Annotated in this window: 55 protein-coding genes and 5 tRNA genes (2 of these 60 running past the window's edge); 22 read left to right on the top strand and 38 right to left on the bottom strand. The window is 63.1% G+C overall.

Annotated elements, in window-relative coordinates; all coding sequences use genetic code 11:
* From JQ609_RS13405 to JQ609_RS13380, 6 genes are all read right to left on the bottom strand, one after another.
* Window positions 1–36, bottom strand: a tRNA-Ile gene (locus JQ609_RS13405) (it extends 38 nt beyond the left edge of the window).
* A 6-nt stretch (window positions 37–42) separates the two neighbouring features.
* Window positions 43–115: transfer RNA gene (locus JQ609_RS13400), tRNA-Val, on the bottom strand.
* Window positions 116–119: 4 nt separating this feature from the next.
* A tRNA-Val gene (locus tag JQ609_RS13395) sits at window positions 120–193 on the bottom strand.
* Between the two features lie 4 nt (window positions 194–197).
* Window positions 198–282, bottom strand: a tRNA-Leu gene (locus JQ609_RS13390).
* Window positions 283–311: 29 nt separating this feature from the next.
* Window positions 312–386: transfer RNA gene (locus JQ609_RS13385), tRNA-Thr, on the bottom strand.
* 162 nt (window positions 387–548) lie between these two features.
* Window positions 549–743: a hypothetical protein gene (locus tag JQ609_RS13380; protein ID WP_212209424.1), complete on the bottom strand. Its 195-nt coding sequence runs from the start codon at window positions 741–743 to the stop codon at window positions 549–551.
* A 460-nt stretch (window positions 744–1,203) separates the two neighbouring features.
* Here JQ609_RS13380 and JQ609_RS13375 point away from each other — a divergent pair, with 460 nt between their 5' ends.
* Entirely contained in the window at window positions 1,204–1,599 is a 396-nt protein-coding gene (locus JQ609_RS13375; protein ID WP_212273757.1) for a nuclear transport factor 2 family protein, read from the top strand.
* A gap of 26 nt (window positions 1,600–1,625) precedes the next feature.
* Window positions 1,626–2,858 carry a Zn-dependent hydrolase gene (locus JQ609_RS13370; RefSeq protein ID WP_212273756.1) on the top strand — a complete coding sequence of 411 codons (1,233 nt, stop codon included), beginning with the start codon at window positions 1,626–1,628 and terminating at the stop codon, window positions 2,856–2,858.
* A gap of 176 nt (window positions 2,859–3,034) precedes the next feature.
* On the opposite strand, the gene JQ609_RS13365 is transcribed toward JQ609_RS13370, so the two are convergent.
* On the bottom strand, window positions 3,035–3,808 hold the full coding sequence (locus JQ609_RS13365) for an outer membrane protein (protein ID WP_212273755.1): 774 nt from the start codon (window positions 3,806–3,808) through the stop codon (window positions 3,035–3,037).
* A 279-nt stretch (window positions 3,809–4,087) separates the two neighbouring features.
* Here JQ609_RS13365 and JQ609_RS13360 point away from each other — a divergent pair, with 279 nt between their 5' ends.
* The 3 genes from JQ609_RS13360 to JQ609_RS13350 all read left to right on the top strand — a co-directional run bounded on the left by JQ609_RS13360 (window position 4,088) and on the right by JQ609_RS13350 (window position 7,158).
* A complete protein-coding gene (locus JQ609_RS13360; RefSeq protein ID WP_212273754.1) occupies window positions 4,088–5,125 on the top strand; it encodes a PrsW family glutamic-type intramembrane protease in 1,038 nt (345 codons plus the stop codon).
* A 111-nt stretch (window positions 5,126–5,236) separates the two neighbouring features.
* The gene (locus JQ609_RS13355; RefSeq protein ID WP_212209419.1) at window positions 5,237–5,824 is read left to right on the top strand and encodes an HdeD family acid-resistance protein; all 588 of its coding nucleotides are present in this window, start codon (window positions 5,237–5,239) and stop codon (window positions 5,822–5,824) included.
* Window positions 5,825–6,072: 248 nt separating this feature from the next.
* Window positions 6,073–7,158, top strand: coding sequence for a 3-deoxy-7-phosphoheptulonate synthase (locus JQ609_RS13350; RefSeq protein WP_212273753.1), 1,086 nt, complete (start codon window positions 6,073–6,075; stop codon window positions 7,156–7,158).
* Window positions 7,159–7,262: 104 nt separating this feature from the next.
* Here the strand turns inward: JQ609_RS13350 and JQ609_RS13345 are convergent, their stop codons facing one another.
* The 4 genes from JQ609_RS13345 to epmA are packed head-to-tail and all read right to left on the bottom strand — an operon-like array spanning window position 7,263 to window position 9,876.
* A complete protein-coding gene (locus JQ609_RS13345; RefSeq protein WP_212209417.1) occupies window positions 7,263–7,502 on the bottom strand; it encodes a hypothetical protein in 240 nt (79 codons plus the stop codon).
* A gap of 16 nt (window positions 7,503–7,518) precedes the next feature.
* Complete coding sequence (locus JQ609_RS13340) at window positions 7,519–7,728, bottom strand: hypothetical protein (protein WP_212273821.1); 210 nt, start codon at window positions 7,726–7,728, stop codon at window positions 7,519–7,521.
* Window positions 7,729–7,735: 7 nt separating this feature from the next.
* Complete coding sequence (locus JQ609_RS13335) at window positions 7,736–8,827, bottom strand: lysine-2,3-aminomutase-like protein (RefSeq protein ID WP_212273752.1); 1,092 nt, start codon at window positions 8,825–8,827, stop codon at window positions 7,736–7,738.
* Window positions 8,824–9,876, bottom strand: a complete 1,053-nt coding sequence (gene epmA, locus JQ609_RS13330; protein ID WP_212273751.1) for an EF-P lysine aminoacylase EpmA — start codon at window positions 9,874–9,876, stop codon at window positions 8,824–8,826. The genes JQ609_RS13335 and epmA overlap by 4 nt, the downstream gene beginning before the upstream one ends.
* Window positions 9,877–10,154: 278 nt before the next feature.
* On the opposite strand from epmA, the gene JQ609_RS13325 reads away from it, so the two are divergent.
* From JQ609_RS13325 to JQ609_RS13315, 3 genes are all read left to right on the top strand, one after another.
* The gene (locus tag JQ609_RS13325) at window positions 10,155–10,763 is read left to right on the top strand and encodes a hypothetical protein (RefSeq protein WP_249127947.1); all 609 of its coding nucleotides are present in this window, start codon (window positions 10,155–10,157) and stop codon (window positions 10,761–10,763) included.
* A 304-nt stretch (window positions 10,764–11,067) separates the two neighbouring features.
* Window positions 11,068–11,634 (top strand): elongation factor P, encoded by a 567-nt coding sequence (gene efp, locus JQ609_RS13320; protein WP_192735762.1) that lies wholly within the window; start codon window positions 11,068–11,070, stop codon window positions 11,632–11,634.
* A gap of 64 nt (window positions 11,635–11,698) precedes the next feature.
* Complete coding sequence (locus tag JQ609_RS13315; protein ID WP_249127945.1) at window positions 11,699–13,270, top strand: M23 family peptidase; 1,572 nt, start codon at window positions 11,699–11,701, stop codon at window positions 13,268–13,270.
* Here the strand turns inward: JQ609_RS13315 and JQ609_RS13310 are convergent.
* Window positions 13,267–13,746 (bottom strand): carboxymuconolactone decarboxylase family protein, encoded by a 480-nt coding sequence (locus tag JQ609_RS13310; RefSeq protein WP_212273749.1) that lies wholly within the window; start codon window positions 13,744–13,746, stop codon window positions 13,267–13,269. The two genes, JQ609_RS13315 and JQ609_RS13310, sit on opposite strands and share 4 nt — an antisense overlap.
* A 221-nt stretch (window positions 13,747–13,967) precedes the next feature.
* Between JQ609_RS13310 and JQ609_RS13305 the strand changes: the two genes are divergently transcribed.
* Together JQ609_RS13305 and JQ609_RS13300 are read left to right on the top strand one after the other, a co-directional pair.
* A complete protein-coding gene (locus JQ609_RS13305) occupies window positions 13,968–14,426 on the top strand; it encodes a MarR family transcriptional regulator (protein ID WP_212273815.1) in 459 nt (152 codons plus the stop codon).
* 99 nt (window positions 14,427–14,525) lie between these two features.
* The gene (locus tag JQ609_RS13300; RefSeq protein ID WP_212273748.1) at window positions 14,526–15,761 is read left to right on the top strand and encodes a lytic murein transglycosylase; all 1,236 of its coding nucleotides are present in this window, start codon (window positions 14,526–14,528) and stop codon (window positions 15,759–15,761) included.
* 137 nt (window positions 15,762–15,898) lie between these two features.
* Here JQ609_RS13300 and JQ609_RS13295 read toward each other — a convergent pair whose 3' ends face one another.
* Window positions 15,899–16,711, bottom strand: a complete 813-nt coding sequence (locus tag JQ609_RS13295) for a glucose 1-dehydrogenase (protein WP_212209410.1) — start codon at window positions 16,709–16,711, stop codon at window positions 15,899–15,901.
* Window positions 16,712–16,758: 47 nt separating this feature from the next.
* A complete protein-coding gene (gene recJ / locus JQ609_RS13290; RefSeq protein WP_212273747.1) occupies window positions 16,759–18,600 on the bottom strand; it encodes a single-stranded-DNA-specific exonuclease RecJ in 1,842 nt (613 codons plus the stop codon).
* An 867-nt stretch (window positions 18,601–19,467) separates the two neighbouring features.
* Here recJ and JQ609_RS13285 point away from each other — a divergent pair.
* Window positions 19,468–19,680, top strand: coding sequence for a dodecin (locus tag JQ609_RS13285; RefSeq protein WP_212208747.1), 213 nt, complete (start codon window positions 19,468–19,470; stop codon window positions 19,678–19,680).
* Window positions 19,681–19,833: 153 nt separating this feature from the next.
* On the opposite strand, the gene JQ609_RS13280 is transcribed toward JQ609_RS13285, so the two are convergent.
* The 3 genes from JQ609_RS13280 to JQ609_RS13270 form a co-directional block, all read right to left on the bottom strand.
* Window positions 19,834–20,940, bottom strand: a complete 1,107-nt coding sequence (locus tag JQ609_RS13280) for a DUF2336 domain-containing protein (RefSeq protein ID WP_212273746.1) — start codon at window positions 20,938–20,940, stop codon at window positions 19,834–19,836.
* 81 nt (window positions 20,941–21,021) lie between these two features.
* Window positions 21,022–22,062 carry an HD-GYP domain-containing protein gene (locus JQ609_RS13275; protein WP_212208749.1) on the bottom strand — a complete coding sequence of 347 codons (1,041 nt, stop codon included), beginning with the start codon at window positions 22,060–22,062 and terminating at the stop codon, window positions 21,022–21,024.
* Between the two features lie 202 nt (window positions 22,063–22,264).
* Window positions 22,265–22,690 carry a hypothetical protein gene (locus tag JQ609_RS13270; protein WP_212273745.1) on the bottom strand — a complete coding sequence of 142 codons (426 nt, stop codon included), beginning with the start codon at window positions 22,688–22,690 and terminating at the stop codon, window positions 22,265–22,267.
* A 283-nt stretch (window positions 22,691–22,973) separates the two neighbouring features.
* Here JQ609_RS13270 and JQ609_RS35530 point away from each other — a divergent pair, with 283 nt between their 5' ends.
* Together JQ609_RS35530 and JQ609_RS13265 are read left to right on the top strand one after the other, a co-directional pair.
* Entirely contained in the window at window positions 22,974–23,108 is a 135-nt protein-coding gene (locus JQ609_RS35530) for a hypothetical protein (RefSeq protein WP_283813846.1), read from the top strand.
* A gap of 244 nt (window positions 23,109–23,352) precedes the next feature.
* Window positions 23,353–24,438: a methyl-accepting chemotaxis protein gene (locus tag JQ609_RS13265; RefSeq protein WP_212273744.1), complete on the top strand. Its 1,086-nt coding sequence runs from the start codon at window positions 23,353–23,355 to the stop codon at window positions 24,436–24,438.
* Between the two features lie 150 nt (window positions 24,439–24,588).
* On the opposite strand, the gene JQ609_RS13260 is transcribed toward JQ609_RS13265, so the two are convergent.
* The 6 genes from JQ609_RS13260 to JQ609_RS13235 form a co-directional block, all read right to left on the bottom strand.
* Window positions 24,589–25,308, bottom strand: a complete 720-nt coding sequence (locus JQ609_RS13260) for a haloacid dehalogenase type II (protein WP_212273743.1) — start codon at window positions 25,306–25,308, stop codon at window positions 24,589–24,591.
* A gap of 106 nt (window positions 25,309–25,414) precedes the next feature.
* A complete protein-coding gene (locus JQ609_RS13255) occupies window positions 25,415–25,864 on the bottom strand; it encodes a GNAT family N-acetyltransferase (RefSeq protein ID WP_212208760.1) in 450 nt (149 codons plus the stop codon).
* Between the two features lie 11 nt (window positions 25,865–25,875).
* A complete protein-coding gene (glpX, locus tag JQ609_RS13250) occupies window positions 25,876–26,874 on the bottom strand; it encodes a class II fructose-bisphosphatase (RefSeq protein WP_212273742.1) in 999 nt (332 codons plus the stop codon).
* A gap of 108 nt (window positions 26,875–26,982) precedes the next feature.
* Window positions 26,983–28,302, bottom strand: a complete 1,320-nt coding sequence (locus tag JQ609_RS13245) for a homoserine dehydrogenase (protein WP_212273741.1) — start codon at window positions 28,300–28,302, stop codon at window positions 26,983–26,985.
* 79 nt (window positions 28,303–28,381) lie between these two features.
* The gene (locus JQ609_RS13240) at window positions 28,382–29,602 is read right to left on the bottom strand and encodes an LL-diaminopimelate aminotransferase (RefSeq protein WP_212273740.1); all 1,221 of its coding nucleotides are present in this window, start codon (window positions 29,600–29,602) and stop codon (window positions 28,382–28,384) included.
* A gap of 281 nt (window positions 29,603–29,883) precedes the next feature.
* Window positions 29,884–30,141, bottom strand: a complete 258-nt coding sequence (locus JQ609_RS13235; RefSeq protein WP_249127941.1) for a hypothetical protein — start codon at window positions 30,139–30,141, stop codon at window positions 29,884–29,886.
* A 332-nt stretch (window positions 30,142–30,473) separates the two neighbouring features.
* Between JQ609_RS13235 and JQ609_RS13230 the strand changes: the two genes are divergently transcribed.
* Window positions 30,474–32,279 carry an alpha/beta hydrolase gene (locus tag JQ609_RS13230; protein ID WP_212208764.1) on the top strand — a complete coding sequence of 602 codons (1,806 nt, stop codon included), beginning with the start codon at window positions 30,474–30,476 and terminating at the stop codon, window positions 32,277–32,279.
* 71 nt (window positions 32,280–32,350) lie between these two features.
* Window positions 32,351–32,749: an MAPEG family protein gene (locus tag JQ609_RS13225; protein WP_212208766.1), complete on the top strand. Its 399-nt coding sequence runs from the start codon at window positions 32,351–32,353 to the stop codon at window positions 32,747–32,749.
* Between the two features lie 22 nt (window positions 32,750–32,771).
* Here the strand turns inward: JQ609_RS13225 and JQ609_RS13220 are convergent, their stop codons facing one another.
* From JQ609_RS13220 to JQ609_RS13190, 7 genes are all read right to left on the bottom strand, one after another.
* Window positions 32,772–33,953, bottom strand: coding sequence for an MFS transporter (locus tag JQ609_RS13220; RefSeq protein WP_249127939.1), 1,182 nt, complete (start codon window positions 33,951–33,953; stop codon window positions 32,772–32,774).
* Window positions 33,954–33,981: 28 nt separating this feature from the next.
* Entirely contained in the window at window positions 33,982–34,575 is a 594-nt protein-coding gene (locus JQ609_RS13215) for a class I SAM-dependent methyltransferase (protein ID WP_312014848.1), read from the bottom strand.
* Window positions 34,576–34,769: 194 nt separating this feature from the next.
* Window positions 34,770–35,747, bottom strand: a complete 978-nt coding sequence (gene argC / locus JQ609_RS13210; protein WP_212208770.1) for an N-acetyl-gamma-glutamyl-phosphate reductase — start codon at window positions 35,745–35,747, stop codon at window positions 34,770–34,772.
* Entirely contained in the window at window positions 35,744–36,439 is a 696-nt protein-coding gene (locus tag JQ609_RS13205) for an FMN-binding negative transcriptional regulator (RefSeq protein WP_212208771.1), read from the bottom strand. Before JQ609_RS13205 ends, argC begins: the two co-directional genes overlap by 4 nt.
* 260 nt (window positions 36,440–36,699) lie before the next feature.
* Window positions 36,700–37,689, bottom strand: coding sequence for an MBL fold metallo-hydrolase (locus tag JQ609_RS13200; RefSeq protein ID WP_212208773.1), 990 nt, complete (start codon window positions 37,687–37,689; stop codon window positions 36,700–36,702).
* 216 nt (window positions 37,690–37,905) lie between these two features.
* Window positions 37,906–38,436, bottom strand: a complete 531-nt coding sequence (locus JQ609_RS13195; protein WP_192740860.1) for a DedA family protein — start codon at window positions 38,434–38,436, stop codon at window positions 37,906–37,908.
* Between the two features lie 249 nt (window positions 38,437–38,685).
* Window positions 38,686–39,132, bottom strand: coding sequence for a PEGA domain-containing protein (locus JQ609_RS13190; protein ID WP_212273813.1), 447 nt, complete (start codon window positions 39,130–39,132; stop codon window positions 38,686–38,688).
* A gap of 228 nt (window positions 39,133–39,360) precedes the next feature.
* On the opposite strand from JQ609_RS13190, the gene parE reads away from it, so the two are divergent.
* The 4 genes from parE (at window position 39,361) to JQ609_RS13170 (ending at window position 43,802) form a co-directional block, all read left to right on the top strand.
* Window positions 39,361–41,418 (top strand): DNA topoisomerase IV subunit B, encoded by a 2,058-nt coding sequence (parE, locus tag JQ609_RS13185; protein WP_212273737.1) that lies wholly within the window; start codon window positions 39,361–39,363, stop codon window positions 41,416–41,418.
* A 254-nt stretch (window positions 41,419–41,672) separates the two neighbouring features.
* Entirely contained in the window at window positions 41,673–42,524 is an 852-nt protein-coding gene (locus JQ609_RS13180) for an outer membrane protein (RefSeq protein ID WP_212273736.1), read from the top strand.
* Window positions 42,525–42,808: 284 nt separating this feature from the next.
* On the top strand, window positions 42,809–42,994 hold the full coding sequence (locus JQ609_RS13175) for a hypothetical protein (RefSeq protein ID WP_211994991.1): 186 nt from the start codon (window positions 42,809–42,811) through the stop codon (window positions 42,992–42,994).
* A gap of 37 nt (window positions 42,995–43,031) precedes the next feature.
* The gene (locus tag JQ609_RS13170; protein WP_211994988.1) at window positions 43,032–43,802 is read left to right on the top strand and encodes an SDR family NAD(P)-dependent oxidoreductase; all 771 of its coding nucleotides are present in this window, start codon (window positions 43,032–43,034) and stop codon (window positions 43,800–43,802) included.
* Between the two features lie 122 nt (window positions 43,803–43,924).
* Here the strand turns inward: JQ609_RS13170 and JQ609_RS13165 are convergent, their stop codons facing one another.
* The 4 genes from JQ609_RS13165 to JQ609_RS13150 all read right to left on the bottom strand — a co-directional run bounded on the left by JQ609_RS13165 (window position 43,925) and on the right by JQ609_RS13150 (window position 49,820).
* On the bottom strand, window positions 43,925–44,581 hold the full coding sequence (locus JQ609_RS13165) for an outer membrane protein (protein ID WP_212273735.1): 657 nt from the start codon (window positions 44,579–44,581) through the stop codon (window positions 43,925–43,927).
* Window positions 44,582–44,871: 290 nt separating this feature from the next.
* Window positions 44,872–46,131: an FAD-dependent oxidoreductase gene (locus JQ609_RS13160; RefSeq protein ID WP_212273734.1), complete on the bottom strand. Its 1,260-nt coding sequence runs from the start codon at window positions 46,129–46,131 to the stop codon at window positions 44,872–44,874.
* A gap of 150 nt (window positions 46,132–46,281) precedes the next feature.
* On the bottom strand, window positions 46,282–47,784 hold the full coding sequence (locus JQ609_RS13155; RefSeq protein WP_249127937.1) for a caspase domain-containing protein: 1,503 nt from the start codon (window positions 47,782–47,784) through the stop codon (window positions 46,282–46,284).
* A gap of 149 nt (window positions 47,785–47,933) precedes the next feature.
* On the bottom strand, window positions 47,934–49,820 hold the full coding sequence (locus JQ609_RS13150; protein ID WP_212273732.1) for a winged helix-turn-helix domain-containing protein: 1,887 nt from the start codon (window positions 49,818–49,820) through the stop codon (window positions 47,934–47,936).
* A 159-nt stretch (window positions 49,821–49,979) separates the two neighbouring features.
* Between JQ609_RS13150 and JQ609_RS13145 the strand changes: the two genes are divergently transcribed.
* The 3 genes from JQ609_RS13145 to JQ609_RS13135 all read left to right on the top strand — a co-directional run bounded on the left by JQ609_RS13145 (window position 49,980) and on the right by JQ609_RS13135 (window position 54,098).
* Complete coding sequence (locus JQ609_RS13145) at window positions 49,980–51,020, top strand: AraC family transcriptional regulator (RefSeq protein WP_312014847.1); 1,041 nt, start codon at window positions 49,980–49,982, stop codon at window positions 51,018–51,020.
* Between the two features lie 317 nt (window positions 51,021–51,337).
* Entirely contained in the window at window positions 51,338–52,888 is a 1,551-nt protein-coding gene (locus JQ609_RS13140) for a DEAD/DEAH box helicase (RefSeq protein ID WP_212273731.1), read from the top strand.
* Window positions 52,889–53,030: 142 nt separating this feature from the next.
* On the top strand, window positions 53,031–54,098 hold the full coding sequence (locus JQ609_RS13135; RefSeq protein WP_212273730.1) for a GGDEF domain-containing protein: 1,068 nt from the start codon (window positions 53,031–53,033) through the stop codon (window positions 54,096–54,098).
* Between the two features lie 63 nt (window positions 54,099–54,161).
* Here JQ609_RS13135 and JQ609_RS13130 read toward each other — a convergent pair whose 3' ends face one another.
* The 4 genes from JQ609_RS13130 to JQ609_RS13115 all read right to left on the bottom strand — a co-directional run.
* Window positions 54,162–54,620, bottom strand: coding sequence for a TfoX/Sxy family protein (locus JQ609_RS13130; RefSeq protein ID WP_212273729.1), 459 nt, complete (start codon window positions 54,618–54,620; stop codon window positions 54,162–54,164).
* 149 nt (window positions 54,621–54,769) lie between these two features.
* Window positions 54,770–55,159 (bottom strand): iron-sulfur cluster assembly accessory protein, encoded by a 390-nt coding sequence (locus JQ609_RS13125; RefSeq protein ID WP_212206826.1) that lies wholly within the window; start codon window positions 55,157–55,159, stop codon window positions 54,770–54,772.
* A 145-nt stretch (window positions 55,160–55,304) separates the two neighbouring features.
* Window positions 55,305–55,718, bottom strand: a complete 414-nt coding sequence (locus JQ609_RS13120) for a VOC family protein (protein ID WP_212273728.1) — start codon at window positions 55,716–55,718, stop codon at window positions 55,305–55,307.
* Between the two features lie 9 nt (window positions 55,719–55,727).
* Window positions 55,728–55,800, bottom strand: the end of a protein-coding gene (locus JQ609_RS13115; protein ID WP_212206817.1) for an SUF system Fe-S cluster assembly protein. 299 nt of this gene lie beyond the right edge of the window; the window shows 73 of its 372 coding nt (coding positions 300–372); its start codon lies off the right edge, out of view; its stop codon occupies window positions 55,728–55,730.

Below are 55,800 nucleotides of genomic sequence, written 5' to 3'. Positions count from 1 at the left end.
TATCGAGCGGTCGCACTGCCATTGTGCTACAAGAGCGTGAATTGGTGCGCCTTCACGGAATCGAACCGCGGACAAGCCATGTCGCGGCGGTACTCTGCCACTGAGCTAAAAGCGCATGTTGGTGCCCCCGCTCGGATCGAACGAGCGTATGTCGGTGCGTAAAACCGATGCCTTACCGCTTGGCTACGGGAGCGTGATGGTGCGAGCGGAGGGAATTGAACCCCCACGGGCAAGCCCGTCGCAGTCTGAGTGCGGTGCGTCTACCAGTTTCGCCACGCTCGCGTTACGTATTGAAGATCACACTCGACAATTGGTGCTGACGGGAGGGCTCGAGTCTCCGCGCTTCGGTTTACAAAACCGCTGCTCTCCATCTGAGCTACGCCAGCCTGAAAACTTACAAACGGCCGGACGACCCCGGCCAATGGAAATTGTTTCGCTGCCTGAAACCACCGTTTGCCGCCCCACCAAAGGGGACCAGTACCGGATCAGCGGGCCGTCTTATGTCCTTGCAGGGACGGCCATCCTGAATTCGAAATCGCTTCAAATGATCAAGCGTCCTCACGACCCCGGCAGTTGTCCGCCGGCTGCGCTCGGTTGATGTAATCGAGATAGACTTGCTCGGCCTCGGCCTCGGAAATACCCCGGCGCTGCGTCACTATGCGCACGAAGGCATGCGCCACCGGCGAGGACAAAATCCTCTGGCGGTCACGGTCCTCGAGTCCTGTGGTGCTGTCGCGGGTCATCTTCGCTCTCTGCCTTGAGGCAGAGGGTAGATTCCCGCTGCCGGTTTACGCTCTTGGCGTCCTGGTGGTCCCGAGATTTTCGGGCGCCAGATAGCTCGGACCTTGCTTCGCCACGCACATGCGCGACCAATCGCACGGCCGAATAAACGGCAGCGCGGCGGCGGCTTTCGCGACGATATGTGAGCGCAGGCTCAACATGGCTTCGGTCCTTTAGAGCGCCGGCGGATTCCGGCGAAGGGGCGTTGGTATGCGCAGAAGATTTAAAATCCGTCAAGAGATCGACGCAAACATTCTTCTGAACGATGTCTCGCGTGTGGGACCAATCCGCCGCGTCAGGTGCGTTACAACCGCCTCAACATATTAGAGATTTGACTCGTGCGCACCGGTTCGCTCTGCTGCCGCACGCGATCGAAAAAAGTTTGTCAGCCGGTACACATTCTCAGCCAGGGATTGTTGGAGCGTGAATAAAATCATGGCGCCCTCCTCCACCGAACGCGATGAGCTGTTCAAAGGCTTCGCGCGCGCCCTGTTCAAGGGCGACATGGTTGCGCTCTATTCCGTAGTGACGCCTGACTTTCTCTGGACCTTTCACGACGGTCTGGCGGTGACCAAATCCCTCGCCGGCGCCGCCGCCATTGCCGAACATCTCGCCGAGCAAAAGGCCCTGTTCTCGGCGCAACGCTTCCATGACGTGGCCTATCATCACGCCGGTGATATGACCTTCATGACGTTCCGTGTCAGCGAAACCGTGCGCGCCACCGGCGAGCAGCGCGAACAACGCGGCGTCGAGTGTTATACGTTTCGCGATGGACGGCTCGCGACCAAGGATGTCTATCGCGAGCCGACCGGCCCCTGACGGCCAATCAAGGAGAGGCACCAGCCATGCCCGACAAGACCCTGACCTTCGACGGCGCCCGCGTCCTCGCCGACCTCCATGCGCTGCGTGGCATCGGCACCTACAAGACCGGTGTCCACAAGCCGACCTTCTCGGAGCCGCATATGCGCTCGCTGGAATGGCTGGTGCAGCGGCTTCCCGAGGCGGGACTGGCTGCCGAGATCGACGGCATCGGCAACGTGCTGGGCACCAGCACGAAACCGGGGCCGAAGCTGTTGGCGGGCTCGCATCTCGAAAGCCAGAATTACGCGGGCTGGCTCGATGGTCCGCTGGGCGTCATCTATGCGCTTGAAGCCGCCCGCGTCATCAATTCCGACCCTGATATCAAGGGCGCCGTCGAGGTCGCATCCTGGTGCGATGAGGAAGGCCATTTCGGCAGTTTCCTCGGCAGCCGTTCCTATGTCGGCGCGCTCACCGAGGCTGACGTCGACGCCGCGCGCGACCGCAACAGCGATCGCAGCATGCGCGACGCCTTGCGCGGGGTCGGCCTCGCCGGCCGTCCGCGCGCCACGGCCGAACGCGGGCGTCACATCGGATATCTCGAGGCGCATATCGAACAGGGTCAGACCCTCGAGGGCGGTGCGCTCAATATCGGCGTCGTCACCTCCATCGTCGGTATCTGGCAATACCGGATCACCTTCACCGGCGAGCAAAACCACGCCGGCACGACGCGGATGGCCGTGCGCAAGGACGCTGGCCTCGCGCTGGCGAAATTCTGCGTCGATATCGACGAACGGTTTCCGAAAGCCTGCGGGTCGCGCACGGTTTGGACCACCGGCTCGATCACGCTCGATCCGGGTGCGCCGAGCATCATCCCGGGATCTGCGGAAATGCTGTTCCAGATTCGCGACGACGATCCCGCTGTGATCGATCGCCTGGAGGCTTTGCTGCGAAGCATGGCCGCCGACGTCAGCGCGCGCGGCCCCTGCACGGTTGCGGTAGAGCGCATTCGCACCGGCGCGCCCGCGATGATGGACGCCTCGTTCCAGCAAGCGATCGAAGCTGCGAGCAAGGCATTTGCCGGTGGCAGGTCGATCCGCATGCCCAGCGCCGCCGGTCACGACGCCCAGATTCTCTCGACCATCATGCCGTCAGGCATGCTGTTCGTACCCTCGATCGGCGGCATCAGCCATCACTGGACCGAGAACACGGCGGACGCCGACATCGTCACCGGCGCCGCAGTGTTTGTCGACGCCTGCCGGCGCCTGCTGGCGGGCTAAGCGGGTACGCTCCCATTGCGCCCCGCAGGTCGAAATCAGCCTCGCTGCGCGCCAAGCCGACTCCGCGACGGTCATCTCCGAGCGTTTGCCCGAACAAAAAAAGCCCCGGACGATGCCGGGGCTTTTAATTAGTCTCGGGAAGAACTCAGTACCTGGTACCAGCTCTCCTTGAAAGCTCAGTACCGGGCGACGACCGGGCCACCCCAGTTGAACTTGTAGTTCACGCCAACCAGAGCCGTGGAGACTTCCAGCTTCGTGCGGACACGGTCCGGGAAGGCCCCGATGACGGGCGTCGTAAACGCGACATCCTTGTGACCGAAGTCCATGTAGTTGTATTCGCCGAACACCGACCAACCCGGAGCGAACATCCATTCGAGGCCGCCGCCGACGGTCCAGCCGCTGCGGTTGACGCCAAACGCGTTTTCGGAGACCAGCACGCCACCCGGCTGGAAGATCACATAGTCAGACCGGGTCCAGGCGCCACCGCCCTTGACGTAGCCGAGCAGCTGGGGCGTGAACAGATAACCCAGCCGGCCCGTGACCGTGAAAATGTCCTTGTTTTCGATATCCGACCGGAAGGCCGGGAAGTCCGTCAGGAAATGCGAGCTGTCGATGCGCGCGTAGTTGTACATGCCCTGGATGCCGAGCACCCAATTGCCAGCAAACTGGTAGTCGCAGCCGATCTGAGCGCCGACGACAAAGTCACTACCATCGCTTGAACCGAAATTGGCCGGGGCCGCGAATGGTGGAACAGCGAGGACGTCGGTGCGATTCTGCGAGGTTCGTGCCCAGCCACCGCCGATGTTGCCGCCGATGTAGCAGCCGGTCCAGTTGTACACCACGACCGGAGCCGGAGGCGGCGCCTTGGCGTAACGGGGAGCCATGTCAGCCGCGACAGCTGATCCGGTCATTGCGACAGCTGCAAGCATTCCCAGTGCAAATTTCTTCATGGTGATTCCCCTTGGGCGATAATTGCTGCCAATGGTTGTAGACGAATTAGGCAGCTAATGCTGTGGCGCGGCGGTCACAGTCAGGAGGAAAGAGTCAGGCTCGAAGCTCCCCTGCTCAACGCCCTTGCCCGCTCCCTAATTGCCGGGAAATCCACCTCCAAACGCTCGGGTTAGCCGGTTCGTACCCCTCACCTTTTGGCGACAACAAGTCGCGTTCGCTTTCCTTGCAAAGCGCTGAATTTACGGCCATTTTCGATCCATCCGAACAAAGTCCCCCAAATGCTCCTGCTGCAATCCCTCCCGACTGTCATCGGCGTCGCCGCGATCGCGCCCGCGTTGCTTTTGCTGTGGCTGGTCATCGCCGCTGACGAGCGCCCCGGCCCGCCGGCGCAGGTGTGGATCGCGTTCGTGCTGGGCGCGGCCAGCATTTCGCTACTGGGAATCGCTCGGGCGCCGTTCGCAGCGATTCTCGCGGTCCCCGGAAATCCCTGGATGACCCAGGGGCTCCGCTCGGTGTTCGGCGTTGCCGCGCCCGAGGAGATCGTCAAGGTGCTCGTGATCATCGGAGTGTCGTGGAAGCGCCGCACCTTTGCCGATCCGATGGACACCGTCGTCTACGGCGCGGCCGCGGGCCTCGGATTCGCAGCCTACGAAAATCTCGCTTACCTGGTGCAGCACGCCGACATGTGGCGATCGCTGGCGGCATTGCGCAGCGTCCTCACCGTGCCATTCCACGGTGCGCTCGGCATTATCGCCGGCGCCTATATCGCCATCGCACGTGCCGGCACCGCACTCGGTGCCAACCGGCACAATCGCGATCTCGCCCGCATCTCGAGCTGGACGCTGGCCCTGCTTGCGCCGGTCGCGCTGCATGCGGCGTTCGATTTTCCGCTGCTGATTCTGCAAAAGCATCCCGATCTCGGCTCCACCACGCGGATGATGCTGGGAACGGCCAGCCTGATCATCGGCTTCAGCTCGATCGGATTTGCGGCGCGGCTGGTGCGGCGCGTCGGCCGCCATCACGCGCCGCGCACCGAGATCGCGCGCGAGCGGCTGAGCCAGTTGCGGCGAATGTGGGCGCTGCTGGTCGTGGGCGGCGGTGCCGGCTTTGCGGGCGTGTCGTTCCTGCTGACCTCGCTGCACCACTGGTTCATCAACCCGGAACGCAACGCCTCGCTGGTGCTGATCCCGATCGGCTTCACATCGATCCTGCTCGGCCTCGCCCTGCTGGTCGCAACCACGGCTGTCTACGTTTTTGGCCGCAACCGGATGCGCACGACGTCGGAGGGCTTTTCGTCGGCGAACGAGGCTGGTTAGCGCGTCAGCTAAAATTGGACGCGTTCTCCTCCCGTCCAATTCCTTGCGCCAACCATTCCTGTTCGCTGCAAAACGCTCTAGTATCAGCCCGCGCGTAGCGGGAGAGCTGTGATGACCCTTCCCCAAGATAGGCTGCCCAAAGACATCGCCAAATTGCAGTCCGAGATGAACGCTGCCGTGAAGACGCATTGGAAAGCCTTCCTGTTCGAAGGCATTCTGCTGGCGGTGCTCGGCCTGGCCGCGATGATCGTGCCGCCGCTGGCAAGCCTGGCGGTTGCAATCTTCTTGGGCTGGATGTTCCTGATCAGCGGCATCGCCGGGCTGGTCGTCACCTACTGGGCGCGGCAGATGCCGGGCTTCTGGTGGTCGCTGTTTTCGGCGGCACTTGCCGTGCTCGCCGGCCTCGTGCTGTTGGCGCGGCCGATGCAGGGCGTGCTGACGCTGACCATCGTCCTCGGCGCCTACTTTCTGATCGAAGGCGTCACCACCATCATGTACGCGCTGGAGCACCGCCGCGAATTGTCCGGGCGCTGGTCCTGGCTGCTGGTCTCCGGAGTGATGGACCTCCTGATCTCGTTCCTGATCATTGCCGGCCTGCCGGGTTCAGCGGAATGGGCGATCGGTCTCCTGGTCGGGATCAACCTGGTGCTCGGCGGCGCGTCGCTGGTCGGCATGGCGCTTGCCGCGCGCAAGGCCTGACACGGGCTGGCGCTGCGCGAGCCAACTCCCCCGCCGAATAGGGGATGACAAGTCCCGATGCGTGAGCTATAGAGCCGACCATGATCATGATCGCCGCCAGCAACTATTGGTATTTTAGCTTCGACAGCTCGCTGGCGGTGGGAGGATCACGCGCAATCTAAATAATTGCAGCAAAAAGTCCGAACAGCCGCCAAATCCTGGCGGCTTTTTTATTGGCCGGCAGGTTCTTCAAAACAGGAGCCAGAGCCGTGTTGAGCACCACCGACGATCTTCGAATAAGCGAACTGAAAGAGCTGACGACGCCGCAAGAGGTCATGCGCGAGATCCCGCGCACCTTGACCGCCACGCGCATCGTGATGGCGGCGCGCAACGCCATCCACGCGATCCTGAACGGAACCGATGACCGGCTTCTGGTCGTTGTCGGCCCCTGCTCGGTGCACGATCCCGCTGCGGCCGTGGAATACGCCGAACACCTCGTCGCCCTGCGCGAGCGGCTGGCCGACCGCCTCGAGATCGTGATGCGCGTCTATTTCGAGAAGCCGCGCACGACGGTCGGCTGGAAAGGATTGATCAACGATCCCGGCCTCGACGGCAGCTTCGACATCAACAGGGGCCTGCGTCTCGCGCGCAACGTGCTTTCGGCGGTGAACAATCTTGGTCTGCCGGCCGGCACCGAATTCCTCGACATGACGACGCCGCAATACATCGCCGACCTGGTGGCGTGGGCGGCAATCGGCGCGCGAACCACGGAAAGCCAGATCCATCGCGAGCTCGCGTCCGGACTTTCCTGCGCGGTTGGCTTCAAGAACGGAACCGACGGCAATGTGCGCATCGCGGCCGAGGCCGTGAAGTCGGCGTCGCATCCCCATCATTTCATGGCGGTCACCAAGGGCGGACGCTCGGCGATCGCCGCTACGACTGGCAACGATGACTGCCACATGATCCTGCGCGGCGGCAGCAAGCCGAACTATGACGCTGACAGCGTCGATGCCGCTTCAGCCGAACTCACCCGTTCCGGCGTGACACCGCGGATCATGATCGACACCAGCCACGCCAACAGCAGCAAGAAGCCCGAGAACCAGCCGCTGGTCGCGGCCGATATCGCCAGGCAGATATCCGCTGGCGAAGCGCGCATCACCGGCGTGATGATGGAGAGCAATCTCGTCGCGGGCCGCCAGGATGTCGTGCCGGGCAAGCCGCTCACCTATGGTCAGAGCATCACGGACGGCTGCATCGACTGGGAAACCACCGTGCGGGCGCTCAACGTGCTGGCCGACGCCGTCGAGGCAAGACGAAGCTTGGCGCGCCGGCCATTCAACGAACGGTCCGCCTAAGAAATTGCGCTCGAACAAAACGTTACGGCCAGAGTCTGCTCAAAACAGTTGAAGCAGATTCTGGCCCGTCAAGTCGATGTACCGTGATGGGCGAGGGCGCTGCCTTAGCAGCCGCGGCAGATGCTCTTGATCTTGCGATCCAGCAAAGCATTTTCCTTGCTCAGGGGATCGTTCGGATCGTTCATGTTCTTCGGTTCGGGAACGTCGGCGGCGCGTGGCTGGCGATGACCGATCGGCGCCTGGATCACTTTGTCTGAATTTTTCGGCACCGTTGAGCCTTGCGCGAATACGTCCGGACTACCGGTCAGAACCAGAAGCGCCACTGACAGGATTATTTTTCGCATTTCGGTTCTCCCGTTCTCATTTCTGATTTATCGCGCCGGAACATCGATCGTTCCACAATTGCGACGCCCCTGGGCCGCGCAATCCTGCGCCTTTCGTACATCGGCCATCGTGCTGAGCAACCATATCCACCAGCACCGCGAAGAAAGCCAGCATTACCGCGTTTTCGATCGCGCGGCTGCTCTCGTCTTCCGCCTGCTTCTGGCCTCTCTCATCCCCGTCCGTCATCGCCGGTTCACGGCTTCGGCGGATAGAGGTGAACGTCACCGCAATAATCGACGACACGGTAACGCGTTTCCGAGGATAGTTCACGTTCCCGGGAATTTGGATGCGACAAATAATGCGGGCCGATCGGCGCCTTGCCGTGGCCGCCGGGAATATCGAGCACGAATTCGGGCTGACACAGCCCGGAAACGCGTCCGCGCAAGCCGCGCATCAGTTCCCGTCCGCGCTCGATCGTGGTACGCAGATGCGAGGTGCCCGGCGCGAGATCGCCATGGTGCAGGTAATACGGCTTGATCCTGCATTCGACGAAGGACCGCATCAGGGCTTCCAGCGTCGCCGCATCGTCATTGACGCCGCGCAGCAGCACCGACTGGCTCACCAGGGGGATGCCGGCATTGACGAGCCGGGCGCAAGCGGCGCGGGCCTCCGCCGTCAACTCGCGCGGATGGTTGGCGTGAACCGCGACCCAGGTGGTGGCACCGCCAACCCTCAATGCCGCAACCATCTCGTCACTGATGCGCGCGGGAGCCACGACCGGCACGCGGGTGTGGAGGCGGACGATCTTGACGTGATCGATAGCGGCGATGTCGGCCATGATCTCGGCCATCCGTCGCGGCGACAGCATCAGGGGATCGCCGCCAGTCAGGATGACTTCCCAGATCTCGGGATGCATCCGGATATAGTCGAGCGCGTCGCGATAGGCGTTGTCCGACAGCGCCGTTGCCTTGCCGGGTCCCACCATCTCGCGGCGAAAACAGAAGCGGCAATACACTGCGCAGACATGAACCAGCTTGAACAGCACGCGATCCGGATAGCGATGAACGATGCCGGCGACCGGTGAATGGGCGTCATCGCCGATCGGATCGGCGCGCTCGCCGGGCTCCTGCACCAGTTCCAGCGTGCTTGGGATGAACTGCCGTGCGATCGGGTCGTTTGGATCGTCGGTGTCGATCAGCGCAGCGATATCGGGCGTCACCGCAATCGCGTAGCGCGCCGCAACCCGTTCGAGATCGGCCAGTTCCGCCGCAGGCGCAAGATCGCAATCGACGAGTTCCGCCGGTTGCCGCAACGTCGCCGCCAATTTCGGATCGATCCTGTTCATGCTTCTCCCGCCGGTGGCGTCCATACCACCTGATCCACCCTGAGCGCACCGCTTGCCAGCATCACCAGCCGGTCAAAACCAAGCGCGACGCCGCTGGCCTGCGGCATCACGGCGACCGCCTGCAGAAAATCCTCGTCGAGCGGATAGCGCTCGCCGTAGCGCCGCGCTTTCTCGTCCATCGCCTGCGTGAAACGACGACGCTGTTCGGCGGCATCGGTCAATTCACCATACCCGTTGGCGAGCTCGACGCCGCAAGCGTAGATCTCAAACCGCTCGGCCACACGCGGATCGGACGCTTTCACGCGCGCCAGCGCTGCCTCCGGCACTGGATACTCAAATAATACCGTCAAACACCCCTGCCCGAGATTTGGTTCGATATGCTCGACCAGGACCTTGCTGAAGATATCGGACCAGGTGTCGTCGTCCGCAACCCGCACCCGCGATTTTGAAGCCTCGGCGAGCGCCCTGCGATCCCCTTCGCCATCCGCGACCGTCGCCAGTAAGTCGATCCCGGCGAACCGCTCGAACGCGGTCGCGACCGTCAGCAATTCAGGCTTGGCGAAGGGATCGGAGATGCGGCCGCGAAACGAGAATTGCCCGATGCCCGTCGCCTGCGCTGCATGGGCGATGACCACAATCGTGTCGGCCATAATGGCGTCATAGGCCGCGTTGGCGCGGTACCATTCCAGCATGGTGAATTCAGGCAAATGAAGATCGCCGCGCTCGCGGTCACGGAACACGCGTGCAAACTCGAATATCTTGTCTTCGCCCGCCGCGAGCAGTTTCTTGGCCGCGAACTCCGGTGAAGTCCGCAAATAGCGCGGCGCGCGGGTTCCGTCTCCACCGGTCAGTTCGGTCCGGGGCGCATGCAGATGCGTTTCATTGCCCGGCGAGACCTGCAGGATGCCCGTCTCGGCCTCGGCGAACCCCTGCTCGTCGAACCAGGCTCGCAAGCCCTTCGTGATCGCGGCCCGCGCCATCAGGAACGGCTTCCGGTCGGCGTGCCGCGCCGGCGACCACCATGGCGATGGCTGGTCTATCCCGGACATCAGCAACCAGCCGGAGCGGCGCGCGCGCCTGCAGCGGCGCATGAACCGATGAAAACGTTCAGAATATCGCCGTATATCGTTGACATAATTTAACTTTCTCTACGGCAAAGCAGCCGCGCCGGGAACACCGCGGATACCCCGCTTCCGGTCCGGTCTGTCATGTCGAAAGACGCACGTCTTGTCCATTCGCGCGATCGGCGCCGCGAACTTCAAGTTGCGCCCTGAACCTCGCGGCCATTGGCGAGTCCAATGGGCAGCAAAATGGAACGGAACGTACCATGTTTGGCGGCTGGTTACGACGAACAGGGCTTCTGCTGGCAGGTATGCTGTTGTTCGTCCTCGCCACGCCAGCGCCCGCCAGCGCGACCGGCCCCAGGCCTGAGTTCAAACTGAAGACGGAGGCGGATTACATTTTCACCGCACCCGACGGGCAAATTCGGGTTGAGCAATATGCCGCGGACAAGGGCGATGAAGGTTTTCTGTTCCAGTTCTGGACCTTCGACGAGGGGCGTCGACACCCCTCGCTGCTGAATGCCGGCGAAGGCATCGATCTCGCAGGCTATCCCGCAGGCTTTCGCTTTACTCCGAACAGCCGGTGGCTGGTGCGCATGCAGAAAACCGGTGCCGGTTTCCAGACGCTGTTCCTGTACCGGCGGAACGGATTTGAATTCACTTCCGACACGCCGAAGCCGTTGAGCGAGATGGCCTGGGACTATTTCTGGGGCTTGCCGGCATCCAAAAAACTGCGTCGCGACCCCAAGGAGCGCGATTCGCTCAGTCACGTCTTTGCCGCCCTGGTCAAAGGAATGGACGACAATTACGCTTCTTTGGGCCTGCATTGGCCCGATAGCCGCTACGTTGTGATCAGCCTTTCCTTCGACGCCTAGGGCGAAGACAAGCCGCGGCCCTATATCGAGGACTGGTGGTGCGCCTATGACCTGAAAACCGGGACGTTTACGGTGCCCGCCGCCTTTGCCGCGCACAACGCCCAGGCCTTCACGTCCCCTCGCCCCAAGCGGAAATAACCAGGAAGCAGGCCCGCGATCGGGACCCACGGCAACCTGCCGGAACGGGCCGCAAAAGGCTGGTATCTGGAGGGCAAATCAGTATGTTGCAGCCCGAAACCGCCTCATTGGCCGCGGGACACAATTGTCCTGACGGGTCGGAGGCCAGAAATTCAGGAAAACCGCTTTGAAAGTCATCGCCAGTTCAATTCGCAAGGGCAACGTCATCGAGCAAGACGGCAAGCTTTATGTGGTTCTGACCGCCGAAAACATCCATCCCGGCAAGGGAACTCCGGTCAGTCAGATCGAAATGCGCCGGATCGGCGACGGGGTGAAGATTTCGGAACGCTACAAGACCACCGACCAGGTCGAGAAGGCGACGATCGAAGATCACAATTTCAACTACCTCTATGAAGACGCCGACGGCTTCCATTTCATGAACGGTGAGACCTACGACCAGGTCCAGGTGTCCAAGGAAATCATCGGCTCGGCGGCGCCCTATCTGCAGGAGAACATGTCGGTGAAGCTCTCGCTGCACGACATGGTTCCGGTGGCGATCCAGATGCCGCAGCGCGCGACGCTGGAAGTTGTCGAAACCGAGCCGGTCACCAAGGGCCAGACCGCGTCGTCGTCCTACAAACCTGCTATCCTTTCCAACGGCGTACGTACCAACGTGCCGCCGCACGTCGGAACGGGAACGCGGATCGTGGTCATGACCGAGGACGGCTCCTACGTCGAGCGCGCCAAGGACTAGGTGCCAGAGTTAGACAACGGGGCATGCGCCAGGGGGCGATGCATTGGGTACGAAGGCTGTCCGCTTGCTGTCCCGTTGGCTGGCCGCCTTCTATTTGCTTCCCGCCGTCGGCGCTTTCGCCGACGAGTTCCGGACCCCTTCGATCTCGGCCGTCCGCGTCGAATGGCGCGCGGTGCTGGATCAGTTCCGTTCCGAGATCAATACCGAGCCTGCGGTTGCGTCCGCCTTCACCTTTGCCAGCCAGCGGCGGGCGCCTCGCTGGGACCCGCGCTCGATGCCGGCGCTGGTGCAACTGAACGCGATCACCTCGCCGGTCTTCCCGGGGATCGGACGCAGTCCTGTTCCGGTGCTGCTGCCGTTCGACACCGCAAGCTATCTCGATGGCCGCCAGAACGGCGTCCCCGACACCCTGTCGGTATCGCGCTATCAGGCCGACTTCCGCCCCGCCGATCTGTTCCACGCCGGCGCCGCCGGCTACGACGCGATGTTTTCGTTCGAGCCGGGCGCGGGTGACGGCATGCCGCAGCGGACTTACGCCAAGCCCGTCGAGGTGCAGATCACGGGCTCGATCCTGACCTACGACCTCGCCGATCCGCTCGCCGGCAAGGGCGAGCCGGTCAAGGCGCTGGCGGCGCAATTCCCGGACCTGCGGCGCTTCATCCGCGAAGGCTATGTGCGCTACGCCTTCACGCGCTTCGGCGTGCCCTATGTGGTGTCGATCCAGTGCCTCGACTCGACGCCGCGCCCGCGGCGGCTGGCCTGCCGGGAGGCCTATCCGGTCGCGGAACGATTCCTCAAGGCGCTGCGCATCACCGGCGGCCAGCCGTCGCGGCCGCGCCGGGATATTTCGTCCGAGATTGCCGAGCGGCCGATCGTACCCTCGCCCGACTTCACCTATCGCCCAAGCGGCGACATCGTCGCCAACAGCGGCTCGCGCAAGCGCGGCGGCCGTCCCGATCTCACCAGCTATTCTCAGATCCGGTTTCCGCTGGAAAAGGCGCCCGCCTTCGCCCGCTCGCAAGCCTTCGGCAAACGCAAACCCGACGAACGCGGATATCCCTGGCAGGACAATTTCTGCGAGGCGCGCAGTTTCGAGGTTGGCCAATGCGCCGCCGGTTTCGGCCATCAGGGGCAGGACATCCGTCCGGGTGCGTGCATGGCGCAGAACAGCGAAAGCCCGGGCAGTTGCGATCCGAAGCAGCAGGCGGTCGTCGCGGTTCGCGACGGCGTCCTGATCCGTTCGCTGAAGCAGCAGGCGGCAACGCTGCAGGTCAACACACGCAACGAACATATCCGCTTCCGCTACATGCACATGAATCCGTCCAGCCTGGACGCGGACGGCATCCTCAATGGCCGCCAGGTCGCCGAGGGCGAAAAAATCGGCGTCGCCTCGAACTATCTCGACTTTCCCAACGGCACCTCGCTGCATCTGCATTTCGACGTGCAGGTGTTCACGCGGGACGGCTGGATCTGGGTCAATCCCTACACCACGCTGATCTCGGCCTATGAGCGCCTGTTGCGCGGCCGCGGGCGCGAGCTCGGCACCGACCCTGTCGCGCCCGCCGCTGTCGCCCACGCCCAGCCGCAAGACGTGATCCGGCCCGACCCGCAGGAAGGTAGCGAGGGCGACAACTAGGACGCGGCAGCCCCGACCGGCTTTTGCCGCGCCGGCGGGGTCCAGCGGAAGGCGGCGCCGAACCTGTTCCAGACGTTGATCGAGGCAATCGCCGAGGTGAGATAGGCCAGTTCCTTTTCCGAGAATTCGGCGCTCGCCTGCGCATAGACCTCGTCGCTGACGCCGCCGCTGAGCAACGTCAACGCTTCCGTCCACGCCAAAGCCGCGCGTTCGCGAGGCGAGAATTGCGGCGCCTCGCGCCACACCACGACCAGGTTGAGCTTGTCGGCGGAGATGCCGAGGCTCTCGCTTTGCAGGATGTGATATTGCACGCAAAACGCACAGCCGTTGATCTGCGAGGCGCGCAGCTTGATCAGTTCGAGCAGTTGCTTGTCGATGCCCGCCGCGGCCGCGACCTTGCCGAGCGCCAGCACGACTTCGTAGGCCTCGGGCGCCAGCGCCATGAAATCCTTATATTCCTTGCGGGCATATGACATGTTCATTGCCTTCTGTTATCAGTGTAATGATTTATTATAAGAGCCCTTATATGGCGCGCAAGATCAGACCTTCGGTAAAATCCAAACTGCGCCAGCCACAAAAAACGGCGTCGAAAAAATCCAGAAAATCCGTCGCGGCAAAAAATTCTTTGCGCCGGAAATCCTCTCGCAAGAACCCTCGCCAGCGCCCGGAAAAATCCGCTGCCGATCCCGTGCTCGCGATGATCCGCCCGCCGCCGCCGGGTGAAGGCAAGCGCGGCGAGCAAGGCCACCTCGCTTATTTGCTGCGGCAGGCCCAGGCCGCGACCCGGCTGACGCTGGAGCGGGCGCTCGCCGAACTCGGCGTCACCACGCCGCAATTCGTGGTGCTGACGATGCTGCGGGCCTATCCAGGCCTGTCGGGCGCCGATCTGGCGCGGGTCGCCCTGCTGACCCCGCAAACCGTCGGCGTCATCATCCGCAATCTGGAACGCGACGGCGCGATCCGGAAGACCCCGCACCCGATCCACGGCCGGGTGCTGCAATGGACACTGACCCGGCGCGGCACCGTGCTGCTCGACAAATGCCGCCGTCACGTCCAGGCGGTGGAACGTCGCCTGGCGGCCGGGCTTTCGGCCACCGCGCAGGCGACGGTCCGGCGCTGGCTCGCACGGATCGCTGCGGACTTTCAGCAGGCCTAGGGCGACTATTCTACCTTCGGGAGTTCCACGTTCCGGCTGCGACGACGGCGCCGCGCAAATGCGCTTTGGTGAGCGCGCCCTGCCCCGTACAATACCGCCATGGAACCGTTCGATTCTCTGAGATCGCCGACCCGCCGCGCCCTGCTGCAAGCCGGTATCGGCACCGCAGCCGTGCTCGCCAATCCGCTTGCCGCGTTGGCCGCGGCGCCGCCCGGCTTCGACGCGTGGCGCGATAATTTTCGCGCTCGCGCGCTGGCAAAAGGCATATCGGACGCGACCTGGAGCCGCGTGATGGGCCGGATCGAGCCCGACATGTCCGTGTTCCGGCAGATGCAGAAGCAGCCGGAATTCCACGAGCAGATCTGGCAATACGTCAATCGCCGCGCCTCGGACTGGCGCATCACGGCGGGCAAGGAAGCGCTGCGGAAGAACGAGGCGCTGTTCACGCGGATCGAGCAGGACTTTGGCGTCGAGCGCGGCACATTGCTGGCGCTGTGGGGCGTTGAATCCGCCTATGGCGATCCCTTGGTGCAGCAGAACCATATGCGCCCGATCTTTCCCTCGCTCGCAGCGCTGGCCTGGAACGAGCCGCGCCGCCGCGCCTATTGGGAAACCGAACTGATCAACGCGCTGAAGATCGTCAACCGCGGCTGGGGCACGCCGGAGGAAATGCGGGGATCGTGGGCCGGCGCGATGGGACATACCCAGTGGATGCCGGAAGTCTGGCTCAATGTCGGCATGGACTACGACAAGGACGGCCGCGTCTCGCCATTCGGCAAGCCGGACGACGCCCTCGGCTCCAGCGCGCGCTATCTGGTCAATCGCGGCAAGTATCACCGCGGCGAACATTGGGGTTACGAGGTCCGCGCCGGCGGCGCGTCCGGCAGCGGCAACCGCACCTATGCGGCGTGGGCCAGCGCCGGCGTCACCCGCGCCGACGGCAAGCCTTTCCCGCAACCGAATGCGTCCGCGCAATTGTGGGTGCCGGTCGCCGGCGGACCCGCGTTCCTGCTGGGGCCGAATTTCTACGCGGTGCGCAGCTACAATCCGTCGATGAATTATGCGCTCGCGATCTGCCATCTCGGCGACCGCATTCTCGGCGCGCCGCCGTTCATTCATCCCTTCCCGGGCTCCGAACGCGCGCTGACGCTGGCCGAGGTGCAGGAGATGCAGACGCGGCTGACAAAAGCCGGCTTCGACACCGGCGGCACCGATGGCCGCGTCGGCAATGACACCATGAAGGCGGTCCGGGATTACCAGACCAAGATGGGCCTGCTGCCCGCCGACGGCTATGGCGGGCTCAAGGTGCTGGCGCGGCTGCGGCAAGGCGGTTAGTCCGGTCATTCCGGGGCACGCGAAGCGTGAACTACGGTGCGCAATTGCGCACCTGAGAATCTCGAGCTTCCCCGGTGCGCAATTGCGCACCTGAGGTCTGGTCCTTCGAACCATCCCGGAATGACGGACAAACATAGTCACGCCCCCGGCCGCGCGACCCCGCCTGCGTTCATGCCACCGTCGATCACGAGCTCCGTCCCGGTCACGTAGCTCGACGCATCGGAGGCGAGATACAAAACGCCTTTCGCGATGTCCATGGCATGGCCGGCGCGGGCCAGTGGAGTTGCGAATTTCGCCCGCTCCTCGGGATCGATCGGCGCGTTCTGGCCGCGCCCCGCCGCCTCGGTCGGGATCTTGCCCCAGATCGGCGTGTCGATGATCCCGGGATGTACCGAGTTGACGCGAATGCCGTCGCCGAACGTCGCGCATTCCATCGCGATCGCTTTCGCAAACAGCCGGACGCCGCCCTTGGTCGCGCAATAACCGGACAGGCTGGCCGCGCCGCGAATGCCTGCGAGCGACGACATCATGATCACGGAGCCGCCGCCGGTCTTGCGCATCGCCGGCAGGCAGTGCTTCACCGACAGGAACACGCCGTCGAGATTGATCGCAGTCTGCCGCCGCCAGTCTTCCAGCGACATCTCGGTAATCGACGGCACCGCGATGCCGATGCCGGCGTTGGAAACCAGCACGTCGAGCCGGCCATAGCGCTTCATCACCTCGGCCACGACGTCGATCCAGCGCGCTTCGCTGGTGACGTCCTGATGCAGGAAGACAGCCTCGTTGCCGGCTTTCTTGATACCCGCGACAACCTCCGGCCCCTTCAGTTCATCGACATCGGTGACCACTACCGACGCCCCTTCACGCGCCAGCAATTCGGCGCATGCCGCGCCAATGCCGGATGCGCCGCCGGTCACGAGCGCGACTTTTCCCTGAACCTGTCCTGCCATGTCTGCTCCCATTTTTGGTTGTTGGTTTTGTCGTCTGGTGGATGAACTTACCTGATCACGGCCGGTCCCTGGTCCGGCACCGCGACATCGATCACGCGCAATTGCACGCGCTCGGTGCCCTGATAGCGATCGACCGTGAGCGATCCTGCGACATGCAAGGGCTGGCCGCGGTTTTGCGTCAGGGCGTGGCCGAGCTTTTGCCCGACGGACCGGAACGCGATGCCGTTGACGATAACGCCGTCGCCGGACTTGAAACGCACGCGCAGATGCGCCTGCCCCACTTCATCGGCATAGACCAGTTGATGCGCCGGCAGCGCGATGACAGGCTCCGGATTGCCGGCGCCGAACGGCCCGGCGCGGTTCAACGTGTTCGCGAATTCCGGTGTCACGCTGCGGGCGCTGACCGCGCCGTCGATGAACAGCTCGTTTTCGTGACGGGAACTGGCGACGTCTTCGGCGAGCGCGCTTTCCATATAGGCGCGAAACTCCGCGAGCTTTTCCTTGCGCAGCGTCACGCCCGCGGCCATGGCGTGGCCACCGCCTTTCATCAGCAGTTTTTCCTTCACCGCCTGCCGCACCGCCTTGCCGAGGTCGACGCCTGAAATCGAGCGGCCCGAACCGGTGCCGATGCCGCCCGGCTCCAGAGCGATTGCAAACGCCGGCCGCGCGAATTTTTCCTTCAGCCGCGAGGCGACGAGGCCGACGACGCCGGGATGCCAGCCTTCGGAGGCCGTGACGATGACCGATCCCTTGTCCTCGAGCCCGAGCGAAGCCAGCGCCTCGGCTTCGGCCTGCGCTTCCGCCGCTTGCTCGATGATGCGGCGCTCGGAGTTCAGCCGATCCAGTTCGGCGGCGATCCGCGCGGCCTCGGAGATATCGCCTTCCAGCAGCAGCCGCACGCCCAAATCAGCCCGGCCGATGCGGCCGCCGGCATTGATGCGCGGCCCCAGCATGAAGCCGAGATGCCAGGCCTCGGGCGGTCCGTTGAGCCGCGACACGTCCATCAGCGCGGTATGCCCGACATGGTCGCGGCGGCGCATCGCGATCAGGCCCTTGGCGACGAACGCACGGTTGAGCCCGGTCAGCGGCGCGACATCGGCCACGGTGCCGAGCGCCACGTGATGCAGCATGCCCAGCAGATCTGGTTCCGGCCGTTCGCTGTTCCAGAAGCCACGGCCGCGCAGTTCCCTGTTAACAGCAACCAGCGTCACCAGCACGAGTCCGACGGCGGCGAGATAACCGAGGCCCGAGAGATCATCGGCACGGTTCGGGTTCACCAGCGCGTCGACCTCCGGCAAGTCGTCGCCGGTCTGATGGTGATCGATGACGACGACGGACATCCCGAGCTTGCGCGCTTCCGCCAGTGGCTCGATGCTGGTGGTGCCGCAGTCGACCGTCACCAGCAATGTCGCGCCCTTGCCCGAAAGCGCGCGCACGGCCTCCACATTGGGCCCGTAGCCTTCAAAAATGCGGTCGGGAATATGGATCAAGGGATCGAGCCCGCAATGGCGCAAATGCCAGGTCAGCAGTGCCGCGGAGGTCGCGCCGTCGACGTCATAATCGCCGAAGATCGCAACCTTCTCGCCGCGCGTGGCCGCGTCCGCGATACGCTTGGCCGCGGTTTCCATCTGCGTGACGGTGTGGGGATCCGGCATCAATTTGCGGATGGTGGGGTCGAGGAAATCCGCGACGGCGTCGATTTCGACATCGCGGCCGGCGATCACCCTCGCCAGCATCTCCGGCAGCTGGTAGCGCTGCACGATCGCCAGCGCCCTCGCCGCCCCCCTCGCATCGAGCCGGTCGCGCCACAATTTTCCCGTCGCCGATTGCGACACGCCGAGAAACGCCGGCGGCAATTCAACGGGCAAAGCGGTAGCAGGAGGCGTCATGGGGCTTTCGGTCTGGCGGGCCTGGGGTCAGCCCCATCTCTGCGCACTTCCCAAATCAATGTCAAAGCAAAGCCGACGCGCGTCAACAGCTCGCGACGCTGATCGCCCGAGGTTTGCAGGAACTCTTTCCGCCCTCGAAGTCAGAGGGCGCAGCCGGATGCGCGCTGCACCCGCGGTCTCATGTGCGATTGTGCATAAGAATGCTGCACATGAGCATACAGGGCAGCGGAGAACATCCGACATTCCCTGCGCAATGGCTTTACGGCTTATGACGCGCTCTCCCCGGTGAGACGGCCTCTATTGCCACCGTCGCCCCTCGGAAGCGTTAGCTCCCACAAGGCTTGACGCCGTTACGGGCGTCAGGACCACACGCTTTCGCCGTACGCTTCAGCCGCGACCGTCCATCGCAACTGTCACGTCCACCGCAACCCGCCCCTCGTCGTGACGACGGCCGACGCCCCTCTGAGTGGGACGGGATAACGCAAACTCGTAGAGATGATTTGCCCGACGGCGAAAGCGAAATATTTTTTATTTCGGGGCTTGACATGATTTCCGTAAATCGGAAGTGATCTGCCCGTCGGGTCAATTTGTCGCGTCTTCTCGAACCACATCGTCATTGCGAGCCAAAGGGTCGCGCGCATGTGCGCCCGATGACAGGCTCCGCGAAACATTCCATGGCGTCGCTAACGCAAGGATGATTGCTTCCGCCTTCGCCCTTTGAAACTCGGCGGACAAGCCGCTCCTCGCAAATGACCGAACCTGCTCAGGAACCACCTTGGTCGCATCCGGTTATTGTCCTGGTCGCATCGTCGTCTTCACTCGATGCGAAAGGATGCATCAGCGGCGCAACTGGCCAGGAGCACCAAAATGAAAAATCACGTTTACAAAATTCTCGAAATCGTCGGTTCTTCGCAAACCAGCATTGAAGATGCAATCAGTACGGCAATCGAACTGGCCAGCAAGACAGTCAGGAACATGGATTGGTTTGAAGTTGTCGAAACCCGCGGGCACATCAAGGACGGCAAGATTGCTCACTATCAGGTGGCCCTCAAGATCGGCTTTACGCTGGAGACGCAATAGGCCCTTGTAGGATGGGTGGAGCCAACGGTCGCGCGAATGCGCGCCCGATGGCAGGCTCCGCGATACCCATCAACCGCCGTCGTTGATGGACTATGATGGACTATGATGGGTTTCGCTACGCTCTACCCATCCTACGAGCTGCCGCTACGTTTGCTACCGTGACACAGCAGTTGCACAATCAATCTTCTTCGCCGCCATTCGATCGGCTCCGAACCGCGCCGTCCATTGCGCCACAGACAGCAATAAGGTGTCAAATACCTCGTGAGCTTGATCAAGCTCGCGTTGCGTCGGAGGCGGACAACCGGGCCGATTGCGAATGATCATGGTCATTGTCGACCAGCTTAACCTGCTGGCCCTGCACGCCACGATCAGTCCATACAACCGCTCGGGTTCGAGCAACGGCTCTATCGCCTCGATCTTCACCTCAGACAACAATGACAGTGCTGCCACCACATGGATGTATTCGCTCCGAACCGCAAACCGGTTCACTGTTGAATCGTTGAGCTTGCCGGAGCGATTGAGCGCCAGGACCTCGCTCTGCGCCTGGGTGTAGTCAATCTTCTTTCGCGGAGCGGCGTTGATCGGTTTGGCGTTCGTCCCACGCGCCTGCACAACCGGTCGCGGTGCCGTCAAAAATCGCGCCCGCACGATGTCGGTCGCCTTTGTCAGCAGCTCGCGCAGCAAGTTCGCAGGAATGTCCAGGCGGAGGCCGAGTTTTTCGGCGAGGCGTTCGTCACGTTCCGCCCTTCCGACAAGTGTCGCGTAACCGCATTCGGAGAACCGTGCTCCCGCATTTCGGGCCAGTGCGTTGGAGACGCTGACGTCGCCAAGCCTCATCAGCGCATCGGTCAGCGTTTCGCTGAGAGTATTTCTGCCGGAGATAGCCAGCAAATGCTGCTGACTGCGGGTCTGGACGATTTCAACAAGATCCGCTTCCGACAGACGATTGGAGTTTCGCAGAACGGGCGCGGCCACCAAGGGGTCATCGTGAAACGCGAGCTTGCGGATGGTCTCGCATGGCGCGAGATCGGTGGTGGACAGAGCTTCGCTCAGATGGACCAGCGTTGCTGGCTCGATCCGCCCGATCAGGGGCACAAGGACGCCATCGAACGCAGCTATCTGGGATTCACGGAGGCGATCGACATTGGACAAGAACAGGGCCGCCACCTGCTTCAGAATTCGGGCATCCCGCTGGGCCGACTCATCCTTGGCGGCACCGGTCAGTTCCGCGGTTGAATCCGGCGATGCTGCGGCAACCATGGCTAGTCTAGCTCCATGTGAAAAGTCCGGGCTGAAATTGCCTTGCAGAAAACGGCGCAAACCTCATTCTGCAGTTGTGGGTCATGCCTTTAGCGCCACGCTCTGAAACGCCTTCACGAGCGACCGTTCCAGCTTTCCATCCATGGCGCACAGGATATTGTAGGCATCCTGCCGGGACATTGGCGGTCTGTATGGCCGCGCCTCGATGAGCGCGGCGAAGATGTCGGATATCGTCAGCAATCGTACGAGGTCGGAAATCTCCGGCGCCGTCAGCGCATCGGGATAACCGGAGCCGTCCAGAAACTCGTGATGGTGCCTCACGCCATCCAGAGTCTCCGGGCTAATTCCCGGCAGAGCCTTCAATAGTTCGTAACCGATAATCGGATGGCGCTTCATGATCTCTTCTTCGTCCGGATCAAGACGTCCGGGCTTGTCGAGAATAGCCAGGGGAATGCGTGCCTTGCCGACATCGTGCAGCGTGGCGGCCAATCCGAGCCGCTTTACGTCTGCGTTGGAGAACTTGATGCTCAGAGCGAAGCCGACCGCCACGCCCGTTACCAGCAGGCAGTGCTGGAACGTGCCTTGGTGATAGCGGCGCACGTCGTCGAGCCAGACGCCAAGTCCGTTTTGCTCGATACCGTTGATGATCTCCGATGTGGCGTCCTCGGCACTCGAAAGCGTTATCGGTTTGCCCTCGCGTATCGCCGAGAACATGGATGCGAAGGCCGCCGCACCACTGGTGATCTCGGTGGATGCAACGGCGATGCCGGCCTGCGCCGCTTTCTGGGCGACGTCGATTTGCTCCAGTTTCGAAATGATTTCCTTTGGACGCGAAACCACGGCGGTCGCGCCAAGTGCATACGCCTGCGCCACCATGTGGTGCAGATGGCTCTGAACGACAAACAGCTTTTCCGAAGCGCTACGCAGGTCCTGCAGCACGCGCTTGATCTGTTCCACAGGAACTGGCTTGCGCAGATCGGCGTCAATCATCAATACGCCGCTTGAGCTGATCTTCGCGCTGGCGGCCCCCAGCAGTTGGGACTGAACATCATACTGCGGTTCCAGCATCGCGCGGATGGCTGGAATTTTCGCAGGCTCATCCGTCACGAAATGAACAAGCATGGTGCCACCTGTGAAAGCCGCCTCTGCGGTCTTTCCGGTTCAGCGAAGGTAACGGCGTACAATCATTCCGAGCAATGCAATCAATAACGCGCAATTGTACGCAAACCTCCCTAACGGGAGATTGCTACGAAGCCGGCTTCGCTCCGGACTTCTACGTAACCTTGTTGGGTGATGGAACGGCGGAACCGCCCTGCGGCCCTGATCAAGCCGGCGTGACGACGACGTAGGGAATGCTGATCAAGATAACGGTGAGTTCTGCCGCGTTGCACAGCATGCCGCCCCAGTGCAGCCGCCGCAACCGGCGTACCGCCTCGGCGTCGCCGGCGTCCCTGGCTCGGAGCTGCGCATCCCACCGCTGCAGAAACCAGCGGCGCGTCCAGACCGCGAAAGCCGCGATCGATGCAATAGCAAGGGCGACAAACAGCCGGCCCGTCATGCCAACGGCGACCGTCCCGATGGCGCCGGCAATGGCCACCATCAGGAAATAGGAACTGAACATGCCGCGCAACAGCTGGGTGACCGGCGGGATGTCGAGCGACACCAGCAGAAAGGCCGGCGCCGCCAAAAGGAAATAACCCATCGGAAACAGCAGAACGACGGTGGCGAACAAGGCGACGGGATCAGGCATTATCGACCACCCATTCTTGCCCAGCGGGCGCGGGTTTTTCCGGTGAAAGCTTACCGCAATATCCGGCGGAAGATAGCTGCCACACTATTGGGCTTTGGTCGGAGTAGCACGCAGCACGGATTGCGCCTTCTGCGAGCGGCGTCGGACAGGTCGGCTCCAAATCCGCCCGCCGGCTGTTGCCGCTTCGATTGTCACCGAGGGAACAGCGCCGCCGTCGCCGAGCCGTCATTGTCCTGATCAGACCGATGCAATGTTGCACCGGGACAGCAACAGGAGAAGCAACATGGAACGCGCGAACGAAAAGCCGATCGAACTGACCGCAAAAGAACTGGACGCGGTGACCGGCGGCAAGCTGGGCAACGGCACCCTGCCGTTCAATCCCTTTTCCCCGCCCTCGGTCCCGAAGAAGATCTATTGAGCCAACGCCGGCGACCCTGACCACACCCGTCGGGCTTCGCATCCCCGCGGAGCCCGGCCACTGCCTAAAAAATGACCTGCACAAACAACGTGCAATTCACCTCCGTACAACTACCCAAGCGGACCTCAAAATTAAACCAGCTATTAGGCAAGACTCGCGACAACGGAGGGAACGTGCGCCCACCTAAATCCCGATTCGCTCTGCAGGAGATCGATCGAGGGGGCGAAGGCAGAGGAAATTCGAAATGTCCGTCGCGCTTGCAAGATCGACCGCCAAAACCGCGGCCTATTCAGCGACCGACAAGGATGAATCCGACATCTCCGCGCTGATCTCGCGGCTCACCGCCGAGGTCAACCAGGTCGCCTGCGACAAGACCAGATCGATCCAGAAGATCACCAACCAGATGAAGATGCTGGCGCTGAACGCGTTGATCGAAAGCTCGCGCGCCGGCGCGCAAGGCGCCGGCTTTGCCGTGGTCGCCCAGGAAGTCCGCAATGTCGGACAGCAGGTCGAGACCATTGCGCGGGAGCTCGAGAGCCAGCTCACCAACCGCACCGGCGATCTGATGAACTCGATCGCGCGAATGAGCGACCGGTCGCGCGGCGAGCGCATGGTGGATCTGTCGCTCAACGCCATCGAACTGATCGACCGCAACCTCTATGAGCGCACCTGCGACGTGCGCTGGTGGGCCACCGATTCAGCCGTCGTCGACTGCGCCGCCTCCCCCGATGCTTCGGCCGTAGCCCATGTCTCGGAGCGCCTCGCGGTGATTCTTGGCGCCTACACCGTGTATCTGGATCTGTGGCTCTGCGACCTCGACGGCAACGTGCTGGCCAACGGCCGGGCGGATCGCTATGGCGTCGTCGGCCAGAACGTGGCGTCGACCAAATGGTTTCGCGACGCGCGGGCTTTACGCTCCGGCGACGACTATGTCGCAGGCGACGTCGAATCCCAGCCCCTGCTCGGTCATGCCCAGGTCGCCACTTATTGCGCCAGCGTGCGCGCCGGTGGCAGGGCGAACGCCGCCGCGACCGGCATTCTGGCGATCCATTTCGACTGGGAAGCGCAGGCCCGCGCCATCGTCCAGGGCGTGCGCGTCGGCGCCGCCGACAAGGCCCGCGTGCTGCTGGTCGATTCGCAATTCCGCGTCATCGCAGCCTCCGACGGCCAGGGCATCCTCAGCGAGCGCGTGCAGCTTTCACTGGATGGACGGCGCAGCGGTTTCTACCAGGACCGATCAGGCACGCTGGTCGCGTTTCACGCGACGCCGGGGTACGAGACGTATCGGGGGCTTGGCTGGTACGGGGTGATATTGAGCAACGCGGGATAAGAACGAAGAAGACGGGTGGCACGTGCCCCGGATGCTGCGCAGCGCTAAAGCGGTGCGCTGCTAAGCCGGGGCCCATGGCGACGAAAAAGGTCCCGGCTCTGCGGTGCGCCGCTGAAGAAGCGCTGCACCGCGTCCGGGACACGAGAGGCGTCAGCACCCCATCCTGTCGGCAATGCCGCCAAAATCCTTCGCGACGATGTCCCAGTCGCCCTTGGCTTCGAAATCGTATTTCTGCAGGGGGCCGTATTCGGTCGGGCGCGCGACGAAGGCGGTTTTCAAACCGTACTTCTGCGCGGCTTTCAAATCCTGGTTATGCGCGGCGACCATCATCACCTGCTCCGGCGGCAGACACAGCAGTTTTGCCGCGCCGAGATAGGTTTCGGGATCGGGCTTGTAGTGCTCGAACAGTTCGGCCGACATGATCAGGTCCCACGGCAGGCCGGCGAATTTCGCCATGTTGGTCAAGAGCGCGACGTTGCCGTTGGACAGCGGCGAGATGATGTATTTTGTCTTCAGCCGCGTCAGGCCGGCGACGCTGTCCGGCCAGGGATGCAGGCGGTGCCAGCCCATGGTGAGGTAATGCAAATCGGCGTCGTCGAGGCCCGATATGCCGAGCTGCGCGACCAGCTTTTCCAGCGATTGCCGGTGCAGCGTGTCGAGGATCATGTAGCCGCGTTCGGGATGCTTTCTCACTTCATCCATCGAGGCCGAATAGACCGCGCGCCAGCCGTCAACGAGCGCGGTCCAGTCCGCCTCGATGCCGCGCTTCTCGGACCACTTTGTAAAATCCGCGATCAGGCTGCTGCGCCAGTCGACGACGGTGCCGAACACATCGAACACCAGGGCCTTGACGGCGGAAATATCGGACATGCTTGCTCCCTGTTTTTTTGTTGTTGTTGTCATTCCGGGGCGCATCGAACATGCGACCCGGAATCTCGAGGTTCCGGGTTCGCTTCGCGTCCCGGAACGACGACGACTAAATCACCTTTCGGTATTGGATGAATCCGAGATTGTCGGCAACCTTGTCGTAGAGCGCACGCGCCTGCGCGTTGCTGGATTGCGTCAGCCAATAGACCCGGCTTGCCCCCGCCGCCTCGGCCTTTTGATACACCGCCTCGATCAGCGCACGCCCGAGCCCATGGCGGCGCGCGTCATCCGCGACGTACAGATCTTCGAGGTAACAGTATCGCTTCGGCGCCCAGGTCGAGCGATGGAACAGGTAGTGCGCGAACCCGGCGAGCCGGCCATCGACATAGCCGCCGAGCGCAAACATCGTCTCGTCCGGATCGTGAAACCGCGACCAGGCAAGATCGCTGACGTCCTGCGTCAGCGCCGTCTTGTAGAAGGCGAGATAGCTGTCCCACAGCGGATTCCACGCCGCGCGTTCGTCTTCGCCGATCGGCCGGATGATGATTTCTCCAGCCATATGCACGTTCCTCAGTCGAGGTGGAACTTGTCCAGCTGCCGGTGCTCGGCCTTGATGTAGCGGACAGTACCAGTGACCGAACGCATCACGACGGTTTCGGTTTCGATGACGTCCTGGCGGAACTTGACGCCGGAGAGCAGGGAACCGGTGGTAACGCCGGTCGCCGCGAACAGGCAGTCGCCCCGCGCCATGTCCTCGATGCCATAAATCATCTTGGGGTCGGTGACGCCCATCTTGTGGGCGCGCTCGCGCTTTTCCTCGGAGTCGAGGATCAGGCGGCACTGCATCTGGCCGCCGATGCAGCGCAACGCCGCTGCTGCCAGCACGCCCTCGGGCGCACCGCCCGTGCCGATATACATGTCGACGCCGGTATTGTCGGGGTCGGCGCAATGGATCACGCCGGCGACGTCGCCGTCGGTGATCAGCCGCACCGCGGCGCCCGTGCTGCGAACGCCGGCAATGATGTCGGCGTGGCGCGGACGATCGAGCACCAGCACGGTGATGGCCGCGGGATCGACGCCCTTTGCTTTGGCGAGCCGGCGCACATTGTCGGCGGGCGAAGCGTCCAGTTCGACCACGCCCTTGGCGTAACCGGGACCGACCGCGAGCTTTTGCATGTAGACGTCGGGCGCGTGCAGCAGCGTGCCGCCATCGGCCATCGCCATGGTCGCGATCGCGCCCGGCATGTTCTTGGCGCACAGCGTGGTGCCTTCGAGCGGATCGACGGCGATATCGACCTGCGGGCCGGCGTTGAGGCCCACCTTCTCGCCGATAAACAGCATCGGCGCCTCGTCGCGCTCGCCCTCGCCGATCACGATGGTGCCTTCGATCGGCAGCTTGTTGAGTTCGCGCCGCATCGCGTCGACCGCAGCCTGGTCGGCCGCCTTTTCCTGGCCGTGGCCGCGCAAACGCGCGGCCGAAACCGCAGCGCGTTCCGTTACCCGCACGATTTCAAGCGTGAGAATGCGCTCGAGCAACAGCTGCGGCGGAACGGAAATATGGGTCGACATACCAAGCACTCCTTTGAGTCTTCACAGCGCACCATTCGGTCCGCATATCAGTTTCTTGTGGCGTACAATCTGGGGATCGCGCGTGTGCGCGACCCGGGGGATTGCGCGCTAGTTCTTCTCGATCCTTATCACCTGCGGCCGGCCGCTGATCACCTTGTCGCGCTGCACCGCTTCCAGCGCACGATAGACCGCATCTTCCGACGTTGCATACGTAATCAGAATAACCGGAACCGGTGACGTTTTCTTGGTCGATCCGTTGGCGTCAACGCCGTCGGGATGACGCTGTACGATCGATTCCAGCGATATCTTCTGTTCCGCCAGACGGGTCGCGATGGTGGCAGCGGTTCCAGCGAGGTCGCGCGCCATCAGGCGGATATAATAGCCGCCCTCATGGCGTTCCATCGGCGCTTTTGTGGTCGCGCGCAGGCGCTCCACCGGGCGTCCGAACGGCGTGGCGCGAATCCCGCGCGCGACATCGGCGATGTCGGCAACGACGGCGGACGCGGTAGCCGCACCTCCGGCGCCCGGGCCGACCAGCGTGATCGGCGGAATGCCCTCGCCGTCGATGGTGACGGCGTTGGTGACGCCCATGACTTGCGCAATTGAGGAGGATTTCGGCACCATGGTCGGATGCACGCGCTGTTCGATACCCTTCGCCGTCCGCACCGCGACCCCAAGCAATTTGACCCGATAGCCGAGTTCCTCAGCGGCGCGCAGATCTTCCGGCGCGATCGAGGAGATTCCTTCGACGTACACCGCGCTCTGTGCAACCTTCGTGCCGAACGCGAGGCTGGCCAGGATCGCAAGCTTTTGGGCGGTGTCGTGGCCGTCGACGTCGAACGACGGATTGGCCTCGGCATAGCCGAGCCGCTGCGCGTCCTTCAGGCATTCGGCAAACGACAGGCCCTCCTGCTCCATCCGGGTCAGGATGTAATTGCAGGTGCCGTTGAGGATGCCATAGACGCGATTGACTGACGTGCCGGCCAGCCCCTCGCGCAGGGTCTTGATGACGGGGATCGCAGCCCCCACCGCCGCCTCGTAGTTCAGCGCGCCGCCATGCTTCTCGGCGGCCTTCGCCAGCCGCACGCCGTGCTTGGCGATCAGCGCCTTGTTGGCGGTCACCACCGACTTGCCTGATTTGAGCGCGGCTTCGATCGCCGACAGCGCCGGATCGCCGGAACCGCCCATCAGTTCGACGAAGCAATCGATGCCGGGGTGATTGGCCAGCGCCAGCGGGCTTTTGACCCATTCGATGCCGCGCAGATCGAGCTTGCGCTTCTTCACCTTGGAGCGCGCGGTGACGGCGACGACCTTCACGCCGCGTCCACTGCGCGCCGATAGGGTGCGCGCCTGTGCTTCGATGAGGCGGACGACTTCGGCGCCAACAGTGCCGAGCCCCGCGATGCCCACTTTCAGGGGTGCGACCATGACCAAAAAACCTGCCGAAGAGAGCTAACCAAGCACGATCTGGTTCCGAAAACCGGAAGTCCGCTTTTCGGGATCATGCCTACCGCCGGTTGGCGAGAGGAACCACGTTGTGCAACGTTTCAATGCCGCTTTCAAGGAAGCGCCGCACGCCGCGCGCGGCCTGGCGAATACGCTGCTCGTTTTCCACCATGGCGATGCGGACATAGCCCTCGCCGTGCTCGCCGAAGGCAACCCCGGGCGACACCACCACGCCCGATTTCTCCACCATCAGGGTGGCGAACTGCATGCTGCCGACGCCCTCAAAGGCTTTCGGCAGCGGCGCCCAGGCGAACATCGAGGCGGCCGGCGGCGGAATATCCCATCCCGCGCGGCCAAAACTTTCCACCAGCGCGTCGCGGCGCTTGCGGTAGGTGTCGCGCATTTCGCGAATGCAATCATCCGGGCCATTCAAGGCGGCGGTGGCCGCGACCTGGACCGGCGTGAACGCGCCGTAATCGAGATAGGATTTCACCCGCGCCAGCGCGGCGATGATCCGCTCATTGCCGACGGCAAAGCCCATGCGCCAGCCCGCCATCGAAAACGTCTTCGACATCGAGGTGAATTCGACGGTGACGTCGATCGCGCCGGGAACCTGCAACACCGAGGGCGGCGGGTTCTTGTCGTCGAAATAGACTTCGGCGTAGGCCAGATCCGACAGGATGAAGATCTCGTGCTTCTTCGCGAACGCCACCAGATCCTTGTAGAAATCGAGGTCGGCGACATAGGCGGTCGGATTGGACGGATAGCAGACGATCAGCGCGATCGGCTTCGGGATCGAATGGATGATCGCGCGCTCCACCGCTTCGAAGAATTGCGGCGTCGGCTCCGACGGTACCGAGCGGATCACGCCGCCCGCCATCAGGAAGCCGAAGGCGTGAATGGGATAGCTCGGATTGGGGCACAGCACGACATCGCCGGGCGCGGTGATCGCCTGCGCCACATTGGCAAAGCCTTCCTTGGAGCCCAGGGTCGCGACGACCTGGGTTTCCGGGTTGAGCTTGACGCCGAACCGGCGCGCGTAATAGCCGGCCTGCGCCTTGCGGAGCCCGGTAATACCGCGCGAGGCCGAATAACGGTCGGTCCGCGGCTTGCCCAGCGTATCCTTCAGCTTCTCGATCACATGGGCCGGCGTCGGCAAATCCGGGTTGCCCATGCCGAGGTCGATGATGTCGGCACCCGCGTTCCGCGCGGCCGCCTTGGCCCGGTTGACCTGTTCGAACACGTAAGGCGGCAGACGGCGGATGCGGTAGAAATCTTCCATGGGACCCTTGCTCCGACGACCAGCGGGACAGAATCGGTAGAATCTGCGGTTTTCGAAGCCGAATTCGGCTCCGTCCAAAACTCGCGCTCAATCAATGATTTAGAGCGAATTCAGGCGCAGTATCCTGAGTGCCGGACCGTGATGCGGTTGAATTAAGGCTCTTTTAGCACGGGCGTCCCGCAGCGCCAGAGACTATAGCGTTTTCAAGCGAAAGCCTGCCGGGGACTTCATTTGGGGGCGGTAGCCGGATCGCGTCACGAAACGCTTAAAAAACAGACAGCTTATTTGGCGGCAGGATTTGCTGCGGCCGCGGCCGCCTGACGATCCCGCGCGGCACGCAGTTCGGCCTCGATCTTGGCCTGCTCCGCCGGCTTGATGACCGCCTCGTCGCGCTCCGGCGGCAGGTCGTGGACCGGCAGGTAGCCCCCGGCTTCCTTCGGACGCGCGGGCGCCTCGCCCGGCACGCCGACACCTGGCAAATCCGCGATCGAAGTCGAGCAGCCGCTGACCGCGAGCGCGGTTGCGAACAGCGCGGCCATCGACCATAGCCTTATCATCCGATTCACCGGCATCCGTCCGGAAGTCCCCAATACCTGTCCCGTTGCCTTAGATCGTTTGCACAGCGCGCGTTGGCAAGAGCTGTTGGTATGCGCCTTGCAGCGCGCCGGGTCGTCGAGCTGCGTCAAATTCTCCGCAACCCTTCAAACCATTGTCGCCCGAAACGATTAAAGCCAGAACAGGTAACTCAAGCGGTGCGGCTTCAATGTGTCCGAACGGAGAAATTTTATCGCAGTGCAACAGGATTAACCCAAACCTACCGCCGCCGTCAGGCGCGGTGACGAACTCGAAATGAAGTTATAGTGTCCCTGACATGACCGACGTTAACACCGAAATCCACGCTGCGAAATCGTTCAACGCTGAAGCCTTCGCCATGAACATCGCCAGGGCCATGGAGAGCAGTGGCCAGGCGCTCGCGGCCTACCTGAAGCCGCGCGAAAACGGTGAGCTGAAGGACAAACCGCCGAATGAGATCGCCGAGGTGATCAAGACCTTCAGCACGGTCGCCGAATACTGGCTTTCGGACAAAGAGCGGGCGTCCGATCTGCAGGTCAAGATGGCCAAAGCCTATCTCGATCTCTGGGGCTCGACGGTGCGCCGCATGGCCGGCGAAGAGGCCCCGCCCGCGATCGAGCCGTCGCCGCGCGACAAGCGATTCAAGGATCCGGAGTGGAAGACCAACAAGTTCTTCGACTTCGTGATGCAGCTTTACCTGCTCACCACGCAATGGGCGCAGGAACTGGTGAAGAACGCCGAAGGCATCGATCCGCACACGCGCAAGAAGGCCGAATTCTACGTCCAGCAGATCAGCAATGCGATCTCGCCGTCGAATTTCGTCTTCACCAATCCGGAAGTGCTGCGCGAGACGCTGGCGTCGAACGGCGACAATCTGGTGCGCGGCATGAAGATGCTGGCCGAGGACATCGAAGCCGGCCGCGGCACGCTGCGCATCCGCCAGTCCGATCCCACCAACCTCGTGGTCGGCGTCAACATGGCGACGACGCCGGGCAAGGTGATCTTCCAGAACGAACTGATGCAGCTGATCCAGTACACGCCCACCACGGAGACCGTGCTGCGCACGCCGCTGCTGATCGTGCCGCCCTGGATCAACAAATTCTACATCCTCGATCTCAAGCCGGAAAAATCCTACATCAAATGGTGCGTCGATCAGGGCATCACCGTGTTCGTGATCTCCTGGGTCAATCCGGACAAGGAACTCGGCAAGAAGACGTTTGACGACTACATGAGGCAGGGACCGCTGACCGCGATGGACGTCATCGAAAAGGTCACGGGCGAGATGAAGGTTCATACCGCGGGCTATTGTGTCGGGGGCACCCTGCTCGCCTCGACGCTGGCGTGGCTCGCCGAAAAGCGCCGCGTGCGCGTCACCTCGGCGACGTTCTTTGCGGCCCAGGTCGACTTCACCCATGCCGGCGATCTACTTGTGTTCGTCGACGAAGGCCAGATCTCGGCGCTCGAGCGCGACATGCAGGAAGCCGGCGTGCTCGAAGGCAGCAAGATGGCGATGGCCTTCAACATGCTGCGCTCGAACGACCTGATCTGGTCCTACGTCGTCAGCAATTACCTGAAGGGACAACCGCCCTCCTCCTTCGACCTGCTGCACTGGAATTCGGACGCGACGCGAATGCCGGCAGCCAACCATTCCTTCTACTTGCGCAATTGCTACCTGGAGAACCGGCTGTCCACCGGCAGCATGGTGCTTGATAACACGCTGCTCGACCTCTCGAAGGTGAAGGTGCCGGTTTATAATCTGGCGACGCGCGAAGATCACATCGCGCCCGCGGATTCGGTGCTGTACGGCTCGCAGTTCTTCGGCGGGCCGGTCAAATACGTGCTGTCCGGATCCGGCCACATCGCCGGCGTGGTCAATCCGCCGGTGTCTGGAAAATATCAGTACTGGACCAACGACAACATCAAGGACGTCACGCTGGCCGAGTGGCTCAAAAACGCCACCGAGCACAAGGGATCGTGGTGGCCGGACTGGCGTCAATGGCTGGAGGGCCTCGACGCCGAGGTGGTGCCCGCGCGCGCGGTCGGCTCCGAGGCGATGCCGCCGATCGAGGATGCGCCCGGCAGCTACGTTCGGGTCCGCGCGTAGCGCAAGCCCGCGGGGTTGGCTATAAGCTGATATCCCGTATCGGGATTCGAAAATCGAATGAGGGGGAAACCATGACGCGTGAATTGTTCTGGCTTGCGCTGACGGTGATTTTGACCGGCCTGCTGTGGGTCCCCTACATCATCAACCGCTGTCAGATCCGCGGCCTTTCCGGCGCCATGGCCAATCCCTCGCGCAACGACAAGCCGCATTCGGAATGGGCCAACCGGCTGATGTTCGCGCATGACAACGCGGTCGAGAACCTCATCATCTTCGCCCCCCTGGTGCTGATCCTCAACCTGGCCGACTATTCCACCAAATGGACCGTGATGGCCTGCATGGTCTATTTCTGGTCCCGCGTCGCGCATCTGATCGTCTACACGCTGGGCCTGCCGGTGTTCCGGACGCTCGCCTTCACCGTCGGCTTCCTCGCGCAGGCCGTGCTGGCGCTGGCGATTTTCCAGGTGCTTTGAGCGCCGGCCCCCCGCATCTCCATCAACCCGCGGCAATTGCAGCGATCGCCGGGCGAAGCTTCCTGAGCCGAAGCAGGATCAGGAGCGCCCCGCACGAACATGCCATGGCAACGCCAAGCAGCGCGTTGCTGCCGACATTCGTCAGCAGGCCGACGAGAAGCGGGGGCGAAGCTGCGGAAATGATATTTAGCGGCAACGCCAGCCGCGAGGTCGCCTTGGCGAATTCGGCCTGGTCGTAGAACACCAGCGGTATGGTCGCACGGGCGACCGCGAACGCGCCGCTGCCCATGCCGTACAGCAGAATGAAGGCCGCGATCGCCCAATGCGATCCGCCGCCGACCATCAGAAACAACATCGCCACGGGAATGGCCGAGCCGGCAAACAGTGCCGTCGTGATCCCGTCCCACCGCCCGCCACCAAGGAAATCGAGTCCCCGCGCGCTGACCTGGATCACGCCAAGCATCGAGCCGAAGGTAACGGCCGTCGCCGGCGACAGGCCCTCCGCTTTCAGAAGCTCGATCATGACCGCGCTGAATCCGAAGGAAACGAACGCATTGAACGCGAGAGCCACCAGGATCAGGTAGAAGGTGCTTTTCAACACGATCGGCGACGCGCTCGCCGGCAACGCTGTGGCGACAGCTTCACCGGCCCGTTCGGGTCGACGCGGTAATCCGAAATAATACAGCGGCAGGCACAACAGCAGCAGCATGCCGCAATAGACCAGACAGGTTCCGCGCCAGCCCACAACTTCTGACAGAAACGACGTGGTAGGCCAAAAAACACTGCTGGAAAGCCCGGTCACCAGCATCATGGCGCCGATGCCACGCTTCGCATCACGCCCGGCGATCTCGTTGAGCAAGATGTAGGCGGCGGTGGCCAGCGTGGCGCTGCCGGCCGCGCCGAGGATCACCCACGCCGCGAAAAACTGTATCGGGCCCTGCGCGAACGACAGCAAAACGAAGCCCGGCGCACCGATGACGGTGCCTGCAATCATCACCCGGCGGGCACCAAATTGCGTGAACGGCTTTGCCAGGACAGGAGCGCACAGACCCATCAGGACATAGAAGATCGAGTTGCCGGCAAACACCGCTGAGATGTCCATGTGAAGATCGGCGGCGACCTGCCCGCCGACGACCGCAAGCAGTCCGATCGTGCCCCATCCGATGACCTGCGTAATCGCGAGAACGACCAGGACGCGGAACATTGACTTGCCGGACTCGGGGATCATCAGATCAGAGGCTTTTCCGGGCCACGACAAACAGCATCGGGGCCCACTGGTTGTCGAAGCCGATGACCTCGCCGGTCTCGATTTCAAGCGAATTCCAGTTGCCCGCGCTGGCGTAGGTTTCGCGCAGCCAATCAGGCGACGGGTAATTGTAGTAGCGGCCTAGCGTGTCGCGGCCTTCGGCGTCACCGGTCTTGAAGCTGGCAAAGAAAGCGCCGCCGGGTTTCAGCGCGCGCCAGATCAGCGACAGCACCTGCGCCAGGTCATCGCGCGGAACGTGCAGCAGGCAGGCGTTGGCCCACACGCCGTCATAGGTCCCGACTGCGTCGATGTCATGAAACAGCAGCGTCCCGACCGGGCGGCCAAGACGGCGCGACGCCACCTCAGCCATTTCCGGCGATCCGTCGGTCGGCGACACGTCGAAGCCCCGCGCCAGCATTTCCGCGGTGTCGCCGCCGGCGCCGCATCCGAGTTCGAGAATGGCAGTGCCAGGTGGAAGCAGCGCAAGGAACGCCTCCAGCCTTGCCCGACGCGAGGTGATCTCGCGCGCCGCGTAAGCCTCGGCATGGCCGCGGTAGAATTGAAGCGTCGCCTCGTCCACGAATCCCTCTCGCAATCGGCGAGGCCCAGCATCAGCCGCGTGTTGCAGCAAAAACACTAGACCTGCCTTCGCCGGACGCAACTATGGATTCTGCGGTTCTGGGATGCGCTCGCAAGCCCCGACGGCCGAACGGGCGGCAGCGCCGGCATCGCGCTGATAGCGTGATGCCGGCGTGAGCGTAAGGCGCTTTGGGCCTAGCTGTCGGCCAACCCCAGCATCAGCCGCATGTTCTGCACGGCGGCTCCGGAGGCGCCCTTGCCGAGATTGTCGAGACGCGCGACCAGAACGGCATGGGGATGCTGCTGGCTTGCAAACACGTAGAGCTCGAGCTTGTTGGTCTCGTTGAGCGCTTCGGGTTCCAGCCGTCCGGTTTTTGACGTCGCGTATTCGAGCGGCATCACGGAAACATATTTGCTGCCGGCGTAGCGCTTGGCCAGCGCGGCATGGAGTGCCGCGCCATCGGGCTTGGCCGGGAGCGCGTCGAGATGCAACGGCACCGACACCAGCATGCCCTGCCGGTAGTTGCCGACCGACGGAACGAATATCGGCCGCCGCGTGAGCCGTGAGTACAGCTGCGTCTCCGGCAGATGCTTGTGCTCGAAGCCGAGACCATAGAGTTCAAAGGACGGCGCGGTGCCGCCTTCGAAACTTTCGATCATCGACTTGCCGCCGCCGGAATAACCGCTGACCGCATTGATGGTGACGGGATAGTCCGACGGCAGCAGTCCCGCGTCCACGAGCGGGCGCAGCAGGGCGATCCCGCCTGTTGGATAGCAGCCCGGGTTCGAGACCTTCCGTGCCGCCTTGATCTTGTCGGCCTGGTCAGGCGCGAGTTCCGCAAAACCATAGGTCCAGTCGGGCGCGACGCGAAACGCCGTCGAGGCGTCGAGCACCTTGGGTCCCTTGGCGCCCATGCCGTCGATCAACGCCACGGTTTCCTTCGCCGCATCGTCCGGCAGGCAGAGGATCACGAGATCCACCTCCTCCATCAGCGCCCGCTTGGCTCCGGCGTCCTTGCGCTTGTCCTCGGCAATGCTCTTGAGCGCGACGTCGCCCTGCAGGCGCAGCCGCTCCTGAATGCCAAGGCCCGTCGTTCCGGACGCGCCATCGACAAAGATGGTGGGCTTCCTGGTGTCGCCGGTCGTGTGCGGCTTGATATCGGTCAGGGTCATGGCGCGTTCCTTTCAAGCGTCGTCGTTTCGTTCGCTGCTGCTGTGTCGGTAATGTCGGTCATGAAGGCTTGCGGGCGCGCCTCGCGCATCAGTCCTGCGATCCCGGCTGCATCAGCGTCACCCTGTGACGCCAGCGCATTGCTGATGGCTGAGTAGTCCGCGTCGGATTTGTGCTGGTTCAATTTGAAGCTGCCCTCGATTTCCTCAACCGTCATCACCAGACCCACGATCGCCTTCTTCATTGCGTCCAGCCGCCCGGCCGTCATCTTCGACGACAACCAGGGCTTCTTCGGCAACAGCCTGTTTTCGAACTTGGCGCTGAGCGTATCGATCTGCTCGGCCAGTTCGTCGTCGGACAGTGCCCGTACCGTGCCTGTCAGGTGCACGGCCTGGTAGAGCCAGGTCGGCACTTGATCGGGCGAGACGTACCAGTCGGGCGATACATAGGCATCCGCGCCGTTGACGGCCAGCAGCCAGGACGAGGTCCCGCCGGCGAGCTTTACCAGTGGATTATGACGGGCAACATGAAACAGCGCGCGCGGCGTCCCGTCATCGGCAAAGCCGAGATAGAACGGCAGCGGCGAGGCAATCGGCTTGGCGCCATCCCACGCGCAGACGAGGCCAAAGCCGCGCGCTTCCGCAAACGCCAGGCTGGCGGCACGGTCGGGCTTGAACGGAGGCGGCGTATACATTTCAAACTCCTGCTTGACGTAGGAGCCGCCAGATCAAACCGCGTGTCTTGAAGGGAAAGAGCCGCGGATCGTATCCGGCGGCAGAGGCGATGATCTTAAACGCAGACAACCGCCCGTACCGCGAGAATGCGGCGGCGGCGGGCGATGAGGCTGGTCGAAGCGTTGATCATGGCGGGGCTATAAGGCCGCCCGGTTTCAGGGTCAAGCCAAAACACAAAGGCCGCCCCAGGGCGGCCTTTGGTCAACGGTCAGCAGACGAGCTAGATCACCGGATTCCACGGCGCCGGCACCAGCCGGTATCCAGTTCCGTCCTTTTCGACAAAGCCATTGGCCGGGAACGGATAATGGAAGCCCTGGACCCGCATCTTGTCGGCAACCAGCATGTCGTAGACCTTGCGGCGGGTGGCTTCTGCCATGGCCGGGTCCTGATCGAACATCAGGTGCCAGCCCGGATTGGTGACGAACAGCGCCGGCAGGTTGGTGACGTCGGACTGGATGAAGACCTTGTCCGAACCGGACGACAGGACATACGAGGTGTGGCCCGGCGTGTGACCGTGGGTAGCCATCGCCTGCAGCCCGGGGGCGACGTCCTTGCCCATTTCGTAAGGCGTGACCTTCTTCTTCAGCCCGGCGTCAAACACGCGGCGCGCGTTGGCGAACACGCCCTTCATGCGCTCCGTGGTCTGCTTGCCCATCTCGCCGTCGTCCATGAAGTATTTCCACTCGGCGGCCGGCACCAGCACCTCGGCATTCGGGAATGCCAGCACGTTGTCCGCGGTCAAGAGGCCGTTGATGTGGTCGCCGTGGAAGTGCGAGATTACCACCATGTCGACGGCCTTGGGGTCGAGCCCGGCGGCGACCATGTTGCTGGCGAACTGTCCGACATTGCCCTTGCTCGAGGCGAAAGCGCCCGGGCCGTTGCCGGTGTCGATGACGACAAGCTTGCCGCCGGTATTGATCACGAGCGGCGCGAACTGGATGCTGATCTTGTCTTTCGGCATGAACGCCTTTTCGAGCGCGGCGTTGACTTCGTCCTTCTTGACGTTGAGCACGAATGTGTCGCCCAGCGCGAAGTTGTTGACGCCGTCGGAGATGACGTTCACCTGGGCGTCGCCGACCTTGTAACGATAGAAACTCGGCGCTTGCTTCTCGGCGACCGGCGCGGCCGCCTTGGCCGGCATGCTGGGTAACAGAGGCGAAGCAGCGAGAGCCGCAGCTCCAGCGAGTGCGTGACGTCGTGTCAAATCCATGTGATGTCCTCCCAGTGAGACGATGAATGCGGTTCGCGGGATTTCCGCTTTGTTGACGTGTCCGTGTGATTCTCGGCCCTGGTTGCCGCCGCTTCTATCAGCGTTTCAATGCTAACGCGATGACGGCGGTGCGACGGCAGGCAAGCCCGGTGTTCCCCATCATGAGAGCTAACCCCTGCCCCCGCCGGCTTATTCCGGCAGCGCGAGCGTCTGCGTTCACAACAACCGCCACACCCATTCGATAATGTGAGCGATCACGTCGCCAAACAGCAACAACGCTGCCGACCAGACCAGCGCGGAGACGAAATTGGCGATCTGGAATGGCCAATAGGGCATCTCGAAAATGCCGGCGGCGAGCGGCACCGACGCCCGCAACGGTCCGAAGAACCGCCCGATGAAAATCGAGGGCACGCCCCACTTTTTCACGAAAGCCTCGCCGCGCGGCAGGATTTCCGGATAGCGCGACAGCGGCCAGATCTGGGCCACCTGCTCCTTGTATTTGAAGCCGACCCAGTAGGAGACCCAGTCGCCGAGCCCCGCCCCAATGCCGCCGGCGATCCAGATCGGCCAGAAGTTGATGCCGCTGACGCCCATCAGGGCGCCGATCGCGACCAGAGCCCCCCAGGCCGGAACGACCAGTGAAACGAACGCCAGCGATTCGCCGAACGCCAGCAGCAGCACAATCGGTGCTGCCCAGGCCTGATGATCGCGCACGAAATCAGCCAGGGCGCGCGCAAAATCTTGCATCCCTTAAACGCCTTCCAGCCCCAAATCCGGCCATTGAATCAAACCCGCGGGCCCATGGCCTTGGAACAGGTACGCCAGCCCGTTGCGTGACTTCAAGTCACAAAGGCGGACACTGGGCGTGATTTCAACGCCCGCTCGCGCCCCCCGCCCGCTTTCCCTACCCAAAACGGGGAATTTCCCCACAAAATCGGTAAAGGCGCGGTTCGCGGCGATCATCTACCAGGTATCAATGGCCGGAGCGACCAGAGCCTAGCTCTGCGGCGGCGGCGGCCGCCTCGGCGGTCGCGGCTTTGCGGGACGGGGTTGTGCCGGCGAGAGCGGCTGCAGGGTCACGATGACCGGGTTTGGCTTGTGATCCAGCGCCGCGCCGGTAACGGCATCCACCCCCATGCCGACCACCCCGCCAAGCAGAACGTTGCCGGCGAAGCCTGCCGCGCCGGTGGCGGGAACCTCCTTGGTGAGAGGAATGATTTGCGGTTCATACCCCTCTTTGTTCACTGTCACGATGATGTCGGCGCTGCGTTTGGCCTGGACCACGCACGGCGTCACGCAGGCGGTGGGAACATCCAGTCCCGATATCTCGGCGGTCGCGCCTGCCGGCGTGCTCGAGATGGAAATATTCTCTGTCGTTCCACGCGTTACCGACGCGCAGCCAACACAGGGCAGCGCGATTGCCGCCGCCAAAACCAGCCTCATCATTGATTATTTTCCCCAAGCCCGTAGCGACCTTCACGCAACCTTGGGCTGAAAGCAAGCCGGCGCCTCACCTGCGTTTAGATATTGTTAACCGTGAAAGTTCCAGTCATTGCTGCGCCCGACAGAAGCGCTCTGCCTTGGCCCCGGCCGTCACTTTTTAAGCCCATCCGTGGCATAGTCAGACAGACCGATTCGCGGCGCCAAGTTGCGCGCATCACATGAAGAACCATGCCCAAACCATTGAAAACATCTGCTAAAAGCAAAACCGCCAACGACTTGTTCGGAGCCGACGAACCGAAGGGCCGCGCCTCGCTGAAGGTCGCCGCCAAATCCAGCAGCGCCGAAGCCGGCTATACCGCAGCGGATATCGAGGTGCTGGAAGGGCTTGAGCCGGTCCGCCGCCGGCCCGGCATGTATATCGGCGGTACCGATGAAAAGGCGCTGCACCACCTGTTCGCCGAAGTCATCGACAACTCCATGGACGAGGCGCTAGCCGGGCATGCCTCGTTTATCGAGGTTACGCTGAGCGCGGACGGATTCCTGACTGTGACCGACAATGGCCGCGGCATTCCGGTCGATCCGCATCCGAAGTTTCCGAAGAAGTCCGCGCTCGAAGTCATCATGTGTACGCTGCATTCCGGCGGCAAGTTCGACTCCAAGGTCTACGAGACCTCGGGCGGCCTGCACGGCGTCGGCGTCTCCGTCGTCAACGCCCTCTCCTCGCTCCTCGAGGTCGAGGTCGCGCGCGAACAAAAGCTCTACAAGATGACCTTCGAGCGTGGTCATCCCAAGGGCAAGCTGCAGGAACTCGGCAAGATCAACAACCGCCGAGGCACCACCATCCGCTTCAAGCCCGACACCGAGATTTTCGGCGCCAAGGCCGCCTTCAGGCCGCAACGCTTGTTCAAGATGGCGCGCTCGAAGGCCTACCTGTTCGGCGGCGTGAAGATTCGCTGGCGCTGCGATCCGGAACTGCTGCGCGGCATCGAAGAGGTGCCGGCCGAGGACGAATTCCATTTCCCCGGAGGATTGAAGGATTATCTCGGCGCCGCGATCCATGCCGACACGCTGGTGCATCCGGATATCTTCTCCGGCAAATCGGGGCGCAACGGCGCCCACGGCGCCTGCGAATGGGCGGTGGCCTGGACGGCGGACGCCGACGGCTTCCTCTCCTCCTATTGCAACACCGTGCCGACGCCCGACGGCGGCACCCACGAATCCGGCATGCGAAGCGCGATGCTGCGCGGCCTGAAAGACCACGCCGAGCGCATCGGCCAGGGCAAGCGCGCCGCACCGATCACCTCGGAAGACGTCATGGTGGGCGCGGCCGTGATGCTCTCGGTGTTCGTGCGCGAACCGGAATTCCAGGGCCAGACCAAGGATCGCCTCGCCACCGCCGAGGCCCAGAAGATCGTCGAGCAGGCGATCAAGGACCCGTTCGACCATTGGCTGTCGGGCAATCCGCTGCAGGCCAACAAGCTGCTGGATTTTGTCGTCGAGCGCGCCGACGAGCGGCTGCGTCGCCGCGCCGAGAAGGAAACGTCGCGCAAGACCGCGGTGAAGAAGCTGCGCCTGCCCGGCAAGCTTTCCGACTGCACCAACACCGCGACCGAAGGCTCCGAGCTGTTTATCGTCGAGGGCGACTCGGCCGGCGGCAGCGCCAAGCAGGCGCGCGACCGCAAGACCCAGGCCGTGCTGCCCTTGCGCGGAAAAATCCTCAACGTCGCCTCCGCCGGCAAGGACAAGCTCACCGCCAACGCCCAGCTCTCCGACCTGATGCAAGCGATCGGCTGCGGCACGCTCGCGCATTACCGCGAGGAAGACCTGCGGTATTCCCGCATCATCATCATGACCGACGCCGACGTCGACGGCGCCCATATCGCCTCGCTGCTGATCACCTTCTTCTACCGGCAGACGCCGCGGCTGATCGACGAGGGCCACCTCTATCTCGCGGTGCCGCCGCTCTATCGGCTCACCCACGGCGCCAAGACGGTCTACGCCCGCGACGACGCCCACAAGGACGCGCTGCTCAAAAGCGAATTCAACGCCAATGCCAAGGTCGATGTCGGCCGCTTCAAAGGGCTTGGCGAGATGATGCCGGCGCAGCTCAAGGAAACCACGATGGACCCGGCCAAGCGCACCCTGCTGCGCGTGGTCCTGCTGGCCGACGACCGCGAAGGCACCGCCGATTCGGTCGAGCGGCTGATGGGCACCAAAGCCGAGGCCCGATTCGCCTTCATCACCGACAAGGCGGAGTTTGCCAGCGAGGATCTGCTGGACGTCTGACCTCCGGGGCGACCTCGGCGACGGCACGTCGTTTGTCCGATTGCGGGCCGTTTTCGGCCTATTTGACCCCGTGCGCGCCTGATCTTGCCCATTTTTCAGGCGCTTTCCCTCAAATCGTTTTCGGGCGGGTGTGTTGTCCCCGCAACAGCATTTTGGGTGGAACTGCGTATAGTCCTGACACTGGGTTTCAGGAATCGGTGCAAGCGCACCATTTGGGCGGTCGGTTACGACGCTTAAGATTGAGGGTTTGGACAATGAAGAAATTAGCGATCGCTCTGGCTGCGGTAGCGGCAATGACCGGATCGGCCTCGGCCGCTGACCTCGGGGCCCGTCCGTACACCAAGGCTCCGCCCCCCCTGGCTCCGATCTACAACTGGACCGGTTTCTACATCTTCGGCGGCGGCGGCGGCGGCCTGTGGTCTGCTGACAGCAATGCAGTGAGCACCGGCGTGGTTGGACCTCTGGGAGCTTTCGGACCAGCCGGTACCGCGCTCACCCGTGATGTGCGCCATGGCGGTTCCGGATGGTTCGGAACTGTCGGCGGCGGTTATGACGTGCAGTTCGCAGGCAAGTGGGTGGCCGGTATTTTCGGCGACGCTCAGTTTGGCGAATTGGAAGGTTCCTTGGCCGATCCTCTTTTCGGCACCGAAGGCACCCTGAAGCTCCGGACCAGCTACGCAGCTGGCGCGCGGTTGGGTTACTTGGTTGCGCCGAACGTGCTTTCCTACGTCAATGCTGGTTACTCGGGTTCTGAATGGTCGGGCACTACGCAATTTCCTGTGGCTGCTGGCGGCATCGCAGGGTCTTTCGCCGCCCAAACGACCACAGGTTCTTTTGATCGACATGGCTGGTTTATTGGCGGCGGTGTCGAAAACAACCTCGACATTTTCGGTATCTCTGCCCCCGGCTGGTTCATGAAAACCGAATATCGTAGCGCATACTACGACCGGGCCACGATCCCCACGCGGTTCGCACCCACTAACGTGTTCGTTCCTGGATCAGCAGCGCTCACCGGCGGGGCAGTGACCCACGAGCCGTGGGTGCAGACCATCAGCACTTCGCTGGTCTACCGCTTCAACTGGGGTGCCCCAGCTACGCGGTACTGATCTCTCCCGATTGATCAACTCAAAAGCCCCGGCATCGTCCGGGGCTTTTTTGTTGCCTGCTAGCGTCAATCCGTTGCCGCACCGATACTGCTGCTGCCCCCTGCAGTGGCCGTCTCTAGTCGCAGGTAGGCGCGGCGCACTTGCCCCCCGATCACCAATCCCCTGATCATCTCCGCCCTTGCCGAAGCCGCCTGCATTGTATTCGATCGAAAGCTACGGCCGATCCGGCAATGGTTTCCCGGGGCGCCGGTCACGCCGTTCGAAAGCGGCAGCGGGGAGTATTCATGGCCAGATTGCTCTTGATCGTTGGCTTTCTGGCGCTCGCCGTCGGCCTGCTCTGGATCGGCCAAGGCACCGGCGCGATCACCTGGCCGCAATCGAGCTTCATGATCAACCAGCTGCAATGGGCGGGCTATGGTGCCGTGCTCGGCGCCGTCGGCCTGATCCTGATCTGGCAAGGCAAGAGCTGATCGCGGCTCTGTCGACAACAACAATGGGACAACAACAATGAAAACAAAACTTTTCGATCTCAGCGGCAAGGTCGCCATCGTCACCGGCGGCAATGGCGGCATCGGGCTCGGCATGGCCCGCGGTCTGGCGGACGCCGGTGCAGCGATTGCGGTCGTCGGGCGCAATGAAGCCAAATCGGTTGCCGCAGCCGCCGAGCTCGCGCGCAGCGGCGCCAAGGCCATTTCGGTGGTCGCAGATGTCACCGACAAGGCGGCGGTCGATGCGATGGCCGCGCGCGTCGCCGGCGAACTCGGCCGGATCGACATCCTCGTCAACAATGCCGGCATCAGCATCCGCAAACCGCCGCACGTGCTCGATCTCGCCGAGTGGAACAGCGTGATCCAGACCAACCTCACCAGCGCCTTCCTGGTCTCGCAGGCGGTCTACCCTGCGATGAAGCAAGCCGGCGGCGGCAAGGTCATCAATATCGGTTCGATGATGTCGATCTTCGGCGCCAGCTTTGCGTCGGCTTACGCGGCAAGCAAGGGCGGCATCGTGCAGTTCACGCGCGCCTGCGCCGTGGCGTGGGCTCCTGACAACATCCAGGTCAACGCGGTGCTGCCGGGCTGGATCGATACCGATCTCACCAGAGGCGCCCGCGCGCAGATCGACGGGCTGCACGACAAGGTGCTGGCGCGCACCCCGGCAGCGCGCTGGGGCGTGATCGACGATTTCGCTGGCATTGCGGTGTTTCTGTCTTCGCCCGCGTCCGACTTCACCACCGGCACCGCGATCCCGATCGACGGTGGTTTCTCGGTCATGGGATAGCACCGACGTCACACTGAAGCACTTCCGCAACGAAAAGCCCCGGGCACGCCGGGGCTTTTTAAAGCAGGTCGTGATCCTTAGTACTTGGCTTCTCAGTGCTTGGCGACGACCGGTCCGGTCGACTACGGATTGAACTTGAAGCTCACTCGCCCCATCACCGAATCGACCTTCGCCGAGACATTACGGAGGTCCACCACGGTGCAGCCGACCACAGCCCGGTTACAATTGTGCTGCTCGCTGTCGAACTCGTAGTGCTTGTAGTCGATGCCGAGAACGAGGTTATCCAGAACCGCGTATTCGCCGCCGACGCCGGCATACCAGCCGTCATGAGCGGCGCTGGCCGCCGCGATCGCAAGGTTGGCCGCGGGGAGGTAGACCCGGGTATCGATGTCAGCGCGAGCGTAGCCGCCCTGGCCGTACACCATAAAGCGATTCCAGGCATAGCCGAACCGGCCGCCGATGTAGCCGATATCATCGATGCGGCTTTGGCACGACGCCCCACCGCCGTAAATGCAGCCTTGGCCGAAAACGCCAGTGCCAGCGGTGTTGTTGAAGCCATTGTCCAAGCCATTCCAGCCGCCTTCGATACCGACAACAAGGCTGCCCCACTGCTTCTGGATTCCGGCAAAGCCGCCGTAGATCAACCGACTCTGGCTATCCGTCCTCCAGAGAGCGCCGGGAAAAGCATTGTAGAGAACGCCATCGGTGGTGGCCCATCCGCCGCCGACCGCGCCGCCGATATAGATACCGGACCATATAGGTGATAACCGGGGGTGCAACGGGTGCCTTGGTGTACGGGCGAGCCGCGATGTCGGCGGCGAACGCGCTCGCCACGCTGGCGGCAAGGATCGAAGCTGCGAGTACCAGTTTCTTCACGTTGAATAATCCCCTCTATCAGAATTGGGGAGCGTACATCGACAACCGAAATCCTGACGTGTCCCTGCTGGCACCAGGCTTGTCGCCGTGGGCACTGCGAGGGCTACAACGTCGCGAACCAGACGGATTGTCACTTACTGTGGCGGGGCCGCTACAGACTCACCGCGTGATGTAGTGGCCGCAGCCAGCTTGTTCAGTATTCCGCAGATGCCGGCGACTGCACATGCTCGGGCCGGACGCCGAGCCCGATGAAGCGCGCCGTGATGCCCTGCAGCCACGGCACCGCCGTGATCAGCCGCATCACAAGTGGCGCTTTCAGCGGCTGATTGCCGCCCTTCAGCGCGGCGCTGACGATGTTGTCTTGCGCCACGACCTGCATCCGCTGCGTCATCCGCACCGGGAATTCGCGGCGCCGGCGCACCGCATCCAGCTCGTCCTCCGGCGGGCAGCCGTTCACGAGCTTGGCCGCGAGAAGATTGGCGGTCGCGACCGCGTCCTGAACCGCGAGGTTGACGCCGACACCACCCATCGGCGACATCGCATGCGCGGCATCGCCGATGCAAAGCAAGCCGGGCCGCGTCCAGCGCGTCAGACGATTGATCGCAACCGTGAGCAGCTTGACGTCATTCCAGCTTTTGACGTCAGCAAGACCGGATGTGAGGATCGGCGCGACCCGCGCGACGTCGTCCAGAAGTGCCGGCAGGCCCCTCGCCTTGACGGCGTCGTACTGACCCTTGGCGATGATATAGGCGCATTGCCAGTAGTCGCCGCGATCGAACGTCACCATCATCCTGCCGGGCTCGACACGCGCAAACACGCTTTCGGTTTCATTTGCCGTTTTTCCCGCGCGGAACCACAGCACGTCCATCGGCGCGCCGATTTCCTCGGTCGCAAGGCCCGCGCGCTCGCGCACCAGTGAATGGCGGCCGTCGCAGGCGATGGTGAGATCGGCCTCGATATCGAGCATGCCCTCCGGCGTCTCCGCGCGCACGCCCGCGACGCGGCCGCCGTCCTCAATGAGATCGGTTGCTTCGGTGCTCATCATCACCTTGAGCGAGGCAAACCGCTTGCCGCTCTCGCGCAGGAAATTCAGAAAATCCCATTGCGGCATGAAGGCGATGAAGGGGTACTTCACCTTGAGCCGGCTGAGGTCGGCGAGCCGGACCGTTGCGCCGCCGAACAACCCCTCCATCTTCTGCAGCCGCTGATGCGGCAGCTTGAGAAATCCGTCGATCAATCCAAGTTCGTCCATCACCTGCAGGGTCGAGGGATGCACGGTGTCGCCGCGAAAATCGCGAAAGAAGTCGGCGTGCTTTTCCAGCACCACGACATCGATCCCGGCGCGGCCAAGCAGATATCCGAGCATCATGCCGGCGGGCCCGCCGCCAACGATGCAGCAGCGGACCTTCATCGTGCGCCCCGCGGGCTGCCGCGAAAAACTGCCTGCGTCCATGATCGACCTCCGAGCGGAATGTAGCTCAATCGGACGACGCCGGCTGGATTAGAGCCTTTTCCGTTCCGATGGAATCGGAACGGGGCTCTACATTCTTGATTTAACACGTTTTCTTGACGCGAACCGGTATCCACTTCGCTCGAAAACGCTTTAGCGCCGGAAGCTCTTGATCTCGGACACGCTGCCGTCGCGGTAGACCAGTTCGACCGAAACCGACTTGGTCGCCGGCGCAAGCTTGAGGTAGGGCTGCGCCTCGCGCGGGATGACACTGGGATCCTTGGGATCGCACGGCGGCATTTTCAGAACCTGGTCGGGCACGGTGCTGTCGATGCCGACGCGCACCTCGCGGATCGCGCAGCGGTACGACATCAGATGGGTGTAATAGACCATGAGGCCGTTGTATTCGCGAAACGACAGCCAGCTTGTCGCGGTCATGTCGAGCACCTTGCGCTGGTCGCGGATCAGCGCGGCCTCGGGATCGAAGCGGATCGGAAACGGCCCCTGCACTTCGCCTGACGTATCGACATAGCGCACCTGGATCGTGGCGGCCGGCGCGTCGGCCGGAAGCTCGATCGACGGGTTCGGCATCCGCTTGCGGGTCCGAGGATCGAGCGTGTCGATGAAGCCGGTCTCGCGGAAATCGCCGGCCTCGCCCATCCGCCAGGAAATCCCGAGCGTCGGATCGGCGATCGAGAACACCACGGTCCAGCCGCTGTTATGGCGCGAGAACATCGCGATCGGCGCGTTGACGGAATCGCTCGACGGTGCAAGCCGGTGCACCGGCGGCAACGCTGCAACCTTCTGCAATGGCTCCGTGGGCTTGGCGACGGCAACCTCGGGCGCGGCTTTCGCCGTGCCGCTCAGGAATACGTCGTCGACCATCTGGTCGAAATAGACCGGGATCTGCTTGTGGCGCACGGTCTCCGCCAGTTCGCTGACCAGCCGCCGCGTGCGTTGCGCGACCTGCACGAGGTTGACCCCGGGCTGCGTCAGTTCCTTGGTAAAAGTTCGGGTGAACACCGAATTGGGATTGGCATCGTCGTTCGACAGGCGGTCCAGCGCGGTCTGCCGCGGACCCGCTGAAAATATCGAGAACACGCCTTCCGGCAATTGCGTCATCGGCGCGAGACCGCCGCCACCGGCAACGGCGCGGGTGCCGGAGCGCTCGAACGGATTGTTGCGGCAGGCGTCGAACACCAGAATGGCGGTTCGCGCGCCCTTGTTCTGCAGGCGCTCGATGATCCGGTCCGCGAGGATGGAAGCGTCGCGCACCAGTTCCTCCTGGCCTTCGGTTGCCGCCGGCACGTCGGTCGGCAGCAGGAAGTTCTGGCCGGCGATCTCAAAGCCGTGGCCCGCATAGAAGAAGAACGCGGTGTCGCCCTTGCTGACCGCCTTGTCGAACGCGAGCAGGCTCTGGCTGAAAGCCTGGCGCGTCTGGTTCTCGGCGACCATGACGGTGAAACCGAGTTGCTTCAGCGTGTCGCCCATCGTGCGGGCGTCGTTGACGGCCTTCTGCAGCTTCGGCACGTTCCGGTAGTCGTTATTGCCGATCACGAGCGCGACGCGTTTTTCGGCATGAGCGGGGACAGCGAAAACAGCCAAAACGGCGGCAACGCCCGTCACCGCCAAAAACCTGGAATACCAGCGCCTCATCGAATTCCCCACTTGAACGAAATCGTCCGCAACCGCTTGCGATTGCCTCATGCCATAGTCGGCAAAGCCGTGCCGCCGGTTCAATCCGCCCGCAGACCGGATTGCTGTCCCGATTTCACATTGCGGACCTAGCCGCCTTCGCAGAAGCGCTATTTATCCGGCAAGCCGAGCCCCACGAGCACATCAGCCACGCGTTTTGCGGCCTCGGTATAAAGCGGGCTGGCGTTCTTCGGGTCGAGCGCGATGTTGACAGCGGTCGAACCGGGCCGCAGTTCCATCGTCTTGGCCAGGGCAGCCTTGGCCTCGTCGGTGCGTCCCAAACGCTGGTAGGCTGTCGCCAGCACCGCGTGTGATCGTCCGGTGGCCGGCGTGATCGCAATCGATCTCGTGAGATATGGGATCGCCTCTTCGTCGCGGTCCATCACCACCAGGGTCAGTCCCGCTCCCAGCAACCAGGTCCAGCGCGCCGTTCGCGGCGTATCGAATTGTTCGGCCAGTTTGAACGTCGCCAGCGCATCCTCGAACCGCCCGAGCCGAAGCTGCCCGAGGCCCAGATTGTAGATCGCGAGCCCGTCCCAGGGATCAAAGGTCAAGACCCTGCCGCAGGCCACCAGGCTTTCGATGAACTGGTTTGTCGCGTTGAGGAGCCGGCAATACGCCTCCAGCACGGGGATGTAGGTTGGCTTCGCGCGCAGCGCCTGCTCGAGCATCGACTGCGCGGCACGTTGGGTGTCGGCAACATCGGCCTTGCTGTACCAGGTCATCTGGATGCCGCGCAGCAAGTGCGCGGACAACGCGGCGGCGAGGTCGACATTGCCTGGATCGGCCGCGATGGCTTTCTCCAGCATGGTTTGCGCGGCCTTGAAACGCTCCGGCGTGGTCTGGTTGATCGAGGCCATCGCCTGCTCGATCACGACCTTGGCGGTGCCGCCAGCCAGCTCGTCGTCGGTCGCGGCCGGGCCGGCATTGATCATCGCATTGATGCGAAGCGCCAGCGGATGGCCGACGCCGGCGGCGAGCCGGATCTGCTGCAGCGTCATATCCGACTTCTCGATGCCAACCGAAACCGAGTTGGTCCAGCGTACCTCGCCGGTGGCGCCATTGCTCATGCGCGCCTGGATAGTCCAGGCCCCGCCTTCCAACCGCAGTTCGCCGCTCACCACGAAGTCGGCTTCCGGGTGCGCGGCGACGGGCTGGTGAGGCACCGCGGAAGCCGTTTGAGATCGCGGCGCCAGCACGCGCAACTTGTCGATCCTGGCCAAGCCGTCGGTGAGCCGGTCGGTCACGTCCCCCGCCATCTCGGCAACCAACTGGCTGTCACCGACGCCAACGATCGGCATCATGGCGATGGTCGGTGATTTTCGTGGAAACATGGAATCGGGCGTGAGCACCGGTGCTGCGGCGGCAATGCTGACGGCCGCGCTGAGGCGGTCAGCCACGCTCGCCGCCAACTCGGCAAGTTTCTGGCCCTCGCCCACCCCAACGAGCTGCTCTGAGGCAACGGCCGGGGGTTTTCGCGCGAAGATGAAATCGGGCACGAAGATCGGCGCGGCGACGGCAAGGCCGATAACCGCACCGAGCGCGGCCGCCGTTGCAAGCCCGGCGCGCATGCCGAACCGGAGCCGTTTCCGGGCGGGCTCCGTCGCCAGCGCCGGCGGCACCGCGGCGACAGGATCGGCGTTGGCCGTCGCGACCGGAGGCTGTGCTTCATCAGCCGCGCCAAGGACGCCCGGCCCGACCGTCACTTGCCCGTCGAACAGGTAGCCGCGGCCGGAAACCAGCTTGATCAATTGGCGCTGGTCGTCGCCAAGCGCGGCACGGATTTCGCGGACGCATTGGAAAAGGCTGTCGTCGCCGACATGGACGTTCGGCCAAATCGCGTCGATCAGGTCCTGCTTGCTGAGAACGCGCCCGGCGTTGGTCACAAACAGTTGCAGCATGTCGAAGGATTTCGGGCGCAGCCGGATCGCTTCGCCACCGGGCCCGCGGAGCCTGGCGCGTTCCGGGTCAAGTTCAAATCCGGCGAAACAGAGCAACTTGTGTCCGCAATCTTCTCGGGGCTGGGCTGCGCACAGCGAATATCAGAGAAATTTCAGAAAGTCACCGCCGTCCCATCAGGACCGGGCTACCCCCACCGTGGCATGATTCCCGGGTGATTTGCCGCTCCGCGGCATATCTTGGGGAGGAATGCTGGGGTGGCTATTTCGGCTATACGAGGAGCGGCACGTCCGGCGCCGGTCGCCTACGCCCCTCCCGGAGATCAGGGTACCTCTGCCTTTAGATGGTCCACCGATCAGGTCGATCCGAAGGACCGCTTCGACTATTGGCGCGAGGTGCGCTCCAGGGGGCTTTTTGGGGCGACCGCCGAACTCGACCGGGAGCACCGCCCAAAGTTCGCCGGGGAATTCTCGCTTCGAAAGTTCGGCTCCGCGGGCCTGATTGGCCTCCGCGCCTCGAGCTATCATGTCGAGCGCGGTGCGACCGATATCGCCAGCGCACCCAGCGACAGCCTTTGCATCTGCCAGCAGCTTGGCGGCGGCGGCTGGTTCAGGGTCCGCAATGTCGATGACTTCCACGTCGCCGGCGGAACGTTTGCGACCAGCTATTCGGACCTGCCCTACCACACCGTCCCGATCGCCGCTGACGGTTTCGATCTTCGCATTCTGAAGGTGCCGGTGGCCGACATTCTGCTGCCGCTACCCGGCCTGCACGACCTCGTCCCGAAACCGTTTACCGACCGCGCCGTCCTCACCCCGCTTCTGGAATCCTGTTTCACCGACCTGACCGAAGCGGATGACGACAGCGATCCGGCGACAACGAAGGCGCTGGTGCGGACGCTCACGCACCTCACGCTGATCGAGCGCGGCGTTGTCCGGCCGACCAGCCGGATGGCGCAGTACGCGGTTCGGGCCGGCCGCCTGTCCCTGGCGCGGCGATTGATGGCCAGCCACATCGCCGAGCCGCAACTGTCGCCAGCGTTTGTCGCAAGTCGGCTCGCGATCTCGGTTCGTCATCTGCACGTGCTGTTCGAAGAATCCAGCATGAGCTTCTCGCAAACCGTCACCGCGCTGCGCATCGAGCGAAGCCGCCGCCTGCTGCGCGAGGCGTCGGCCATGACCATCGCCGAGATCGCCTTTGCCAGCGGCTTCGACAGCCTCGCAACGTTTTATCGCGTGTTTCGCACCGTTCAGGGCATCACGCCCGGTGACTTCAGGGAATCGGCGACAAGGAAATAAGGTATGAGCGCGCGACCGGTCGCGTGGCAGCAAGCTCGGCAAGCTCGACGCATTTGACGGCCAAATGACGGTTTGGCCGTTATTTGTTCGAAAACATTAAGCTTTTTCGGCCTTTTCGGTGGTTCCCAGATTGACTTTGGCCGTTTCGCGCCTATGTTCCGGCTCAACGCGGCCTAGGATCGACACGCGATTTCCTAAGGTTAGCCGCTCGTCTGCGTAAGTCAGAACCCCCAGCTTCTTAAAGCGCGCCGTTTCGGGGTTGAACGCGACAGCCTTATTACCCTCGATTCCGAACGGCGGTGTCGACTAGAGGCTCAATGTCTTTTTCCCATCTCGGACTTTCCGACAAGGTTCTCGCCGCTGTTGCGGCCACCGGCTACACCACCCCTACGCCCATTCAGGAACAGGCGATCCCCCACGTTCTGGCCCGCCGTGACGTTCTCGGCATCGCCCAGACCGGCACCGGCAAGACCGCTGCCTTCGTCCTGCCCATGCTCACCATGCTGGAAAAGGGCCGCGCCCGGGCACGAATGCCCCGCACCCTGATCCTGGAGCCGACCCGCGAACTTGCGGCCCAGGTCAAAGAGAATTTCGACAAATACGGCATTGGCCAGAAACTCAATGTCGCGCTGCTGATCGGCGGCGTCTCGTTCGGCGATCAGGACACCAAATTGACCCGCGGCGTCGACGTCTTGATCGCGACCCCGGGCCGGCTGCTCGACCACACCGAGCGCGGCGGGCTGCTGCTTACCGGCGTTGAACTCCTGGTCATCGACGAAGCCGACCGCATGCTGGACATGGGCTTCATTCCCGACATCGAACGGGTCTGCAAGCTGGTCCCGTTCACGCGACAGACCCTGTTCTTTACCGCGACGATGCCGCCCGAGATCAGCCGCATCAGCGAAGCCTTCCTGCACAATCCCGAACGTATCGAAGTCTCCAAGCCTGCGACGACAGCTGTGGGCGTGTCTCAATTCCAGGTCGCCTGCGGGCGCGAGGTACACGAGAAGCGCGAGATCCTGCGCCGCCTGCTGCGCGACGCCAAGGACCTTCAGAACGCGATTATCTTCTGCAATCGCAAGCGTGAAGTCGCCGTCGTTGCCAAATCGCTTCAGAAGCACGGCTTCAGCGTCGGCGCGCTCCATGGCGATATGGACCAGTCGGCCCGCACCGCGGCGCTCGAATCATTCCGCAAGGGCGAAATTCCGCTGCTGGTGGCTTCCGACGTCGCCGCCCGCGGTCTCGATATTCCCGCCGTCAGCCACGTCTACAATTTCGACGTGCCGCATCATCCCGACGATTACGTCCACCGCGTCGGCCGCACCGGTCGCGCCGGCCGCGCCGGCACCGCGATTTCGATCGTCACATCGCTCGACACCAAATCGCTGGCCGCGATCGAACGGCTGATCGGAAAATCCATTCCCCGCGCGGAAGGCGACTATTCCGTGCGATCGGAAGCGTCAGGCGATATCGACCCGCCGCGCGAGGCGCGCGGCAGAGAAGGTTCTCGCGGAGGCTCCCGCCACGGTGCGAAAGAAGGCTCCAGGGAAAGCGTCAAGGAAGGTTCGCGGGAAGGTTCACGTGGCGGACGCAAGCCGCGACGTGAGCGCGAACCGCGCCACGGTGAGCGCGAGCCGCGCCAAAGTGAACGCGAGCCGCGCCACGCCAAGGGAGGCGAGCGCAACTCCGGCTCGCAGCCGCAGGCAGCGACCGAAGCGTTCACACCGCCAGCGCCCGCACCGGCCTCCCGCGTGCCCTCGATCGGCCGGGCCGAGCCGCGGCGCGCCCAGCGCGAGGTCGAATCCGAGCCTGCCGATCACTCGCACCTTCCGGCGTTTTTGCTGCGTCCCGTGCGCGCCCGCGTCTAACGCTTTCAACGCCGTCCACGCGGTGAACAGGGTACAGCCCTGTTTACCGGGCGTTCATTCTCCTCCCTTAACTTCGCAGCGATAATTTTAGTCATTGCCTGCTGGGCGGCGCGAAGCGTTGCTCGCCATTAGGGACGGATCAGTGGTGAAACTGCTGGACGAACACGAACGCACGTTGGCCTTCGCCGAAGTCGCGATGGGCCAGATCAAGTCGCTTCGGCAGACCGCCGTGCCACGCAATTATGAAATCTGGTACGTCTACGCCACCGGTTACAACGCCCCCCTCAACAAGATCATCAACGAGACGCTGGCGCGCAACGGCAGGCTCAGCGAAGCCGACCTCGAACAGATCTACGAAACCTACCTCTCCCACATCAAGACCTCTGACCGCATCGACAAGGTCGGCGCGCGCGTGATCGGCGAGATCGACGACGTGATGACGCTGATCACCGAGGCGCTGGGCATGTCGGCGAGCTACGACGCCAGCCTGAGCGGCGCCAGCCAGAAACTGTCGACCGCGCAGAACCGCGACCAGATCAAGGCAGTGGTCGAACAGCTGGTGAAATCCACCCGCGAGATGCGCGACACCAACAAGGCGCTGGAGAACCGGCTGTCGCTGTCGAAGAACGAGATCAGCAATCTCCAGCACAGCCTGGAAGCCATCCGCGCCGAGAGCCTGACCGATCCGCTCACTGGCCTGGGCAATCGCAAATATTTCGACCGCTCGATCGAGATGGCGGTACAGGCGGCACTGGCCAACGGCGAGCCGCTGTCGCTATTGATGTTCGACATCGATCATTTCAAATCATTCAACGATTCCTACGGCCACCTTACCGGCGATCAGGTGCTGCGTCTGGTCGGCATGTCCTTGAAGCAGACCATCAAGGGACAGGACATCACCGCGCGCTATGGCGGCGAGGAATTCGCGGTCGTCTTGCCCAACACCGCACTGCGCCAGGCGCTAACGGTTGCCGATCACATCCGCCGCGCCGTGATGGCGAAGGAATTGAAGAAGAAATCCACCGGCGAAATCCTCGGCCGCGTCACCATCTCGGTCGGCGTGTCGATGCTGAAGCCGGACGACGACACGGATTCGCTGATCGAACGCGCCGATGCCTGCCTCTACGCCGCCAAGCGCAACGGCCGCAACCGCGTGATCTGCGAAGTCGACCCCGAATACGCCGCTGACCAGCGCAGCCAGGTGGCGTAGGTCCGCTCGGTCCGTAGGGTGGGCAAAGGCGCGCTTGCGCCGTGCCCACCAACCTCCGGTTCGTTATCTTGAATGGTGGGCACGCTTCGCTTTGCCCACCCTACGAACTGACTTCTTCTTGACCGCCGGCTTTTTCGCGGCAACCTTCTTCGCGGCTTTGGCAACGGTCTTCTTCGCCGCCTTGCGCGCCTTCGGACGCTTGCGCAACGCGGCGCGCTGCGCGGCGGCCAGCGCCGCCCTCGCCCAATCGCTCAGCTCTTCGGAGTCGTCGAACAGCCGCGCCGGCAATTGCCAATACGAATTCACGGTCACGGTTTTCGTACGCGTCTGATACGAAAACGGCTGCGAGCCCTCCGCCTCGAACTGCGGGATCGTGGTTTCATCGGCCCTGAAATACAGCCCGGCGCGCAGCGCGAGGGCGAAGTTGGTGCCGTCAGCGGAAATGCCGAAGCCGGAAAACATCCGGCGGATCGTCACCGGTCCGAAATCGGCAAACAGGTCGATCAGGAAATCGCGATCCATGCGTGTGGCTCACACCCTCGCTGTCGTCCCGGCCTCGAGCCGGGACCCATACGCCGCGGCCCGCGTTGTTGGAAAAGGAAGATAACGACTAGCGCGCAAACCAACTGCGGCCGGTGGCTATGGGTCCCGGCTCAAGGCCGGGACGACTGTCAGACCTTCGCAGGCGTCAGCTGCACCGACTCGCCGCAACCGCAGGCAGAGACCTGGTTGGGGTTATTGAAGATGAACTGGGCCTGCATCTTGTCGGCCTTGTAGTCCATCTCGGTGCCGAGCAGGAACAACACGGCTTTGGGATCGACCAGGATCTTGACGCCGCGGTCCTCGACCACCTCGTCGGTGGGACGGACCTCGTGGGCGTATTCGACGGTGTAGGACTGCCCGGCGCACCCGCCGTTCTTGATGCCGACGCGCAGGCCGACGATTTCGGAATCGGCGCGCTTGGTCAGCTCCGTGATGCGCTGCGCCGCCGCTTCGGTCAGTTTCATGACCTGCGGGCGCGGCCGGGGCTTCGGCTTGGAGACGGGTGCGGTGGTGTCCATTGCAGTGGATCTCCTTACGCCGCGCGGTGGCGACGAAATCCTATACCGTTAAAATAACAACGAAATTCCTGCTGTGAAGGTCTGATATCCCGAATTTGGTTAGAACCTGTCCGAACGAAACCGTATTCCTACTCGCAGATCGCCCCTAATAAATCGCCCAAACTCCCGGCGTCACCAGTTCCAGCAGATGCCGGTCCGGGTCGCGAAAGTAGATGCTCCTTCCGCCGCGCGGCCAATCGGTCCTGCCTTCGATAGCGACGTTGTGCTCGCCAAGCCGCGTTTCCCAGGCCGCCAGTTCGTCCGCCGTGATGGCAAAGGCCACATGGATCGGGCCGTTGCCGTCATGCGGCGGAATAGTCCCGCCGGGCAAATGGAGCGTGTCGAGCGTCGCGCCGCGACGAAACAGCAGAAGCACATTGCTGCCGCCGACATCGAAAGCAAAAAATCGCGAATCACGCGTCAGCGCGACCAGCCCAAGCACGTCTTCGTAGAATGCACGGGCGCGGTCGAGGTCATCGACGTAAAGTGCGGTCTCGAGAACACCGGATAGCTTCGGCACCAGGACCCTTCACCACATATTGAGGACGAGGCGGGCCTCGTCGGACATCCGGTCCGGCGTCCAGGCCGGCTCCCACACCAGA

Origin of the sequence: Bradyrhizobium sp. AUGA SZCCT0169, from assembly GCF_018130085.1 — a bacterium.
Lineage (GTDB): Bacteria > Pseudomonadota > Alphaproteobacteria > Rhizobiales > Xanthobacteraceae > Bradyrhizobium.
This window is presented reverse-complemented; position numbering and strand designations above follow the sequence as displayed.

Excerpts from the sequence above, each read along its gene's own strand:
- JQ609_RS13265 (WP_212273744.1), top strand. The coding sequence starts at position 23,353 with ATGTCCGTCGCGCTTGCAAGATCGACCGCCAAAACCGCGGCCTATTCA.
- JQ609_RS13195 (WP_192740860.1), bottom strand. The coding sequence starts at position 38,436 with ATGCAAGATTTTGCGCGCGCCCTGGCTGATTTCGTGCGCGATCATCAG.
- JQ609_RS13245 (WP_212273741.1), bottom strand. The coding sequence starts at position 28,302 with ATGGTCGCACCCCTGAAAGTGGGCATCGCGGGGCTCGGCACTGTTGGC.
- JQ609_RS13225 (WP_212208766.1), top strand. The coding sequence starts at position 32,351 with ATGACGCGTGAATTGTTCTGGCTTGCGCTGACGGTGATTTTGACCGGC.
- JQ609_RS13305 (WP_212273815.1), top strand. The coding sequence starts at position 13,968 with ATGATCCGCCCGCCGCCGCCGGGTGAAGGCAAGCGCGGCGAGCAAGGC.
- JQ609_RS13300 (WP_212273748.1), top strand. The coding sequence starts at position 14,526 with ATGGAACCGTTCGATTCTCTGAGATCGCCGACCCGCCGCGCCCTGCTG.
- JQ609_RS13155 (WP_249127937.1), bottom strand. The coding sequence starts at position 47,784 with ATGAGGCGCTGGTATTCCAGGTTTTTGGCGGTGACGGGCGTTGCCGCC.
- JQ609_RS13285 (WP_212208747.1), top strand. The coding sequence starts at position 19,468 with ATGAAAAATCACGTTTACAAAATTCTCGAAATCGTCGGTTCTTCGCAA.
- glpX (WP_212273742.1), bottom strand. The coding sequence starts at position 26,874 with ATGTCGACCCATATTTCCGTTCCGCCGCAGCTGTTGCTCGAGCGCATT.
- JQ609_RS13205 (WP_212208771.1), bottom strand. The coding sequence starts at position 36,439 with ATGTATACGCCGCCTCCGTTCAAGCCCGACCGTGCCGCCAGCCTGGCG.
- JQ609_RS13380 (WP_212209424.1), bottom strand. The coding sequence starts at position 743 with ATGACCCGCGACAGCACCACAGGACTCGAGGACCGTGACCGCCAGAGG.
- recJ (WP_212273747.1), bottom strand. The coding sequence starts at position 18,600 with ATGACGCCTCCTGCTACCGCTTTGCCCGTTGAATTGCCGCCGGCGTTT.
- JQ609_RS13200 (WP_212208773.1), bottom strand. The coding sequence starts at position 37,689 with ATGGATTTGACACGACGTCACGCACTCGCTGGAGCTGCGGCTCTCGCT.
- JQ609_RS13240 (WP_212273740.1), bottom strand. The coding sequence starts at position 29,602 with ATGGAAGATTTCTACCGCATCCGCCGTCTGCCGCCTTACGTGTTCGAA.
- JQ609_RS13325 (WP_249127947.1), top strand. The coding sequence starts at position 10,155 with ATGTTTGGCGGCTGGTTACGACGAACAGGGCTTCTGCTGGCAGGTATG.
- JQ609_RS13295 (WP_212209410.1), bottom strand. The coding sequence starts at position 16,711 with ATGGCAGGACAGGTTCAGGGAAAAGTCGCGCTCGTGACCGGCGGCGCA.
- JQ609_RS13175 (WP_211994991.1), top strand. The coding sequence starts at position 42,809 with ATGGCCAGATTGCTCTTGATCGTTGGCTTTCTGGCGCTCGCCGTCGGC.
- JQ609_RS13235 (WP_249127941.1), bottom strand. The coding sequence starts at position 30,141 with ATGGCCGCGCTGTTCGCAACCGCGCTCGCGGTCAGCGGCTGCTCGACT.
- JQ609_RS13125 (WP_212206826.1), bottom strand. The coding sequence starts at position 55,159 with ATGGACACCACCGCACCCGTCTCCAAGCCGAAGCCCCGGCCGCGCCCG.
- JQ609_RS13170 (WP_211994988.1), top strand. The coding sequence starts at position 43,032 with ATGAAAACAAAACTTTTCGATCTCAGCGGCAAGGTCGCCATCGTCACC.
- JQ609_RS13275 (WP_212208749.1), bottom strand. The coding sequence starts at position 22,062 with ATGCTTGTTCATTTCGTGACGGATGAGCCTGCGAAAATTCCAGCCATC.
- JQ609_RS13255 (WP_212208760.1), bottom strand. The coding sequence starts at position 25,864 with ATGGCTGGAGAAATCATCATCCGGCCGATCGGCGAAGACGAACGCGCG.
- JQ609_RS13220 (WP_249127939.1), bottom strand. The coding sequence starts at position 33,953 with ATGTTCCGCGTCCTGGTCGTTCTCGCGATTACGCAGGTCATCGGATGG.
- JQ609_RS13230 (WP_212208764.1), top strand. The coding sequence starts at position 30,474 with ATGACCGACGTTAACACCGAAATCCACGCTGCGAAATCGTTCAACGCT.
- JQ609_RS13160 (WP_212273734.1), bottom strand. The coding sequence starts at position 46,131 with ATGGACGCAGGCAGTTTTTCGCGGCAGCCCGCGGGGCGCACGATGAAG.
- JQ609_RS13130 (WP_212273729.1), bottom strand. The coding sequence starts at position 54,620 with ATGGATCGCGATTTCCTGATCGACCTGTTTGCCGATTTCGGACCGGTG.
- epmA (WP_212273751.1), bottom strand. The coding sequence starts at position 9,876 with ATGTCCGGGATAGACCAGCCATCGCCATGGTGGTCGCCGGCGCGGCAC.
- JQ609_RS13140 (WP_212273731.1), top strand. The coding sequence starts at position 51,338 with ATGTCTTTTTCCCATCTCGGACTTTCCGACAAGGTTCTCGCCGCTGTT.
- JQ609_RS13310 (WP_212273749.1), bottom strand. The coding sequence starts at position 13,746 with ATGTCATATGCCCGCAAGGAATATAAGGATTTCATGGCGCTGGCGCCC.
- JQ609_RS13190 (WP_212273813.1), bottom strand. The coding sequence starts at position 39,132 with ATGAGGCTGGTTTTGGCGGCGGCAATCGCGCTGCCCTGTGTTGGCTGC.
- JQ609_RS13355 (WP_212209419.1), top strand. The coding sequence starts at position 5,237 with ATGACCCTTCCCCAAGATAGGCTGCCCAAAGACATCGCCAAATTGCAG.
- JQ609_RS13335 (WP_212273752.1), bottom strand. The coding sequence starts at position 8,827 with ATGAACAGGATCGATCCGAAATTGGCGGCGACGTTGCGGCAACCGGCG.
- JQ609_RS13370 (WP_212273756.1), top strand. The coding sequence starts at position 1,626 with ATGCCCGACAAGACCCTGACCTTCGACGGCGCCCGCGTCCTCGCCGAC.
- JQ609_RS13360 (WP_212273754.1), top strand. The coding sequence starts at position 4,088 with ATGCTCCTGCTGCAATCCCTCCCGACTGTCATCGGCGTCGCCGCGATC.
- argC (WP_212208770.1), bottom strand. The coding sequence starts at position 35,747 with ATGACCCTGACCGATATCAAGCCGCACACGACCGGCGACACCAGGAAG.
- JQ609_RS13280 (WP_212273746.1), bottom strand. The coding sequence starts at position 20,940 with ATGGTTGCCGCAGCATCGCCGGATTCAACCGCGGAACTGACCGGTGCC.
- JQ609_RS13340 (WP_212273821.1), bottom strand. The coding sequence starts at position 7,728 with ATGACGGACGGGGATGAGAGAGGCCAGAAGCAGGCGGAAGACGAGAGC.
- JQ609_RS13180 (WP_212273736.1), top strand. The coding sequence starts at position 41,673 with ATGAAGAAATTAGCGATCGCTCTGGCTGCGGTAGCGGCAATGACCGGA.
- JQ609_RS13260 (WP_212273743.1), bottom strand. The coding sequence starts at position 25,308 with ATGTCCGATATTTCCGCCGTCAAGGCCCTGGTGTTCGATGTGTTCGGC.
- JQ609_RS13345 (WP_212209417.1), bottom strand. The coding sequence starts at position 7,502 with ATGCGAAAAATAATCCTGTCAGTGGCGCTTCTGGTTCTGACCGGTAGT.
- parE (WP_212273737.1), top strand. The coding sequence starts at position 39,361 with ATGCCCAAACCATTGAAAACATCTGCTAAAAGCAAAACCGCCAACGAC.
- JQ609_RS13270 (WP_212273745.1), bottom strand. The coding sequence starts at position 22,690 with ATGCCTGATCCCGTCGCCTTGTTCGCCACCGTCGTTCTGCTGTTTCCG.
- JQ609_RS13365 (WP_212273755.1), bottom strand. The coding sequence starts at position 3,808 with ATGAAGAAATTTGCACTGGGAATGCTTGCAGCTGTCGCAATGACCGGA.
- JQ609_RS35530 (WP_283813846.1), top strand. The coding sequence starts at position 22,974 with ATGGAACGCGCGAACGAAAAGCCGATCGAACTGACCGCAAAAGAACTG.